The sequence below is a fragment of the Streptomyces javensis genome, assembly GCF_039525925.1.
Taxonomy (GTDB): domain Bacteria; phylum Actinomycetota; class Actinomycetes; order Streptomycetales; family Streptomycetaceae; genus Streptomyces; species Streptomyces asiaticus.
Genome location: NZ_BAAAIF010000045.1, coordinates 1 through 56,377 on the forward strand (window position 1 = coordinate 1; position 56,377 = coordinate 56,377).

At 71.5% G+C, this 56,377-nt stretch carries 55 protein-coding genes, 1 tRNA gene and 1 pseudogene (1 of these 57 cut by a window edge); 36 read left to right on the forward strand and 21 right to left on the reverse strand.

What is annotated here, in order from left to right; all coding sequences use genetic code 11:
* Together ABD329_RS31495 and ABD329_RS31500 are read right to left on the reverse strand one after the other, a co-directional pair.
* A pseudogene (locus ABD329_RS31495) lies at positions 1–1,675 on the reverse strand (SUKH-4 family immunity protein); the annotation flags it as partial.
* A 5-nt stretch (positions 1,676–1,680) separates the two neighbouring features.
* Positions 1,681–2,658 (reverse strand): HNH endonuclease, encoded by a 978-nt coding sequence (locus tag ABD329_RS31500; RefSeq protein ID WP_198277643.1) that lies wholly within the window; start codon positions 2,656–2,658, stop codon positions 1,681–1,683.
* Between the two features lie 196 nt (positions 2,659–2,854).
* Between ABD329_RS31500 and ABD329_RS31505 the strand changes: the two genes are divergently transcribed.
* Together ABD329_RS31505 and ABD329_RS31510 are read left to right on the forward strand one after the other, a co-directional pair.
* Positions 2,855–3,376 carry a YwqJ-related putative deaminase gene (locus ABD329_RS31505; protein WP_164436668.1) on the forward strand — a complete coding sequence of 174 codons (522 nt, stop codon included), beginning with the start codon at positions 2,855–2,857 and terminating at the stop codon, positions 3,374–3,376.
* Positions 3,377–3,468: 92 nt separating this feature from the next.
* On the forward strand, positions 3,469–3,957 hold the full coding sequence (locus ABD329_RS31510) for an SUKH-3 domain-containing protein (RefSeq protein ID WP_198277652.1): 489 nt from the start codon (positions 3,469–3,471) through the stop codon (positions 3,955–3,957).
* A 297-nt stretch (positions 3,958–4,254) separates the two neighbouring features.
* Here the strand turns inward: ABD329_RS31510 and ABD329_RS31515 are convergent, their stop codons facing one another.
* On the reverse strand, positions 4,255–5,844 hold the full coding sequence (locus tag ABD329_RS31515) for a sensor histidine kinase (RefSeq protein ID WP_344317244.1): 1,590 nt from the start codon (positions 5,842–5,844) through the stop codon (positions 4,255–4,257).
* Positions 5,845–6,000: 156 nt separating this feature from the next.
* Here ABD329_RS31515 and ABD329_RS31520 point away from each other — a divergent pair, with 156 nt between their 5' ends.
* From ABD329_RS31520 to ABD329_RS31550, 7 genes are all read left to right on the forward strand, one after another.
* The gene (locus ABD329_RS31520; RefSeq protein WP_246618518.1) at positions 6,001–6,894 is read left to right on the forward strand and encodes a hypothetical protein; all 894 of its coding nucleotides are present in this window, start codon (positions 6,001–6,003) and stop codon (positions 6,892–6,894) included.
* A gap of 28 nt (positions 6,895–6,922) precedes the next feature.
* Positions 6,923–6,994, forward strand: a tRNA-Gln gene (locus ABD329_RS31525).
* Between the two features lie 117 nt (positions 6,995–7,111).
* Positions 7,112–8,569: a bifunctional UDP-N-acetylglucosamine diphosphorylase/glucosamine-1-phosphate N-acetyltransferase GlmU gene (glmU, locus tag ABD329_RS31530; RefSeq protein ID WP_198277644.1), complete on the forward strand. Its 1,458-nt coding sequence runs from the start codon at positions 7,112–7,114 to the stop codon at positions 8,567–8,569.
* Positions 8,570–8,640: 71 nt separating this feature from the next.
* Positions 8,641–9,618 carry a ribose-phosphate diphosphokinase gene (locus ABD329_RS31535; protein WP_198277645.1) on the forward strand — a complete coding sequence of 326 codons (978 nt, stop codon included), beginning with the start codon at positions 8,641–8,643 and terminating at the stop codon, positions 9,616–9,618.
* Positions 9,619–9,840: 222 nt separating this feature from the next.
* On the forward strand, positions 9,841–10,440 hold the full coding sequence (locus tag ABD329_RS31540) for a 50S ribosomal protein L25/general stress protein Ctc (RefSeq protein ID WP_198277646.1): 600 nt from the start codon (positions 9,841–9,843) through the stop codon (positions 10,438–10,440).
* Positions 10,441–10,528: 88 nt separating this feature from the next.
* Positions 10,529–11,119 (forward strand): aminoacyl-tRNA hydrolase, encoded by a 591-nt coding sequence (pth, locus tag ABD329_RS31545; protein WP_198277647.1) that lies wholly within the window; start codon positions 10,529–10,531, stop codon positions 11,117–11,119.
* A 69-nt stretch (positions 11,120–11,188) separates the two neighbouring features.
* Complete coding sequence (locus tag ABD329_RS31550) at positions 11,189–11,707, forward strand: hypothetical protein (protein ID WP_198277648.1); 519 nt, start codon at positions 11,189–11,191, stop codon at positions 11,705–11,707.
* Between the two features lie 865 nt (positions 11,708–12,572).
* Here the strand turns inward: ABD329_RS31550 and ppc are convergent.
* Positions 12,573–15,293, reverse strand: coding sequence for a phosphoenolpyruvate carboxylase (gene ppc / locus ABD329_RS31555; protein WP_198277649.1), 2,721 nt, complete (start codon positions 15,291–15,293; stop codon positions 12,573–12,575).
* Between the two features lie 247 nt (positions 15,294–15,540).
* Between ppc and ABD329_RS31560 the strand changes: the two genes are divergently transcribed.
* Positions 15,541–16,521 carry an acyl-CoA desaturase gene (locus tag ABD329_RS31560; protein WP_198277650.1) on the forward strand — a complete coding sequence of 327 codons (981 nt, stop codon included), beginning with the start codon at positions 15,541–15,543 and terminating at the stop codon, positions 16,519–16,521.
* Complete coding sequence (locus ABD329_RS31565) at positions 16,521–17,228, forward strand: TetR/AcrR family transcriptional regulator (protein ID WP_198277654.1); 708 nt, start codon at positions 16,521–16,523, stop codon at positions 17,226–17,228. Before ABD329_RS31560 ends, ABD329_RS31565 begins: the two co-directional genes overlap by 1 nt.
* 216 nt (positions 17,229–17,444) lie before the next feature.
* Here ABD329_RS31565 and ABD329_RS31570 read toward each other — a convergent pair whose 3' ends face one another.
* From ABD329_RS31570 to ABD329_RS31580, 3 genes are all read right to left on the reverse strand, one after another.
* Positions 17,445–18,056 carry a Uma2 family endonuclease gene (locus ABD329_RS31570; protein ID WP_425574403.1) on the reverse strand — a complete coding sequence of 204 codons (612 nt, stop codon included), beginning with the start codon at positions 18,054–18,056 and terminating at the stop codon, positions 17,445–17,447.
* Between the two features lie 84 nt (positions 18,057–18,140).
* Complete coding sequence (locus tag ABD329_RS31575) at positions 18,141–18,503, reverse strand: VOC family protein (RefSeq protein WP_344317246.1); 363 nt, start codon at positions 18,501–18,503, stop codon at positions 18,141–18,143.
* A complete protein-coding gene (locus tag ABD329_RS31580) occupies positions 18,500–19,324 on the reverse strand; it encodes a trans-aconitate 2-methyltransferase (RefSeq protein ID WP_344317247.1) in 825 nt (274 codons plus the stop codon). The genes ABD329_RS31575 and ABD329_RS31580 overlap by 4 nt, the downstream gene beginning before the upstream one ends.
* Positions 19,325–19,458: 134 nt before the next feature.
* On the opposite strand from ABD329_RS31580, the gene ABD329_RS31585 reads away from it, so the two are divergent.
* A complete protein-coding gene (locus ABD329_RS31585; protein ID WP_198280272.1) occupies positions 19,459–19,956 on the forward strand; it encodes a MarR family winged helix-turn-helix transcriptional regulator in 498 nt (165 codons plus the stop codon).
* Here ABD329_RS31585 and ABD329_RS31590 read toward each other — a convergent pair.
* The 4 genes from ABD329_RS31590 to galT all read right to left on the reverse strand — a co-directional run bounded on the left by ABD329_RS31590 (position 19,915) and on the right by galT (position 24,380).
* The gene (locus tag ABD329_RS31590) at positions 19,915–20,793 is read right to left on the reverse strand and encodes a response regulator transcription factor (protein ID WP_198280273.1); all 879 of its coding nucleotides are present in this window, start codon (positions 20,791–20,793) and stop codon (positions 19,915–19,917) included. The two genes, ABD329_RS31585 and ABD329_RS31590, sit on opposite strands and share 42 nt — an antisense overlap.
* A 370-nt stretch (positions 20,794–21,163) precedes the next feature.
* A complete protein-coding gene (gene galK, locus ABD329_RS31595; RefSeq protein WP_214665429.1) occupies positions 21,164–22,396 on the reverse strand; it encodes a galactokinase in 1,233 nt (410 codons plus the stop codon).
* Positions 22,363–23,340 carry a UDP-glucose 4-epimerase GalE gene (gene galE, locus ABD329_RS31600; RefSeq protein WP_198280275.1) on the reverse strand — a complete coding sequence of 326 codons (978 nt, stop codon included), beginning with the start codon at positions 23,338–23,340 and terminating at the stop codon, positions 22,363–22,365. Before galE ends, galK begins: the two co-directional genes overlap by 34 nt.
* Positions 23,337–24,380 carry a galactose-1-phosphate uridylyltransferase gene (galT, locus tag ABD329_RS31605; RefSeq protein WP_198280276.1) on the reverse strand — a complete coding sequence of 348 codons (1,044 nt, stop codon included), beginning with the start codon at positions 24,378–24,380 and terminating at the stop codon, positions 23,337–23,339. The genes galE and galT overlap by 4 nt, the downstream gene beginning before the upstream one ends.
* Positions 24,381–24,542: 162 nt before the next feature.
* Here galT and ABD329_RS31610 point away from each other — a divergent pair, with 162 nt between their 5' ends.
* Entirely contained in the window at positions 24,543–26,213 is a 1,671-nt protein-coding gene (locus ABD329_RS31610; RefSeq protein WP_198280277.1) for a sodium:solute symporter family protein, read from the forward strand.
* A gap of 25 nt (positions 26,214–26,238) precedes the next feature.
* The gene (locus ABD329_RS31615) at positions 26,239–26,604 is read left to right on the forward strand and encodes a hypothetical protein (RefSeq protein ID WP_198280278.1); all 366 of its coding nucleotides are present in this window, start codon (positions 26,239–26,241) and stop codon (positions 26,602–26,604) included.
* A 94-nt stretch (positions 26,605–26,698) separates the two neighbouring features.
* Here the strand turns inward: ABD329_RS31615 and ABD329_RS31620 are convergent, their stop codons facing one another.
* From ABD329_RS31620 to rsmI, 9 genes are all read right to left on the reverse strand, one after another.
* On the reverse strand, positions 26,699–27,427 hold the full coding sequence (locus tag ABD329_RS31620; protein WP_344317248.1) for a helix-turn-helix transcriptional regulator: 729 nt from the start codon (positions 27,425–27,427) through the stop codon (positions 26,699–26,701).
* Positions 27,428–27,691: 264 nt separating this feature from the next.
* Complete coding sequence (locus tag ABD329_RS31625) at positions 27,692–29,536, reverse strand: hypothetical protein (RefSeq protein ID WP_198280935.1); 1,845 nt, start codon at positions 29,534–29,536, stop codon at positions 27,692–27,694.
* 330 nt (positions 29,537–29,866) lie between these two features.
* Complete coding sequence (locus ABD329_RS31630; RefSeq protein ID WP_198280936.1) at positions 29,867–31,687, reverse strand: ABC-F family ATP-binding cassette domain-containing protein; 1,821 nt, start codon at positions 31,685–31,687, stop codon at positions 29,867–29,869.
* A 197-nt stretch (positions 31,688–31,884) separates the two neighbouring features.
* A complete protein-coding gene (locus tag ABD329_RS31635; protein ID WP_198280937.1) occupies positions 31,885–32,811 on the reverse strand; it encodes a 4-(cytidine 5'-diphospho)-2-C-methyl-D-erythritol kinase in 927 nt (308 codons plus the stop codon).
* A gap of 644 nt (positions 32,812–33,455) precedes the next feature.
* A complete protein-coding gene (rsmA, locus tag ABD329_RS31640) occupies positions 33,456–34,322 on the reverse strand; it encodes a 16S rRNA (adenine(1518)-N(6)/adenine(1519)-N(6))-dimethyltransferase RsmA (RefSeq protein WP_198276542.1) in 867 nt (288 codons plus the stop codon).
* A 180-nt stretch (positions 34,323–34,502) separates the two neighbouring features.
* A complete protein-coding gene (locus ABD329_RS31645; protein ID WP_309142684.1) occupies positions 34,503–35,702 on the reverse strand; it encodes a resuscitation-promoting factor in 1,200 nt (399 codons plus the stop codon).
* A gap of 154 nt (positions 35,703–35,856) precedes the next feature.
* A complete protein-coding gene (locus tag ABD329_RS31650; protein WP_198276541.1) occupies positions 35,857–36,777 on the reverse strand; it encodes a TatD family hydrolase in 921 nt (306 codons plus the stop codon).
* 170 nt (positions 36,778–36,947) lie between these two features.
* The gene (locus ABD329_RS31655) at positions 36,948–37,424 is read right to left on the reverse strand and encodes a hypothetical protein (protein ID WP_198276540.1); all 477 of its coding nucleotides are present in this window, start codon (positions 37,422–37,424) and stop codon (positions 36,948–36,950) included.
* Positions 37,425–37,610: 186 nt separating this feature from the next.
* Positions 37,611–38,486: a 16S rRNA (cytidine(1402)-2'-O)-methyltransferase gene (rsmI, locus tag ABD329_RS31660; protein ID WP_198276539.1), complete on the reverse strand. Its 876-nt coding sequence runs from the start codon at positions 38,484–38,486 to the stop codon at positions 37,611–37,613.
* Between the two features lie 136 nt (positions 38,487–38,622).
* Between rsmI and ABD329_RS31665 the strand changes: the two genes are divergently transcribed.
* Both ABD329_RS31665 and ABD329_RS31670 read left to right on the forward strand, forming a co-directional pair.
* Complete coding sequence (locus tag ABD329_RS31665; protein WP_198276538.1) at positions 38,623–40,404, forward strand: phospholipid carrier-dependent glycosyltransferase; 1,782 nt, start codon at positions 38,623–38,625, stop codon at positions 40,402–40,404.
* Between the two features lie 189 nt (positions 40,405–40,593).
* Positions 40,594–41,397: an NUDIX domain-containing protein gene (locus ABD329_RS31670; RefSeq protein WP_198276537.1), complete on the forward strand. Its 804-nt coding sequence runs from the start codon at positions 40,594–40,596 to the stop codon at positions 41,395–41,397.
* Here ABD329_RS31670 and ABD329_RS31675 read toward each other — a convergent pair.
* Complete coding sequence (locus ABD329_RS31675) at positions 41,381–42,514, reverse strand: NsdA family TPR-like regulatory protein (protein WP_486388703.1); 1,134 nt, start codon at positions 42,512–42,514, stop codon at positions 41,381–41,383. The genes ABD329_RS31670 and ABD329_RS31675 overlap by 17 nt on opposite strands.
* Before the next feature lie 1,238 nt (positions 42,515–43,752).
* Here ABD329_RS31675 and ABD329_RS31680 point away from each other — a divergent pair.
* The 20 genes from ABD329_RS31680 to ABD329_RS31775 form a co-directional block, all read left to right on the forward strand.
* Complete coding sequence (locus ABD329_RS31680; RefSeq protein WP_198276536.1) at positions 43,753–43,944, forward strand: hypothetical protein; 192 nt, start codon at positions 43,753–43,755, stop codon at positions 43,942–43,944.
* Positions 43,945–44,090: 146 nt separating this feature from the next.
* A complete protein-coding gene (locus tag ABD329_RS31685) occupies positions 44,091–44,396 on the forward strand; it encodes a hypothetical protein (protein WP_198276535.1) in 306 nt (101 codons plus the stop codon).
* Positions 44,393–44,764 carry a hypothetical protein gene (locus tag ABD329_RS31690; protein ID WP_198276534.1) on the forward strand — a complete coding sequence of 124 codons (372 nt, stop codon included), beginning with the start codon at positions 44,393–44,395 and terminating at the stop codon, positions 44,762–44,764. The genes ABD329_RS31685 and ABD329_RS31690 overlap by 4 nt, the downstream gene beginning before the upstream one ends.
* Positions 44,761–45,426: a GGDEF domain-containing protein gene (locus ABD329_RS31695; RefSeq protein WP_198276533.1), complete on the forward strand. Its 666-nt coding sequence runs from the start codon at positions 44,761–44,763 to the stop codon at positions 45,424–45,426. The genes ABD329_RS31690 and ABD329_RS31695 overlap by 4 nt, the downstream gene beginning before the upstream one ends.
* Positions 45,423–45,914 (forward strand): Pycsar system effector family protein, encoded by a 492-nt coding sequence (locus ABD329_RS31700; RefSeq protein WP_425574404.1) that lies wholly within the window; start codon positions 45,423–45,425, stop codon positions 45,912–45,914. The genes ABD329_RS31695 and ABD329_RS31700 overlap by 4 nt, the downstream gene beginning before the upstream one ends.
* Positions 45,911–47,515 (forward strand): hypothetical protein, encoded by a 1,605-nt coding sequence (locus tag ABD329_RS31705; RefSeq protein ID WP_198276532.1) that lies wholly within the window; start codon positions 45,911–45,913, stop codon positions 47,513–47,515. Before ABD329_RS31700 ends, ABD329_RS31705 begins: the two co-directional genes overlap by 4 nt.
* Positions 47,512–47,847, forward strand: coding sequence for an RRQRL motif-containing zinc-binding protein (locus ABD329_RS31710; protein ID WP_198276531.1), 336 nt, complete (start codon positions 47,512–47,514; stop codon positions 47,845–47,847). The genes ABD329_RS31705 and ABD329_RS31710 overlap by 4 nt, the downstream gene beginning before the upstream one ends.
* A 41-nt stretch (positions 47,848–47,888) precedes the next feature.
* Entirely contained in the window at positions 47,889–48,182 is a 294-nt protein-coding gene (locus ABD329_RS31715; RefSeq protein ID WP_198276530.1) for a hypothetical protein, read from the forward strand.
* Positions 48,183–48,321: 139 nt separating this feature from the next.
* Positions 48,322–48,771 carry a hypothetical protein gene (locus ABD329_RS31720; protein WP_198276529.1) on the forward strand — a complete coding sequence of 150 codons (450 nt, stop codon included), beginning with the start codon at positions 48,322–48,324 and terminating at the stop codon, positions 48,769–48,771.
* Positions 48,771–48,965, forward strand: coding sequence for a hypothetical protein (locus ABD329_RS31725; protein ID WP_198276528.1), 195 nt, complete (start codon positions 48,771–48,773; stop codon positions 48,963–48,965). Before ABD329_RS31720 ends, ABD329_RS31725 begins: the two co-directional genes overlap by 1 nt.
* Before the next feature lie 121 nt (positions 48,966–49,086).
* Positions 49,087–50,976: a hypothetical protein gene (locus ABD329_RS31730; RefSeq protein WP_198276527.1), complete on the forward strand. Its 1,890-nt coding sequence runs from the start codon at positions 49,087–49,089 to the stop codon at positions 50,974–50,976.
* A gap of 3 nt (positions 50,977–50,979) precedes the next feature.
* The gene (locus ABD329_RS31735) at positions 50,980–51,402 is read left to right on the forward strand and encodes a hypothetical protein (protein WP_198276526.1); all 423 of its coding nucleotides are present in this window, start codon (positions 50,980–50,982) and stop codon (positions 51,400–51,402) included.
* Positions 51,403–51,483: 81 nt separating this feature from the next.
* Positions 51,484–52,275, forward strand: a complete 792-nt coding sequence (locus ABD329_RS31740) for a hypothetical protein (RefSeq protein ID WP_198276525.1) — start codon at positions 51,484–51,486, stop codon at positions 52,273–52,275.
* Positions 52,275–53,642 (forward strand): DNA/RNA helicase domain-containing protein, encoded by a 1,368-nt coding sequence (locus ABD329_RS31745; protein WP_198276524.1) that lies wholly within the window; start codon positions 52,275–52,277, stop codon positions 53,640–53,642. The genes ABD329_RS31740 and ABD329_RS31745 overlap by 1 nt, the downstream gene beginning before the upstream one ends.
* A gap of 34 nt (positions 53,643–53,676) precedes the next feature.
* Complete coding sequence (locus ABD329_RS31750; protein WP_198276523.1) at positions 53,677–53,823, forward strand: hypothetical protein; 147 nt, start codon at positions 53,677–53,679, stop codon at positions 53,821–53,823.
* Between the two features lie 86 nt (positions 53,824–53,909).
* Positions 53,910–54,101 (forward strand): hypothetical protein, encoded by a 192-nt coding sequence (locus tag ABD329_RS31755; protein ID WP_198276522.1) that lies wholly within the window; start codon positions 53,910–53,912, stop codon positions 54,099–54,101.
* A 41-nt stretch (positions 54,102–54,142) separates the two neighbouring features.
* Positions 54,143–54,457, forward strand: coding sequence for a hypothetical protein (locus ABD329_RS31760; RefSeq protein WP_198276521.1), 315 nt, complete (start codon positions 54,143–54,145; stop codon positions 54,455–54,457).
* 13 nt (positions 54,458–54,470) lie between these two features.
* Positions 54,471–54,959 carry an AAA family ATPase gene (locus ABD329_RS31765; RefSeq protein ID WP_198276520.1) on the forward strand — a complete coding sequence of 163 codons (489 nt, stop codon included), beginning with the start codon at positions 54,471–54,473 and terminating at the stop codon, positions 54,957–54,959.
* On the forward strand, positions 54,956–55,639 hold the full coding sequence (locus ABD329_RS31770; protein WP_198276519.1) for a hypothetical protein: 684 nt from the start codon (positions 54,956–54,958) through the stop codon (positions 55,637–55,639). Before ABD329_RS31765 ends, ABD329_RS31770 begins: the two co-directional genes overlap by 4 nt.
* Before the next feature lie 88 nt (positions 55,640–55,727).
* Positions 55,728–56,377, forward strand: the 5' portion of a protein-coding gene (locus tag ABD329_RS31775) for a deazapurine DNA modification protein DpdA family protein (protein WP_309142683.1). 178 nt of this gene lie beyond the right edge of the window; only the first 650 of its 828 coding nucleotides appear in the window; its start codon is at positions 55,728–55,730; its stop codon lies beyond the right edge, outside the window.

Here is a 56,377-nt window from a genome sequence, read left to right on the forward strand (position 1 = left end):
CGCCCGCGAGCATCGTCGCGGCAGCGTGCACACCGCCGCCCGGCGCACCCGGAGCACCGGGCGGAGGCGGCGTCTGCCCACCACCCTGACCACCAGGGCCACCAGGGCCACCAGGAGCACCGAGAGCGCCATGGGCGCCGGGCGGGCCGGGAGGCTGCGGGGCGCCGCCGAGGCTGTCGGAGTCGAGCTGCGAGACCAGCTGCGTCGGTATGTACCCCCCGGCCGGAGCGCCGGAGGCACCGGGCCCGGACGGCGCGGGCGGCGGAGGCGCGGAGTCCGCACCCGGGGTCCCCGGAGCACCGGGCGGCGGGGGCGTCGGACCGCCGCCCGCCTTACGGGTGGCGGCGTCCGCGATGTCGCTCGCGTTGGGACCGGCACCCGGACCGGCACCGGGACCAGCGCCAGGGGCACCGGGGCCGGGGGCACCGGGGCCGCCCTGCTGGCCGGGGAAGTCGAGGGACGGGGCGATGGCCGTGGGCGGCAGCGCGCTGCCGCCGGACATCAACTCGGTCTTGGCGTCCGGCCGTATGCCCGGCGCCGGGGTGTCCTCGTCGTCGGAGCCCGCGAGCGGCGGGGCGAAGACCGTGGCGGGCGGGGCGACCGAGCGGTCGTCGTCATCGTCGCCCTTGATGTCCGTACCGGCCCACGGCGTACCGCCGCCGGGCGTGGCCGCGTTGTCGGCCTGGCCCCCCGAGGAGGGCGTACCGGCACCCGGCGTGGGCGGCGCCCACGGGCTGCCGCCACCGGGCGGGGGCGGAGGCGGCGCGTTCCGCCAGCCCTCACCGCCGGACGGGGCACCGGGCGCGGCAGGGGCACCCGGCGCGGGCGGGCCGTCCTGCGGCCGGTCGCCCGCTCGCGGGCGCGCGACACCGTCGGACGGCCAGTCGTCCATGGCCCCGCCCCGGTCCCGGGGAGCGCCCGGAACGGGCGCGGGCGGCACGGGCCCAGGCGGAGCGGACGCGCCCGGCACGGGCGCGGGCGGAGCGGGGGGAGCACCCGGCGCACCGTGCGGCGCGTCCGGACCGGCGCTCCGCGCCCCGCCGTCCGACGGCCAGTCGTCGAACCCCTGGGAGCCGTGTCCCGCCGCCCCGGGCCCCGGCCCACCGGCCGGCGGCCAGTTGTCCTCCGGCGGCAAGGGAGGTGAGGCGGCACCGGCGGCCGGCGGAGCGGGCGGAGCAGGAGGCCCAGGAGGCGCCGAAGGACCCGGAGCCGAGGCGGAACCGGCAGCCGCGGCGGCATCCGGCTCCGCCCCCGCCCGCTGCTCGGGAAGGTCCAGCCGCCCTTCGGACCGGCTGCTCATCGCGTCCGCCGCCTCCTGCAACCACTCCGGCGGAGTGAGCAGGAAGGACGTCGCGTTCAGATCGATGCGCTGCTGCCGCCCGGTGGTGGACTCGTCGCGGGAGCCGTCGGTCGTGCCGTACCGCTCCTCGTAACGGCGGATCACCTCGCCCACCGGCAGCCCCGGCCACAGCGTGGTCTCGCCACTGTCGCGGGCGATCACCATCCGGGTGCCCTCGGCACCGCTGCCCGAGACCGGGCCGTCCGGGCGGTCCTCGGCCCAGACCACGAAGCCCAGGTCGAACTCCCGGACCCGCGCCTCGCGCTGCTGATAGGCCGGCACATCGCCGTTGATCCAGAGTTCCGCGCGCTCCTGCGCCTGTGCGAAGGTCACCATCGCGCTCACCCCTCCACCGGGACGGCGTACGCGAATCCACCGTCCACCATCAGGTTCGCCACGGTCTCCAGCTCCGGCGGATTGCCCGCCAGCCGGAGCAGGAAGGCGTCGAAGTCGTCGCCGCAGGGCAGCAACAGCCGCTCCACCCGCTCCTGGACCGTCCAGCCGTCACGGTCCCGCGCGTCGTCGTACGCGCAGAACCACACCGAGCCGATCGCGTCGCCCTTCACCTTGACCGCGATCACACCGCCCTGAACGAAGCCGACGCCCAGGTAGTCCTTGGTGAAGTGGTCCCGCAGACACTTGTTGATATAGACGAGGTCGTTGACCGCCGCCTCGTCGCGCACCGTGAAGAAGGGCTGGTCGATCAGCAGCCCCAGCTCCGGGTCGAGCGCCGTGCCGACCGGTGCGCAACCGCCCGCCGCCTTGAGGAAGGCGCGGTACGCATCGGGCAGCCGGTAGCCGAGGTCCTCCTCGACGCCGAGCACCTGCTCCTCGGTGACCGAGATGCCCCGCAGCGGCAGGCCCACATGCATCGGCCGGGTCTCCTGGAGCGGGCGGGTGCCCCGCTTCTCCTGGTCGACCTGGGCCGTGGCGAGCCCGCCGTGGTGCCGCAGCAGCGCCTTGACCTCGACCGGGATCAGCTCCATGCGCCGGGTGCCGACGACGTGGTGCCAGGTCCAGCCGTGCGGGGTGGCCACCGCCGACGCCCCGTTCCACAGCTCGTGCCCGGTGGCGTGCAGCGCGGCGTTCGCCGAGACGTAGTCCGTCAGCCGGAGCTCGTCGACGCCGAACCCCTCCGGGGGCTCGGCGATTTCGGCGGCCGCGCGAGCATACGGCGAGAAGTCCGGAAAGCCGTTTTCGTCCACGCGGACACCCTTGGGGTGGCGCGCGGCCCGGACCGGATCCGGGAAGTGCACGACCTGCCCGGCGTAGGCCGTGTTCGGTGGCGCGGCATGCTGCCCGAGCCGACCTGTCGTCATGGCGGTTGCCCCCTGCTGATGCTGGCTACTGGGCACAGCCTATGCGGTGACGCAACCGTCCGAACCGGGCGGCCATCCACCCTCACGACGGCCTCCGTCCCCACCAGGTCGTTCAGACCCGGACTACCGCAGCGCCCGCGGGATTTGGCAATCTGATCATTGCAACCGGGGGATTGCACAGGGAGGGATCCACCACATGCACATCACGCAGAGCAACGGAGGCGGCGACGGCGCCACCCCCGCGGCCGGCGACCCCCGGCTGAGATGGAGCAGCGTCGACCCCGACGCCGGCCCACCGCCGCTGCACCGCCGCCGCGACGGCATCCTGCCCGCCGTCGCGGCCGCGCTGTCCGTCCGCGGCGATACGCTGACCTGCACCGGCGGCAAGGCCGACCAACCGCCGACGCTCCATCCGCTGGTGCGGGAATTCCTCGACGCGCTCGCCAGCGGCCAGCGTGAACGATTCACCGGGCGCTGCCCCGAGGTGATCCTGCTCTCCCGCCACCTGGCGAACGTCGAGGCCGGCCGCTCCAAGCGCGCCTCCCGCAAACCGCTCACCCAGGGTGAGGCCCGCCGCTCCCTCAAACAGGCCAAACTCACCACTCGCCGGATCCGGGAGGCGGGCGACCCGCAGCACGGCAGCTACGCCCCGCCCTGTCTGTCCTGCGCCGCGCTGCTGGCCCATTTCGGCGTACGGGTGGTGGGAGAGAGCACGTGAGCCAGGCACATCAGGCACCACAGGCACCACAGACGGCCCAGGCCCCGCGAGGAGCACCGACACAGCAGCCGACACGCCCGGCGCGACAGCCGATCGACCGCTTGGACGTCACCCGCTTCTCCGTCGCCGTCGACGCCGCCCTGCGCGAAGCGGGCTGGCAGCCCGGCCGCTGGGACATGCAACGCGCCGAGGTCTGGGCCGACACCCTGCGCGCCCACACATCGCCCGCGGGCCACCGGCACGCCGTCTTCCCGGCGGCGGTCGAGGCATGGGCGGAGTTCGGCGGGCTGCACATCCAGCCGCCCGGCGCGGGCCGCGAGATCGCCCCGACCCCGTTCCGTATCGATCCCCTGCTCGGCCTCCATCTCGCCCGCACCCTGGGCGATCTGGGCCGGGCCCTGGAGACCGAGATGAGCCCGCTGGGCGAGGAGGCCGACGGGCAGGCGGTGTTGACCATCGACGCGGAGGGGCGGATCTACAGCCTCGACCACACCGGGGACTGGTACCTGGGCCCCACCCTGGACGCCGCCCTCAGCACCCTGGTCACGGGCGCGCTCCCGGCCAGGCTGACCCGTGCGTAACGCGCGTACCGCGCACCACCCGATCGGCGCCGGCGCCAGGCCCTGTCCGGCGGATCGCCGCAGGCCCGCTACGCCCGGCACAGCACCCCCGCTACCGCCGGGAGGTGCCCCCGGCCGCGCTGTCGGGCCCGGGCGGAGGCGCCCCGAAGGGGCGCGGGGCCGTGCCGATGTGCGGTTCCGACGCGTGGCAGGGGCGCAGCCCCGGTCCCCCGGGGGTCTGGGGCGCAGTCCCAGGTTCGGGAAGGGGCGAGGAGGGGAACAAGCCCGCCGCAGGCGGCCGAACCCGTCGGACACCCGCTAGGCGCTCTTCGCCCGCTCCACGCCCCCGCCCCCGCCGCGGCGCTCGGCCGCGGTGCGGCCCGCCGAACGGTCGGCGGGCTGTTCCACACGAGACGCCCGGTCCGTCTCATCCCTGCGGCCAGGACCGTCAGGCCCATCCGTCCCGTCCGGGATGACCGCCGACACCCGGAAACCACCCGCCTCCGTGGCGCCCGACACAAATCCCCCGCCGAGCGTCGAGACCCGCTCCCGCATCCCGACCAGGCCGTTCCCCCCGCTCGGCAGCCCCGCGTCCGCCGCGCCGCGCTCCGATGGCCCGTTCTCCACCAGCACCGCGATCTCGGCGGTGCGGTGCGCCACCCGGACCCGGGCGCTCGCGCCCGGGGCGTGCTTGTGGACGTTGGTCAGCGCCTCCTGGACCACCCGGTAGGCCGTCTGCTCCACCGGAGCCGCGTACCGCCGCTCCTCGCCCTCGACCGAGAGCTCCACGGCCATCCCCGCCGCCCGGGACTGCCCGACCAGCGCCTCCAGCTCCGCCAGCCGCGGCCCCCCGGCCACCTCCACGCCCTTCCCGGCCGCTCCCGCGGCCTCCGCGGCGGCAGAGGCCGCGGCCGCCACCCCCGCCAGCGGCCTCTGCTCGGCGGAGGACCCGGCGGCATCGGAGGCGCCTGAGGCCCCGGAGGCCCCGGAGGCCCCGGAGGCCCCGGAGGCCCCGGAGGAGGAAAACCCAGCGGCGGCGGAAGACGAGGACCCGGCGGCGAACGCCGCCCCCCGCAGACCGTCCTCCGACCGCAGCACCCCCAGCATCTGCCGCAGTTCCGTCAGCGCCTGCCGCCCCATGTCGCCCACCAGCGCCGCGTTCTTCGACGCCTTCTCCGGATCCTTGAGCGCCACCGCCTGGAGGGCCGCCGCGTGCACCACCATCAGGCTCACCCGGTGCGCCACCACGTCGTGCATCTCCCGCGCGATCCGGGTCCGCTCCTCGTTACGGGCCCACTCGGCCCGTTCCTCCGCCCGGTCCGCGAGCAGCGAGAGCTCCCGTTCCAGGCCGTCCGCGCGCTCGCGCAGGCTCTCCACCAGCCGTCGCCGCGCCCGGACGTACAGCCCCAGCAGCACCGGCGGGCCGGTCAGCCCCAGGGTGAGCACCATGGCGAACATCGGGGCCTCCCATACGGAGGTCCCCACACCGTTCTGCGGACTGTCCCGGCGGAGGCCGATCACCGTGACGAGGAAGCTGCCCACCGCCGCCATTCCGGCCAGCACCGCCGTGATCCGGCGCGGCACCTCGGACGAGGCGAGGGTGTAGAGCCCCACGACGCCGAGCAGCACACCCATTTCGGCGGGGGAGACCGCGATCGATATCAGCACCACGGCGATCGCCCAGCGGCGCCGCAGCACCAGCGTGGCGCCGACGAGCGCTCCGATCAGCACCCCGGCGGCCACCGGGATCCGGGCATCGTGGGCGAATCCGACACCCTCCGCCGCGCACTCGATCGACGACGCCACGGCGAGCAGGACATCGAGCCCCATGCTCCGCCGCCGCGCCCACCACCACGGCCCCGCGGGCGCGCCCCGCGCGCCCGCGGCCTCTTCCCCCGTCGAACTCATAGCGACCAGCCTACGGCCGGGCGCCAGCGCTTTTCCCGGTGACACGGCGGCGCACAAGAGACTCGAACATCAGGCAAAATCGCCCATTTAACTCGAACGAATGAATCGCCCACATTTTCGACCCGGCGCGTCCGGACATCGAACGACCCTGTAGCCATGAACACACCACGGCGCCGCGACGGCGACAGCGTGGGCGGCCTGCTCGACGGGACGACCACGTTCGAAGAACTGAGAGAACGGGCGATCGCCTTACGGAGGGAAGGGCTGAGCCGCAGACAGATCCGCGACCGGCTGAAGGTGAGCAACAACGACATCCTGAACCGCCTCCTGGAGGGCGAGCCGCCCCCCGAGTGGACCAAGCGCCCCAACGCCAAGGACGACCTCCGGGCCAGGGCGCGCGAGATGCGGCTCCAGGGGATGACCTACGACAGGATCCAACTGGAGCTCGGCTGCTCCAAGAGCTCCATCTCACTCTGGACCCGCGACCTGCCGAAACCGGATCGCCCGCCCCGCACCCGGGAGGAGGCGTCGGCGATCGCCAAGCGGGGCTGGGAGGCGACGATGCGGCAGCGGGAGATCGGGCGGCAGCGGACGAAACTCGCGGCGGCACGGGAGATCGGCGCACTGACGGACCGGGAGCTGTTCCTGGTGGGCGTGGGGCTGTACTGGTCCGAGGGCAGCAAGAGCAAACTCCATCGTCGCAGTGAAGCCGTCGTCTTCATCAACAGCGACCCCGGCGTGATCCAGACCTATCTCGCATGGCTCAGTCTGCTCGGGGTCGAGCCGGGGCGTATCCGCTACCGGGTGATGATCCACGAATCCGCCCAGGTGGCCGACGCAGAACACTACTGGGCAGACCTGGTCGGTGTAGACGTCGACACCTTCGAGAAGACCACCCTGAAGAAGCACAACCCGAAGACCGTCCGCAAGAACGTCGGCGAGCACTACCGAGGGTGTCTCGTGGTCCGCACCCTCAAAGGGGCTGACCTATACCGTCGCATCGAAGGCTGGTGGTACGGCATAGTGGTGGGGGCCAGGTCGACGATTTAGCGGTTGTCCGATTTGGCAACTTTTGCCATCCCCTGTGGTGTAATCGGCAACACGTGGCGCTTTGGACGCTTTGTTCCAGGTTCGAGTCCTGGCAGGGGAGCTCTAAGTTCGGGTCCTGGCTGGACGGCACCGCCCGGCTCGGGACCCTCCTTCCTTTCCGCCCGGAAACCTCTCGGTATCCTGCGGGTGTCCACCCCCGAAGCCGAAGGGCACACCCGTGAGCGCCAACCGCCCGGCAGCCGTCGTCGTCCTCGCAGCGGGTGAGGGCACCCGCATGAAATCGGCGACCCCGAAGGTTCTGCACGCCCTCTGCGGCCGCTCCCTCGTCGGGCATGTCGTCGCCGCCTCCCGTGAGCTCTCCCCCGAACACCTCGTGGTCGTGGTCGGCCACGCCCGGGAGCAGGTCTCCGCGCATCTGGCCGAGACCGACGCCGAGGTGCGCACCGCCGTCCAGCACGAGCAGAACGGCACCGGGCACGCCGTCCGGATGGGCCTGGAGGAGCTGTCCGACAGCGGGGTCGCCCTCGACGGCACCGTGATCGTCGTCTGCGGTGACACCCCGCTGCTGACCGGCGAGACGCTCCAGCGGCTCGCCGCGGCCCACGACGCCGACGGCAACGCCGTGACCGTGCTGTCCGCCGAGGTCCCCGACGCCACCGGCTACGGCCGGATCGTGCGGGAGGACGCGACCGGCGCCGTCACCGCGATCGTGGAGCACAAGGACGCCACCGACGCGCAGCGCGCGATCCGCGAGATCAACTCCGGGGTCTTCGCCTTCGACGCCCAGCTGCTCACCGACGCCCTCGGCAAGGTGCGCACCGACAACAGCCAGGGTGAGGAGTACCTCACCGATGTGCTCGGCATCCTGCGCGAGGCCGGGCACCGGGTGGGCGCGTGCGTGGCGGGCGACCACCGCGAGATCCTCGGGATCAACAACCGGGTCCAGCTGGCCGAGGCCCGCAGGCTGCTGAACGAGCGGCTGCTGGAGCGGGCGATGCTGAGCGGGGTGACCGTCGTCGACCCCGCCACCACCTGGATCGACGTGACCGTCACCTTCGAGCCGGACGCGCTGGTGCACCCCGGCACCCAGCTGCTGGGCGCCACCCACCTGGCCACGGACGCCGAGGTCGGGCCGAACTCCCGGCTCACCGACACCACCGTCGGCCGGGGCGCGGTCGTCTCGTTCACCGTCGCGGACGGCGCGGAGATCGGCGCGGGGGCGAACGTGGGGCCGTACACATATCTGCGCCCCGGGACCCGGCTGGGGGCCAAGGCCAAGGCCGGCACGTATGTGGAGATGAAGAACGCCACGATCGGCGAGGGCACCAAGGTGCCGCATCTGTCCTACGTGGGCGACGCGACGATCGGCGAGCAGTCCAACATCGGGGCCGCCAGCGTCTTCGTGAACTACGACGGTGTGAACAAGCACCACACCACCATCGGCAGCCACTGCCGGACCGGGGCCGACAACATGCTTGTGGCTCCCGTCACGATCGGGGACGGTGCTTACACCGCCGCCGGATCGGTCATCACCAAGGATGTGCCCCCGGGCTCGCTCGCCGTCGCACGCGGACAGCAGCGGAACATCGAGGGCTGGGTCGCCCGCAAGCGCCCCGGAAGCGCCGCGGCGCGAGCCGCCGAGGCCGCTCGTCGGGAGGACGAGGGCCAGCAGTGACATGTGCACAGGTACACCGTGCGGGGCGTACGGTGAGAAGTGCACCAAAGTGACATCCAAGGAGACTTGTTGTGACCGGGATCAAGACGACCGGCGAGAAGAAGCTGATGCTCTTCTCCGGCCGCGCCCACCCCGAGCTGGCCGAGGAGGTCGCCCATGAGCTGGGCGTCAGCTTGGTCCCGACCAAGGCATTCGACTTCGCCAACGGCGAGATCTACGTCCGCTTCCAGGAGTCGGCGCGCGGTGCCGACTGCTTTTTGATCCAGAGCCACACGACTCCGATCAATAAGTGGATCATGGAGCAGCTCATCATGATCGATGCGCTGAAGCGGGCCTCCGCGCGCTCGATCACGGTGATCGTTCCGTTCTACGGCTACGCCCGTCAGGACAAGAAGCACCGTGGCCGCGAGCCGATCTCGGCCCGGCTGATCGCCGACATGCTGAAGACGGCGGGCGCCGACCGGATCCTCACGGTCGATCTGCACACCGACCAGATCCAGGGCTTCTTCGACGGTCCGGTGGACCACCTCTTCGCGCTGCCGGTGCTCGCCGACTACGTGGGCGCCAAGGTCGACAGGTCCAAGCTCACCGTGGTGTCGCCGGACGCCGGCCGGGTCCGGGTCGCGGACCGCTGGTGCGACCGGCTGGGCGCGCCGCTGGCGATCGTGCACAAGCGGCGGGACCCGGACGTGGCCAACCAGGTCACGGTGCACGAGGTGGTCGGCGATGTGCGGGGCCGGGTGTGTGTGCTGGTCGACGACATGATCGACACCGGTGGCACCATCTGCGCGGCGGCGGAGGCGCTGTTCGCCAACGGCGCGGAGGACGTGATCGTGACCGCCACCCACGGTGTGCTGTCCGGTCCGGCCGCGGACCGGCTGAAGAACTCCAAGGTCAGTGAGTTCGTCTTCACCAACACCCTGCCGACTCCGAACGAGGTGGAGCTGGACAAGGTGACCGTGCTGTCGATGGCGCCGACGATCGCCCGCGCGGTCCAGGAGGTCTTCGAGGACGGCTCGGTGACCAGCCTGTTCGAGGAGCAGGCGTGAGCGGCTTAACCTCGCGGAACCGGACGTAGAGGCCACTCCCGTCAGGGGGTGGCCTCAGCCGTTGGCTCCAGGCGCTCTCAGCCATTGGTAGAATCGTGGGGTTGCTCGGCGAGGGAGGCCGCTTCTCACAGCGGCTGTCCGTTATCGACGCGCTCTTCGTAGCAGGTCTGTCGTGGGCCGGGTGACGCCCACACACCGCAAACGATCTACGAGGAGTGCCCCATGGCCGAGGTCAAGATCTCCGCTAAGCCCCGCACCGAGTTCGGTAAGGGCGCCGCCCGCCGGGCCCGTGTCGCCGACCGCGTTCCCGGCGTGGTCTACGGCCACGGCGTCGAGCCGCTGCACGTCACGCTGCCGGCGCACGACCTGCTGATGGCGCTGAAGACCCCGAACGTGCTGATCCGTCTGGACGTCGAGGGCGGCAAGGACGAGCTGGTCATCCCGAAGGCCGTGCAGCGTCACCCCATCAAGATCGGCGTGCTGGAGCACATCGACCTGCTGCTGGTGCAGAAGGGTGAGAAGGTCACCGTCGAGGTGCCGATCCTCACCGAGGGCGACCTGGCCCCGGGCGGCAACCTGCTCGAGCACCTGCTGAACGCCCTGCCGGTCGAGACCGAGGCGACCCACATCCCGGAGTCGGTCACCGTCTCCATCGCGGGCCTGGACGCGGGCGCCACCATCCACGCCAAGGACATCACCCTCCCGGCGGGCACCACACTGGCCGTCGAGGAGGACGCGGCAGTGCTCCAGGTGGTCGCCGCCCAGGCCGAGGCTCCGGCCGAGGAGGGCGCCGAGGGCGAGGCCGAGGGCGCCGAGGCGTAATCTGCGCCTGCTCCCTTTTCGCTTCTCCGGCCGCCGTCCCGCCCCCCGGGGTGCGGGGCGGCGGCCGTCCTCAAGGAGAGACATCCAGATGACGGACGACACGAGCCCCTGGCTTGTGGTGGGCCTCGGCAACCCCGGCGGCGAGTACGCGGGCAACCGCCACAACGTCGGCTTCATGGTGGCCGATCTGCTGGCCGAGCGGATGGGCGCCCGGTTCAAGGCGCACAAGTCGCGGGCCCAGGTCGTCGAGGGCCGGGTGGGTCCGCCCGGACCGGCGAGCCGCCGCGTCGTGATCGCCAAACCGATGTCCTTCATGAACCTCTCGGGCGGTCCGGTGACCGCGCTGCGCGACTTCTACAAGGTGCCGGTCGGTCATGTCGTGGCCATCCACGACGAATTGGACATCGATTACGGGGCACTGCGGTTGAAGACCGGCGGTGGTGACAATGGCCACAACGGGCTGAAGTCGATCACCAAGTCGCTGGGCGCGGACTACTGCCGGGTGCGCTTCGGAATCGGCCGTCCGCCGGGCCGGATGGATGTCGCGGCGTTTGTCCTCAAGGACTTCTCCGCTGCGGAGCGCCGGGAGTTGGACTACTTCGTGGACCGCGCGGCGGACGCGGTGGAGACGCTCATCGCGGACGGGCTGGAGCGCGCGCAGGGGACGTACAACTCCTGAAAAACGCCGTTCGCCCGTTTGTTCGGCGGAAGGTTGACCGGCGGCCCGGGGATGGCGAGGATCGCCGCCATGGCTTCCACCGGTGTGACCAAGCGCAGCCGTACGCGGCGGGCGGGCGAGAGCGCGTACGGGTTCCTGTTGCTGGCGAAGAACGTGGCAATGGCGCTTGTCGCGCTGCTGATCCTGGTCGCCGGGGTGTGGTCCTCCTGGGGTGACGCCAAGCCGTCGATGCTCACCAAGGGGCTTGAGCGCGGCACCGTGACGGTCTCCGACTGCGGCGACGAATGGTGCACCGGCTCCTTCACCCCGGCCCGCGAGGGCGGCAAGTCCCGTGGCCGGGTACGGATCGACGAGGCCGTCACGAACGGAACGGGCGACCGGGTGCCGGTGGTCCTCAAACCCGGCACGGACCACGCCGTCCGCACCGGCGCCGCCGGCATCCTCCACGCCTGGGTCCCCTTCGGCGGCTCCCTCCTCCTCACCTCCCTGATCGTCGCGGGCGGCCTGGGCCTGCGCCGCACGGGCTGGGCCATGGGCCTCCTGGGCGCGGCACTGCTGGGCGCCTCCTTCGCCACGCTTACGCTGTAGCGCTCACCGGGTGCCCCTCCTGGGTCTGCGCTCACCCTTCGTCCCGGGACCACCTCACCGCTGGTGCGACCGGTCTTCTCGCTTGACTTGGGCAGCCCGGCACCGCCGGACACCCCGGCGGGGGGTCCTCGCCATCGCGGCGGGCAAGGCATGCCGCACCCGGCAGAAGAACTGTGGCGGGCGGCCACCAACCGCACACGGGCAGCCCGGCACCGCCGGACACCCCGGCGAGGGGTACTCGCCATCGCGGCGGGCAAGGCATGCCGCACCCGGCAGAAGAACTGTGGCGGCCAGCCACCAACCGCACACGGGGGCAGCCCGGCACCGCCGGACACCCCGGCGAGGGGTACTCGCCATCGCGGCGGGCAAGGCATGCCGCACCCGGCAGAAGAACAATGGCGGCCAGCCACCAACCGCACACGGGCAGTTGGGCACCGCCGGACACCCCGGCGAGGGGACCTCGCCATCGCGGCGGGGAAGAGGTGCCGCACCCGGCAGAAGAACAATGGCGGCCAGCCACCAACGGCACACGGGCAGCCCGGCACCGCCGGACACCCCGGCGAGGGGTACTCGCCATCGCGGCGGGGAAGAGGTGCCGCACCCAGCACCGCCGGATGCCCCGGTGAGGGTGCTCGCCATCGCGGCAGGCCAGAGACGCCGAACCCGGCGAGAAACCCCATGCCGAGCGAGCGCGCTTGCGCGGCGATCCAGCGGGGACCGGGCTCGGCAGCGGCGGAGCCTGCTGCCCGGCGGGGGGCCGGGGGCGGAGCCCCCGGACGTCTCCCACTACCTCACCGACACCACCGGGCGGGGCCCACTCCACCAGGAGTGGGCCCCGCCCGGTGGTGTCCGGTGCACGCCGTCGTCAGCCCGTGTTGCGGAGACCCGCGGCCACACCGTTGACCGTGAGGAGGAGCGCCCGGGCGAGCAGGGGGTCGGGGTCCTCGCCCCGCTCGGCCGCGGTGCGCTGGCGGTGGAGCAGGGTCACCTGAAGGTACGAGATCGGGTCGAGGTAGGCGTCCCGGACGTGGAACGTCTGCTTCAGCACCGGGTTGGAGTCGAGGAGTTCCCGTCCACCCGTGATCCGCAGAACCTCCCGCACCGTCAGCTCGTGCTCCTTCTGGATCACGTCGAAGACGTGCTTCAGCTCATCCGGCACCAGCGTGTCCACGTAGTGCCGGGCGATCCGCAGATCCGTCTTGGCCAGCGTCATCTCGACGTTGGAGAGGAAGTTGCGGAAGAAGTGCCAGTGCTGGTGCATTTCGTCGAGGACGGTGTCCAGCCCGGCCTCGCGGGCGGCCTTGAGGCCGGAGCCGACGCCGAACCAGCCGGGGACGATCTGCCGGGACTGGGTCCAGCCGAAGACCCACGGGATGGCCCGCAGCCCGTCGAGGCCGGCGCCGGAGTCGGGGCGGCGGGAGGGCCGGGAGCCGAGGTGGAGCTCGGCGAGCTGGTCCACCGGCGTGGAGGCGAAGAAGTACGCGGGCAGGTCGGGGTCGTCGACGAGCGTACGGTAGGCGCCGTGCGCGGCCTCGGAGACGGTTTCCATGGCCGCGTCCCAGCGGGCGAGCGCTTCGTCGGACTGGCGCGGGGCCGTGTGCAGGGCGGACGCCTGCAACGTGGCGGCCACCGTCAGCTCCAGGTTCTCGCGGGCCAGCGAGGGCACGAGGTACTTGTCGGAGATGACCTCGCCCTGCTCGGTGACCTTGATCTCGCCCTCGAGGGTGCCCCACGGCTGCGCGAGGATCGCGTCATGGGTGGGGCCGCCGCCGCGGCCGACGGTGCCGCCGCGGCCGTGGAACAGCCGCAGCCGTACGCCGTGCCGGTGGGCGACGTCGCGCAGCAGCCGCTGGGCGCGGTGGATCTCCCACTGGGAGGTGGTGATGCCGCCGAACTTGGAGGAGTCGGAGTAGCCGAGCATGACCTCCTGGACGTCGCCGCGGAGGGCGACGAGCCGCCGGTAGGAGGGGTCGGCGAGCATCTCGTCGAGGAGCTTGTCGGCGATCTTCAGCTCTTCGGTGGTCTCCAGCAGCGGCACGATGCCGATCTTGGCCCAGCCCGCGTGGAGGTCGATCAGCCCGGCCTCGCGGGCGAGGACGGCGGCGGCGAAGACGTCGTCGGAGCCGGCGCACATGGAGATGATGTACGACTCGACGATCTCGGGGCCGAAGCGCTCGAAGGACTCGCGGATGGTGTGGAAGACGCCGAGGGTCTTGGCACCGGCGGCGTCCAGCGGCGCCGGGGTGGGGGCGAGGGGCCGCCGGGAGCGCAGCTCCTTGGCGAGCAGCTTGCGCCGGTAGTCGCGCGGCATGTCGGCGTAGCGCCAGGACTCCTCGCCGAGCCGGTCGAAGAGCTGGCCGAGGGCGTGGTGGTGGGCGTCGGCGTGCTCACGGACGTCCATGGTGGCGAGCTGGAGGCCGAAGGCGGCGAGGGTGCGGATGGACCGTTCGAGCCGGCCGTCGGCGATGAGCTGGCCGCGGTGGGCGCGCAGCGAGTCCTGGACGAGGTGGAGGTCGGCGAGGAGCTCGCCGGAGCCGAGGTAGTCACGGCCGGGCTGGTGGGGGGTGTCCCCGGCGAGCCGCTCGCGGGTGTTGACGAGCTTCTGCCGCATGCAGGTGGCCTTGAGCCGGTAGGGCTCCTCGGCGTTGAGCCGCTTGTAGCGCGGGCTGATCTCGGGCAGCAGTTCGAGGTCGCGCTGGAGGGAGGCGAGGAGCTCCTCGGAGGCGCCGGTGTTGCGGATGGAGCTGGAGAGCGCGGCGCGCAGCTCGTCGATGATCTCCAGCGCGTCGGTGATGCCGTGCTCGTGCTGGAGGATCAGGACATCGCGGGTGACCTCGGGGGTGACGTTGGGGTTGCCGTCGCGGTCGCCGCCGATCCAGGTGCCGAAGGTGAGCGGGCGGGTGGTGGCGGGCAGCTCGACGCCGACGCGCTCGAGCTCCGCGGTGAGGTCCTCGAGGACGTCGCCGACGGCACCGGCGTGCAGCTCGTCGAGGTAGTAGATGGCGTTGCGGGCCTCGTCGGCGGGTTCGGGGCGGGCGACGCGCAGCTCGTCGGTCTGCCAGAGCAGGTCGATGCTCTCGGCGAGCCGCAGGTCGGCGCGGCGGGCGTCACCGCCGACGGCGAGGGTGTCGAGCAGCTCGGCGATGCGTCGGAGCTTGGTGAGGACGGTGCGGCGGGCCGCCTCGGTGGGGTGGGCGGTGAAGACGGGGCGTACGCCGAGGTTGGCGACGGTCTCCCGGAGGTGCTCGGGGTCGGCGTCCTTGAGCTGGTCGGCGGTGCGGGCGAGGATGCCGCCTTCGGCGGCCCGGCGGGCGCGCAGCTCGCGGCCGCGGTGCACCTGCTCGGTGACGTTGGCCAGGTGGAAGTAGGTGGAGAAGGCGCGGACCAGCTTGGCCGCGGTCTCGAGGTCGATGGAGCCGAGCAGGTCGGCCGCGGCCTCGCCGTCACTGCGGGTGAGGGCGCGGACGCGCTCGACGAGGTCGAGGAGGTCGGGGCCCTCCTGTCGGACGAGGGTCTCACCGAGCAGGTCACCCAGACGGCGGATATCGGCACGCAGGGCGGCGTTGGTGTGGTCGGCACTGCTCACAGGTGCGGGCTCCTTGCAGTGAACGGGGTTCGAAGCGCGGCATCAGAGCGTGCGCGGCGGGCGCCGCGGGCTGCTGACCCGGTGCTTTCGGCCATGTGCGGACCGCGCTGTCCGACGCTCACCAGGATAGGCGGCACGACCCTGGGTGAGACCAGAGCCCTATTGCCCCGCTTCCCGGCCCTGCCATACTTACGACGCCGTAGGTTACGCATCCGTAGCCATGCCCCCGAGCCCCACGAGGGATCCCATGACTGCAAGCCCCGACGTGGTCAACGACACGCCGAAGGCCCAGGAGGCCCCGCTTCCCTCCGCCACGCTCGGCGGGGACAGCAAGCGCTCCATCGAACAGATCACCCTTCTCCTGTTCATCACCGTCCCCTTCGTCGCGCTGGTCGCGGCGATTCCCCTGGCCTGGGGCTGGGGGGTCAGCTGGCTGGATCTGGCGCTCCTGGTGTCGATGTACTACATCGGCTGCCACGGCATCACGATCGGCTTCCACCGCTACTTCACCCATGGCTCGTTCAAGGCGAAGCGGCCGCTGCGGATCGCGCTGGCGATCGCGGGGTCGCTGGCCGTGGAGGGCCCCCTGGTCCGCTGGGTGGCCGATCACCGCAAGCACCACAAGTTCTCCGACGCGGAGGGCGACCCGCACTCCCCGTGGCGGTACGGCGAGACCGTGCCGGCCCTGCTGAAGGGGTTGTGGTGGGCACATATCGCCTGGATGTTCGACGAGGAGCAGACGCCGCAGTCCAAGTACGCACCGGATCTGGTCAAGGACGGCGCCATCCGGGCGATCTCCCGGCAGTTCGTGGTGTGGACCGTGGTCTCCCTGATGGTGCCGCCGGTGATCGGCGGACTGGTGACCTGGTCCTGGCAGGGCGCGGTGACCGCCTTCTTCTGGGGGTCACTCGTCCGGGTGGCCTTGCTGCACCATGTGACGTGGTCGATCAACTCGATCTGCCACGCGGTGGGCAAGCGCCCGTTCAAGTCGCGCGACCGCTCCGGCAATGTGTGGTGGCTCGCGGTGCTCTCGTGCGGCGAGTCCTGGCACAACCTGCACCACGCGGACCCGACCTGCGCCCGGCACGGGGTGATGCGGGGGCAGCTGGACTCCAGCGCCCGGATCATCCGCTGGTTCGAGAAGGCGGGCTGGGCGTATGACGTCCGGTGGCCGAGCCAGGACCGTATCGATGCCCGCCGTCAGAAGGAGACCGCCGGAGCGGCATGATGGAGCGCGTGGCGACCGACAGTAATACCAGCGGTGAAAAGGACCGGCCGCGCCGGGCCGACCGACCCTCCGGATCCGGAGCCCGGCGGCCCCGCCGGGTCCGGATGACCGGCAAGGAGCGCCGGGAGCAGCTGCTGGACATCGGTCGCACGCTCTTCGCCGAGCGCGGCTTCGAGGGCACCTCGGTGGAGGAGATCGCGGCGAAGGCCGGAGTCTCCAAGCCGGTGGTGTACGAGCACTTCGGCGGCAAGGAGGGGCTGTACGCGGTCGTGGTGGACCGGGAGATGCGGCGGATGCTCGACATGGTGACCACCTCCCTCACCGCGGGCCATCCGCGCGAGCTGTGCGAGCAGGCCACCTTCGCCCTCCTGGACTACATCGAGGAGTACACGGACGGCTTCCGCATCCTCGTCCGCGACTCCCCCGTCGCCCAGTCCACGGGCACCTTCGCCTCCCTGATCAGCGATATCGCCACCCAGGTGGAGGACATCCTGGGCCTGGAATTCAAGGCCCGCGGCTTCGACCCCAAACTGGCCCCCCTCTACGCCCAGGCCCTGGTGGGCATGGTCGCCCTGACCGGCCAGTGGTGGCTGGACGTCCGCAAACCCAAGAAGGCCGAGGTCGCGGCCCATCTGGTGAACCTGGCCTGGCACGGCCTGGACGGCCTGGAGCAGAAGCCGCGCCTGATAGGCCACCGCAAGAACTGACCGGCGCCTCCTCATCCCTGCGGGCGGCGCTCCGCCCGAGGGGGACGACGAGCACGGCCGCGATCTGTTCATGGTCGCGGCACTGGCAGACCGCTGGGGCGGGCGACGCTCCCGGGAGGGACTGACCGTATGGGCCGAGGTCGTCACGGGAACGCGACTTCCGCGGGACGGGGCTTTACCGGCACCCGGTTCACCCGGGACGGGAACGGCTGAGCGTCACGGCCCGACGATGACCTCGCCGATGACGAAGCCCTTGGCGGGGCCGTCGGGGATGACGGCGTCGGTGCCGTAGGGGACGCGGTGCTCGTCGGCGTAGACGGCCTTGTCGGGGTCGGGTGCCGTGAGGATGACGACCGTGCCGTCGCCGTCGAAGTCGTCGATCAGGACGTAGAGCGGGATGCCCGCACGGGCGTAGGCGCGGCGCTTGCGCTTCCGGTCGCGCGACTGGGCTTCCCGGCCCGGCGGGACCACCTCGAAGACCGCCGCGATCCCGCTCGCGTCCACTCCGAGATCTTCCTCGTCGGGGATCTCGTCGAGGTCTTCGGGGGCGATGAAGAGGTCGGGGATCCACACCTTGCGGCGGTGGATGAGATTGCCGTCCTGGTAGGCGGCATGGTCGCCATCTGCGAGTCGGGCCTCCAGGGCCCGGCGGAGGCGGTTGATGATCACGGTATGACGGCGACGGCCGGTGGGCGACACCTCGATGAACTCCTCGACGATCTCGGCCCGGTAGCCCTCGGGGAGTTCCATGGCCTTCCACGCCTGCCACAGCACCTCGTCCAGGGACATGGCCTCCTGCCCGGCGGCCGGGGGCAACCCGTCGTCCACGGCAGAGCACGGCTCATGCGCGAGAGCGGTCGTCGTGAAGCACCTCCTCCATCAGTTCCAACCGGATCATCCGATCGGGTGGTTTCACCCAACCGGCTCCAGGAACTCGAGCCGGTTGCCGACCGGGTCCTCGGAGTAGAAGCGGCGGTGGCCCGGCAGTTTCCCGTCCCAGACGACCTGGGCACCGTGCCCGGCGAGGCGGGCGGCGAAGGCTTCCAGGCCGACGACCCGTAGACCCGGGTGGGCCTTGTGGGAGGGGCGGAAGTCCGGGTCGATGCCCAGGTGCAGCTGGACCTGACCGCGGGCGAACCACAGGCCGCCGTTGGCCGCCAGGGCGGGCGGTTTGGGGACCTCCGCCAGGCCGAGCACCCCGCCGTAGTAAGCGCGCAGCGCGGTTTCGCTGCCGGGTGGGGCGGCGAGCTGGACATGGTCGAGGGCCGTGATCATCGGGGGACCCGGTGAGCGACGATGAAGATGCGGCGGAAGGGGAAGGCCGTGCCGTGGGGGGCGGAGGGGTAGGCGTCGCGGAGGAGGGCGGCGTAGGTGGCGAGGAAGCGGTCGCGGGCGGGTGGGTCGTCGGCGAGGGCGGTCAGGACCGGGCGCAGGGCGGTGCCCTTGACCCAGTCGAGGACGGGGTCGGGGCCGGTCAGGATCTGCACATAGGTGGTCTCCCAGGCGTCGACCTCGCAGCCGAGCGCGGCCAGGCGCTCCAGGTACTCGGTGGGCTCCAGGACGGTGGCCGGGTCGCGGAGGCAGGCGGCGAGGCGGTCGCGCCATTCGGGGGCGTTGCACAGGTCGCGCAGCAGGGTGTGGCTGGGGGCGGTGAAGTTGCCGGGGACCTGGAAGGCGAAGGTGCCGCCGGGGCGCACTCCGGCCAGCCAGCCGGGGAAGGCGTCGGGGTGGCCGGGGATCCACTGGAGGGCGGCGTTGGAGACGATCAGGTCGTAGGACTCGTCCGGCGCCCAGTTCCGCACATCGGCCTGCCGGAGGTCGAGGCGGCCGCCGCCCGTGGTGGGGCCCGCGAGGGGCTGGGCCTCGGCGAGCATCTCGGCGGAGCTGTCCAGGCCGGTGACCTGGGCGTCGGGCCAGCGGTCGAAGAGCAGGGCGGTGACGTTCCCGGCGCCGCAGCCCAGGTCGGCGATGCGGGGCGGGCGGCCGGGGTCGGTGGGCAGCTCGGGGACGCGGGCCAGCAGGTCCAGGAAGGGGCGGGTGCGGTGGCCGGCGTGGCGGAGATACTGCCGAGGGTCCCAGTTGGGCGCGGTGGTCATGGTCGATCCCCCTGCGGGTACGGTCGATACGAGGCTCCGTGGCCGCTGCTGCGCGTCCCGGCGCCTTACCGTGCTCCACGTTATCTCTTGATGTCAAGAGACTTCATGTCGACAGACCCACTACACTGATCGCCATGGAGGACGAGGTCGATCGGCTGGTCGCGGCGTGGCGGCGGGAACGCCCCGACCTCGACGTGGAACCGCTCGAAGTGCTCAGCCGGGTCAGCCGGCTCGCCCGCCATCTCGACCGGGCACGGCGGATCGCCTTCGCCGAGCACCATCTGGAGCCCTGGGAGTTCGACGTCCTGACCTCGCTGCGCCGGGCCGGGCCCCCGTATCAGCTCTCCCCCGGGCAGCTGCTGACCCAGACTCTGGTCACCTCGGGCACCATGACCAACCGCATCGACCGGCTCGCCAAGAGGGGCCTCGTCGAGCGGGGACCCGACCCCAGTGACCGGCGCGGTGTGCTGGTCCGGCTGACCGCCGAAGGGCGTGACCGCGCCGATCAGGCACTGGCCGGGTTGCTGGCCCATGAGCACGCCATCCTGGCCGAGCTCTCCCAGGCCCAGCGCGCCGAACTGGCCGCGCTGCTACGCCAGTTGACCGCCCCGTTCGACAATCTCCCCGGCTAGGTCGACCGGGCCCACACCGGCCCTGCGGGCCAGCGCCACGGCCGCGAGCGTGGAGTGCACACCCAGCTTGCCCAGCACATTCTGCATATGGGTGCGGACGGTGTGCGGGGAGAGGAAGAGCCGCTCGGCGACGGCCTTACGGCCGAGCCCGGCCACCATGCAGCGCAGCACTTCCCGCTCACGCGGCGTCAGCGACTCGACCAGCCGCTCACTTTCGGTGCGGTGCTTACGGGCGGCCGTCAGCTCCCGCAGAACGCCGGTGAGCAGGGCGGGCGGCAGATGGGTCTCCTCCCGCAGCACCCCCCGGATGACCGCGAGCAGCCGGACCAGTGAGCAGTCCTTGGCGACCCAGCCGGACGCCCCGGCCTGGAGCGCCGCCGCCGCGCGGCGCGGATCGTCGCGCTCGGCCAGCACCACGGTGCGCACCCCCGGCTGGGCGGAGCGGACCGCACCGACGAGCGATATGCCGTCGGCCGCCCGGCCGTTCACCGCCCGGGCCGGACCGCCGTTGGCCGCGCCGAGCGGCCCGCCGTGCGCGCCGACGCGCGGCCCGCCATGGATACCGCTGTGCGCCGCGCCGTTCGCCCCGCCGTAGGGCAGCTCGGCCGGCACCGGAAGCGGTGGCCCCACACCGTCGGCGGCCGTGCCCAAGTCGGCGTCGACCAGCAGGACATCGAAGCGGCGCCCCTCCGCCGCCGCGCGCTCCAGACAGCGCAGCGCCGCCGGACCGCTTCCGGCCGCCGCCACGTCCACGTCCTGCTCCGCCGCGAGGGCGGCCGCTAAGGACTCGGCGAAAATACGATGGTCATCGACCACGAGAACCCGAATACGTGCCACGGACAACCCCCCACGTCACCGGATGAAAGATCCCGGAACACCGAGAAAAAGTGCCGGGTACGGCGCCCGGCGCAAGGTCACCGCAACCCGCACGGCCGCCGCCGTGCAGTGATTGCTACCCCACCCCGGGCGTCGTACCTGACTGTCTCGCCCCCTGATAAGCGTCGGCCCCCACCGACGCTGTACTCAGAGTAAGGCCGTGGTCTCATATAGGAAGCGGATTAGCGAAACTGACTGCTCTCGGCTGTTCACTGTGGGTTTCTTGTTCGCTCTTGGGGAGTACGAGATCCACGAGCGGCGAAAATTTACCGATAGGTGATCAAGGGCCGATGGGTCCGGCCCCCCTCGGCCCCCTAACAGCACCACAGCCCTACAGCCGTCGCGCCCCCGCACTGGGCACCGCCGGGAAGATCCTCGGCGCCCGGTGCCCTGCCGCGCCGAACGCCTCGGTCACCGCCTTGCTCACCGCATCCGCGTCCCCCTCCGCCACCAGCACGATGGCCGAGCCGCCGAAGCCGCCGCCGGTCATCCGCGACCCGAGCGCCCCCGCCGCGTTCGCCGTCTCCACGACCAGGTCGAGCTCCTCGCAGGAGATCTCGAAGTCGTCGCGGCAGGAGGCGTGTCCGGCGGTCAGCACCGGCCCGATGGACCGGGTGTCCCCCGCGTCCAGCCGCTGGATGACCTCCTCCACCCGCCGGTCCTCGGTCACCACATGGCGCACCCGGCGCCGGGTGGCCGCGTCGCAGCCCAGCCGCTCCAGCTCGGCGAGCGTCGCGTCCAGTCCCTCGAAGGGCACGTCCCGCAGCGCCCGCACCCCGAGCGCCCGCGCGGCCGCCTCGCACGCGGCGCGCCGGCTCGCGTACGCGCCGTCGCCCAGCTCGTGCTTGACCCGGGTGTCCACGACCAGCAGCCGCAGCCCCTCGGCCGCCAGGTCGAACGGCACCTGGCGCTGCGTGAGATCACGGGCGTCGAGGAAGAGGGCGTGCCCCTCGGTGCAGCACGCCGACGCCATCTGGTCCATGATCCCGCAGGGCACGCCCACGAAGGCGTTCTCCGCGCGCTGACACAGCTGGGCGATGCGCGGCGGGGTGAGCCCCAGCCCGTAGAGGTCGTTGAGCGCGGTGGCCGTGACCACCTCCAGCGCGGCGGACGAGGACAGCCCGGCGCCGGTGGGCACGGTGGACTCGAAGTGCAGATCCGCACCACCGGCCCCGCCCGTCAGCAGCCCCGCCTCGCGCAGCGCCCAGACCACTCCGGCCGGATAGGCCGCCCAGCCGCCGCGGTCGCCGCCGCCGGCGCCGCCCGCGACCGGCGAAAGCTCCTCGACCCGCAGCTCGACGGCCCCGCCCGGGACGTCGCCCGAGTGCAGCCGCAGCACCCCGTCGGTGCGCGGCGAGGCGGCGGCCAGGCAGGTGTGGGGCAGGGCGAGCGGCATCACGAAGCCGTCGTTGTAGTCGGTGTGCTCGCCGATCAGATTGACCCGGCCCGGCGCCGCCCAGACGCCGTCGGGCTCGGTGCCGTAGACCTCGCGGAACTCCGCCGTGACCCGCCCGGGGCCGTGCTCGTCCGTCACTGACTCTCCCTCCGCTGCGCGAACTCCCATGCGTCCGCGACGATTCCGGCCAGGTCGGCGCGGGTCGGGCGCCAGCCCAGGCGCTCCTTGGCACGCTCGGCGGAGGCCACCAGGACCGCCGGGTCGCCGCCGCGGCGCGGGGCGGCGATCTCCGGGATGGGGTGGCCGGTGACCTGGCGCACCGTCTCGATGACCTCGCGGACGGAAAAGCCGTTCCCGTTGCCGAGGTTGCAGATCAGGTGCTCACCGGAGGCCGCGGCGCCGAGGGCGAGCAGATGGGCGTCGGCGAGGTCGGCGACGTGGATGTAGTCGCGGACGCAGGTGCCGTCGGGGGTGGCGTAGTCGTCGCCGAAGACGGAGATGGCCTCACGGCGGCCCTGGGCGACCTGGAGCACCAGGGGGATGAGGTGGGACTCGGGGTCATGGCGCTCGCCGTACGCCCCGTAGGCGCCCGCGACGTTGAAGTACCGCAGGGAGACCGCGGCCAGGCCGTGGGCGGCGCACTCACCGCTGATCATGTGGTCGACGGCGAGCTTGCTGGCCCCGTAGGGGTTGGTGGGCGCGGTCGGGAGGTCCTCGGTGATCGGGACCTGGTCGGGCTCGCCGTAGGTGGCGGCGGTGGAGGAGAAGACGAGGGTGCGCACCCCGGCGTCGCGCATCGCGGCGAGCAGCTCGGTGGTGCCGCCCACATTGTTGACCCAGTACTTCTCGGGGTTGACGACAGACTCGCCGACCTGGGAGAACGCCGCGAAGTGCAGCACGCCGTCGTAGGAGGGATCGAGCCACTTGGCCGCGTCCTGGATGCGGCCCTCGATGAACTCCGCGCCCTCGGGGACCCCGGCGCGGTGCCCGGTGGACAGGTCGTCCAGCACCGTCACCCGGTGCCCGGCTTCGAGCAGATGCGCCGCGACCACGCTGCCGACATAGCCGGCGCCGCCAGTGACCAGGTACTTCTTCTGCTGCGCATTGCTCACTTGCTCGCTACCTCTCGCAGTCGCTCGGCCGCGGCCTCCGGCGGCACATCGTTGATGAACACATTCATGCCGGATTCGGAACCCGCGAGAAACTTCAGCTTGCCGGAAGTGCGGCGGATGGTGAAAAGCTCGAGGTGAAGTGCGAATTCACCGCGGTCGGTCATGTGGTACGGCGCCTGGTGCCAGGCGGAGATGTAGGGCGTGGGCGGCTCACCCTCACCGAAAATCCGGTCGAAGCGCTTCAAGAGTTCCAGATACATCTGTGGAAACTCTGTGCGCGCGGCGTCGCCCAGCGCCGGCAGGTCCGGGACCCGTCGCTTCGGGTAGAGGTGCACCTCGTAGGGCCAGTGGGCGGCGTAGGGCACGAACGCGACCCAGTGCTCGCCGTCGAGCACCACCCGGCGCCCGTCGGCCAGCTCATCGGCGACCACATCATCGAACAGATTCCGACCGGTGGCCACACGGTGCTCGTCGAGCGAACGGAGCATCAGCCGTGTACGAGGGGTCACAAAGGGATACCCGTAGATCTGGCCGTGTGGATGGCCGAGGGTGACACCGATCTCCTTGCCGCGGTTCTCGAAGCAGAAGACCTGTTCGACGGCGGGGTGCTGGGCCAGCTCGGCGGTGCGGTCGGTCCAGGCGTCGAGCACCAGTGCGGCCTGTTCGACGTCGAGGTCGGCGAAGGAGGCGTCGTGGTCGGAGGTGAAGCACACGACCTCGCACCGGCCCGAGTCACCGGCCAGCGACGGGAAGCGGTTCTCGAAGACCACGACGTCGTAGTCGGAGGCGGGAATCTCGCTGTGCCGCCCCTCGCGGGAGGGGCACAGCGGGCATTCGTCGGCCGGCGGGTGGTAGGTGCGGGCCTGCCGGTGGGAGGCGATCGCCACCCGGTCGCCGAGCAGGCGGTCGTGCCGGATCTCCGAGCGGGTCGCGATGGGGTCGAGCGGCCGCTGGTCGACGGCGTCGCGCACCGCGTCGTCGCGCGCGTCGTAATAGATCAGCTCGCGTCCGTCCGCGAGCCGCGTCGCCGTCTTCTTCACTCCGCCAGCTCCTGTCAGGTGCACCCAACACAACTCAACATAATGAACCACAAGCCAACAGTGCCGTCAATGCGCGGTGTAGGTGCTCGGACAAACCACAAGAATTCGGATACGTTCACCGAACGTTTCTGGTGCATTCCGTTCAGGCGATGAGGCGAGACCATGCGCTATCTGGCCGAAGGGCTACGGCTCCCCACCAACGCGCTCGACTACACGATCCTGATCCTCTATTTCGTCGTCGTCCTCGGCGTGGGATTCGCCGCCAGAGCGAGCGTCAAGACCAGCCTCGACTTCTTTCTCTCGGGCCGGTCGCTGCCCGCGTGGGTCACCGGGCTGGCCTTCGTCGCCGCGAATCTGGGCGCCCTGGAGATCCTGGGGATGGCCGCCAACGGCGCGCAGTACGGGGTGTACACGGTGCACTGGTACTGGGTCGGGGCGATTCCGGCCATGGTCTTCCTCGGCCTGGTGATGATGCCGTTCTACTACGGTTCCAAGGTACGGTCCGTCCCCGAGTTCCTGCTGCACCGCTATGGGCCGTCCTCGCATCTGCTCAGCTCGATCATCTTCTCGATCGCGTCCGTGCTGATCGCGGGCGTGAACCTCTACGCGATGGCGATCGTGGTGGAGGCGCTGCTGGGCTGGCCGCAGTGGGTGGCCATCGTGGTCGCGGGGCTCTTCGTGCTCGCGTACATCACCCTCGGCGGACTCTCCTCGGCGATCTACAACGAGGTGCTTCAGTTCTTCGTGATCCTGGCCGCCCTGATCCCGCTCACCGTCGTCGGCCTCCGGCGGATCGGCGGCTTCGGCGGGCTCAAGGACTCGCTCACGGACTCCCACGGCCCCCATTTCGTCTCCGCCTGGGGCGGCACCGGCATCGGCTCGTCCAACCCGCTGGGGGCGAACTGGCTGACCATCGTGCTGGGCCTCGGCTTCTGTCTGAGCTTCGGCTACTGGACGACCAACTTCGCCGAGGTGCAGCGCGCCCTGTCGGCCAGGAACCTCTCGGCGGCCCAGCGCACCCCGCTGATCGCCGCGTTCCCCAAGATGTTCATCCCGCTGGTCGTGGTGGTCCCCGGGCTGATCGCCCTGGTCATGGAGCCGGACATCGGCGCGAAGACGAGCGGTCTCCAGTACAACGACGCGATTCCGCTGCTGATGAGCGAGTTGCTGCCGAACGGAGTGCTGGGGCTCGCGGTGACCGGGCTGCTGGCGGCCTTCATGGCGGGCATGGCGGCCAATGTGTCGTCGTTCAACACGGTCTTCACCAACGACATCTGGCGGGCGTACATCAGGAAGGGCCGACCGGACGGGTACTACCTGCTGACCGGACGGGTAGTGACGGCGATCGGGGTGCTGGCCGGTATGGGGACGGCGTTCATCGCCTCCTCGTTCAGCAACATCATGAACTACCTCCAGACCCTGTTCTCGTTCTTCAACGTGCCGCTGTTCTGCGTCTTCATCATCGGGATGTTCTGGAAGCGGGCCACCTCCCAGGCCGGGTTCTGGGGGCTGCTGTGCGGCACGGTGGCCGCGATGATCAACTACTTCTGGCTCTACCGGGAGGACGTCATCTCCATCCCCAGCGACCAGGGCGCCAACTTCGTCTCGGCCATCGTGGCGTTCGTGGTCGGCGGGGTGGTGATGGTCGCGGTGACCCCGTTCACCAAGCCCAAGCCGGTGGAGTCGCTGGCCGGTCTGGTCTACGGCACCACCGCGCCCGGGGTGGCCGAGCCGCCCGCACCCGGCGACGAGGCGTGGTACCGCCGTCCGGCCGTGCTGGGCTGGAGCGCGCTGATCCTCGCGGCCCTGTGCTACCTCCCGTTCTCCCTGTGACCCGCGGCGATAAGGAGCGTGCGCCATGAGTGAGGAGTACGAATACCGGCACGAGGTCGAGGAGCTGGAGCAGAAGTCGGCGACCGCGGCCCGGCTGTTCGATGTGCGGCGGATCATCGGCGGGCTGTTCGTGATCTACGGGATCATCGTCCTCATCGCCGGATTCACCGTCTCGGACGCGGATGTGAGGAAGGCGTCGGGCATCAACATCAACCTCTGGACGGGGTCGTGCATGCTCGCGGTCGGCCTGCTCTTCCTGCTCTGGATGAAGCTCAGGCCGCTGTCCGCGCCCGGCACCGAGCCCAAGCCGGAGCCCGGTCGGCCCGGGGCCGGGTCCGGCGCCGGGACCGATGAGCCCGGTGGCCGGGAGCCCGGGTCCGGAACGGGCTGAGCGACGCGGGCGCCCGACCGCCGCACCCGGCCGCCGCGCCCGGCCCGGCCGCGGCACCCGTCCACGCACGGCACGGCACGCCCCTGCCTGGGGCCTACGGCGCCGACGCGGGCGGCTGCGGCGCGGGAGGCGGCTGGGGCGGGGCCGGGGCGGTCGGGCACGTCGCCGCGCGGTCCAGCAGCCCCGTACGCGCCGCCAGGGCCGCCGCCTCCAGCCGCGAGCCCACCCCGAGCTTCATCAGCACCCGCTGCACATGGGTGCGGGCCGTGCTGGGGGCGATCCCCATGCCCGCCGCGATCAGCCGGGTGTCCTCACCCTCGGCGACCCGCACCAGCACCTCCACCTCGCGCGGGGTCAGCATCCGCAGCAGCCGGGCGCCCTCGTCGTCGGGCTGGGCCGCGGGGTTGAGCAGCTCCGCGAACGCCCCCTGGAGCAGCTGGGGCGCCACGGCCGCCTCGCCCGCGCGCGCCTTCATCATGGCGCGTTCGACGCCCTCGATCCGCTCGTCGTGGCGCACATAGCCGGACGCCCCGGCGGCGAAGGCGGCGGCGATGCCGCGCGGGCTCGGCACCGGGCCGAGCACCACGACCGCGACCTGCGGCCGCTCCTTCTTGATCCGCACCACCGGGTCGAACACCCCCGGCTCGGCGGGTGCCGCCGTGCCCAGCAGGCACACCTCAGGTGCCCGGCTCACCACCAGGTCCGCCGCGCCCGCGCTCGGCGCCGCCGCGGCGAGCACCCGGTGCCCGCGCAGCTTCAGCGCCGAGGCGAGCGCCTCCGCGAGCAGACGGTGATCGTCGACCACCATGAGTCGCACGCCCATGAGCTCCCCCCATTCGCTCAGGGGGGAAAGCTACACGCTTGTTCGACGTTGCGCGCCCCTTACCGGGCAGAAGCCCCCCGGAATGCCGAAATCCCGGCCATTCGTGCCTACTTGACGTCCGGTTGACGTCCCAATCCGATCGATGCGGCCGGTTCCCCGGGGGCGCGCACCCCGGCGCTCCACCGGCGCACACAGCGGGGGCCCCGCCCGTACGGTTCGTACGGGCGGGGCCGCCGTGGGGTCGGTCGGGCGGACGCCGGAACGTCAGCTCGCGCCGAAGATGATCGCCAGCGGGTCGTCCCGGTCGTAGGTGCCCGAGGGCTTGCTGGCGTAGACGTCGCTCATGTAGAGGTGCTCCCCGGAGTAGATGATCTCCGAGTAGCTGGGGCTGAAATTCTGCTCCATTTCATGGCTGGAGACGGGGTTCTGGAGCAGCTTGGTCTTGGCGTACGACTTGGGGTCGATCCGCCAGACCGCGCCGCCGGTCTCCCAGGTGCTCTCCTGGTAGACGAGGACGGAGCCGTCCTTGTCCAGCCCGAGCGGGGTGAGGGCGGCGCCCTTGACCCCGTCGGTCTTCCCGATCGGCTTGCCGGTCTTCAGGTCGAAGGCCACGACCTCGTTGGCCGTCGCGGCGCTGGAGTCGGTGCGGTCCTCGGAGCCGAGGAAGAGGGTGTTCGCCGACTTGGAGATGGCGAGCTTCCGGCAGCCCTCGACATTCGTCGACTCGCACTTGGCGTCGTACTTGCCGTTCTCGGTGCCGATCTTGCCGAGCACCTTGCCGGTCTTGGCGCTGTCGTCGATGGACAGGAAGTCCGAGACCGCCGAGCCGGTGGAGTCACCGGCGTCCAGGCCGATCACCAGCGGATCGGTGGAGGCGACGTGGACGTAGTCGATGCCCTGCGAGACCTTGTAGGCCGACTTCACCGCGCCCGTCTTCGGGTTCAGCGTCTGGACCTGGATCTGCGGGTTGTCGTAGTCGCCGCAGCGGCGCACCGCGACCAGCTTGTCCTCGCCGCCCGCGTAGCCGTCGTCCGAGCACTGCTCGCCCGCCTTGGGCTTCCACAGGGACTGGCCCGAGGTGGACCAGGCGGCGCCGCCGCTGGTGCCGCCCGCGGCCACCGTGCCGCCGCCGATGGTGACCTCGTCGAAGCGGATCTTCTCGTCACCCTCCTTGACGTTCCGGTGCCACAGCATCTTGCCGTTCTTGAGGTCCAGCAGCCCGACCTCGGTGCAGCCGGGGTACTTGTCCTTGGCCGACGGCTTGGCCTCCTGGTAGAGGACCGTGGTCAGCCCGTCCTTGGTGAGGTGGTCCGAGGACCAGCAGACCGCGCCGTCCAGCGGGATCGTCCACTTGGCGGCGCCGCCGCTCAGCGGATAGCCGACGATCTTGTAGACACCGGCCTTCACGAAGGTGTCGTCGGTGGTCCACATGCCCTCGACGGTGACCTGGTCGGAGACCTTGGGCATCGGGACCTTGTTGAGCAGCTTGGCGTCCACGGCCTTGGCGGGCTTGTCCCCGCCGCCCGTGGTGCCGCTGGACGAGCCCTGGCTGGACTGCTTGTCCTTGCCCTTGGCCTCGCTGCCGCCGCCGTCGTCCTTGGTGGCGAACCAGATGCCGCCGCCGATGATCAGCGCGACCGCGACCACGGCGCTGATGATGATCGCCATGCGCTGCTTGGACTGGCCGGAACCACCGGGGCCGCCCGGACCGGGGCCGCCCGGGTACTGGGCCTGCGGCGGCTGGCCGTACTGCGGCTGGCCGAATTGCGGCTGTCCGTAGGGCTGCTGGCCGTACTGCGGCTGACCGTAAGGCTGCTGGCCGGATCCGTACGGCGACGGGCCGCCCTGGGTCGGCTGGCCGTGCACCGGCTGGTCCGGGTAGCCGTAGCCGCCGGCGCCCTGCGGGGGCGTCTGCGGCGGCGCCGGCGGTGCCGACGGCGGCGGAGGCGGAGGGGTCTGCGGCGGCTGGCCGGGAGCCTGCGGATAGCCGTAGCCCTGCTGGCCCGGAGGCGGCGTGGGCGGCTGCTGTGGGTAGCCGTAACCAGGTTCCTGCGGCGCACCGAAGCCGCCCTGCGGCGGCTGGTTCGGCGGCGGAGGCGGCTGTGACATGCGAATTCCTTCAGATGCGGGACCCGTCGTCCGACCGGCCTCCCCCGCGATCCCGGTGGGTCAAAGACCCCCGGGAAGGAGCGAATCGGACAGGGCACCCCGCCATTGAGCGGAAGGCAGGCGGGAGTTCTTTGTATCACCCGTAAGGGGCGCAATAGGGAGCAGTGTCCAGGTCATCGACCAGCTGAGACCGGCCTGTGACGCGACCGTTGTCAGGGCGCGCGCCACCGCCGCACAACCTCTTCACACGATGCTTTCAGGCCACGCACATCTCGCGCCGTGGGCTCGTGCGTCTTGGGCTCATGCGTCGTCGGCTCGTGCGCCGTGGGCTCATGCGTCGTCGGCCAGCTCCAGCCAGCGGGTCTCCAACTCGTCCCGCTCCCCCGTCAGCTCGCGCAGTTGCGTATCGAGCTCGGCGACCTTGGCGAAGTCCGTGGCGTGCTCGGCGATCAGCGCGTGCAGCCCGGACTCCTGTTCGCTGATCCGGTCCAGCCGCCGCTCGATGCGCTGAAGCTCCTTCTTGGCGGCGCGCTGGTCGGCCGCCGACCGCTGCCGGGCGGCCTGTTCGCCGGTCTTCTGCTTGGCGGGCGCGGCGGCGGCCGGGGCGGCCGCGGCCAGTGCCCGCTGCCGCCGCTCCAGATACTCGTCCACGCCGCGCGGCAGCATCCGCAGGGTGGCGTCGCCCAGCAGGGCGAGCACCCGGTCGGTGGTGCGCTCGATGAAGTAGCGGTCGTGGCTGATCACCACGAGCGAGCCGGGCCAGCCGTCGAGCAGGTCCTCCAGCTGGGTCAGGGTCTCGATGTCCAGGTCGTTGGTGGGCTCGTCCAGGAAGAGCACATTGGGCTCGTCCATCAGCAGCCGCAGGATCTGGAGCCGACGCCGCTCACCGCCGGAGAGGTCGCCGACCGGGGTCCACTGCTTCTCCTTGGTGAAGCCGAACTTCTCGCACAGCTGGGAGGCGGTCATCTCCCGGCCCTTGCCGAGGTCGACGCGCTGCCGGATCTGCTCGACGGCCTCCAGGACACGGAGGTTCCGGTCGAGTTCGGCGACCTCCTGGGACAGATACGCGAGCCTTACGGTCTTGCCGACCACGATCCGGCCCCCGGCGGGCTGCTGTTCGCCCTCGCTGCCGGCGGCCTCGGCGAGGGCGCGCAGCAGCGAGGTCTTGCCCGCGCCGTTCACCCCCACCAGGCCGATCCGGTCGCCGGGCCCCAGCTGCCAGGTCAGATGCTTGAGCAGCACCTTGGGCCCGGCGGTGACGGTCACGTCCTCCAGGTCGAAGACGGTCTTGCCGAGCCGGGAGTTGGCGAACTTCATCAGCTCGGCATTGTCGCGGGGCGGCGGTACGTCCGCGATCAGCGCGTTGGCCGCCTCGATGCGGAAGCGGGGCTTGCTGGTGCGGGCGGGGGCGCCGCGGCGCAGCCAGGCGAGCTCCTTGCGCATCATGTTCTGCCGCTTGGCCTCCTCGCTGGCGGCGATGCGCTCGCGCTCGGCGCGGGCGAAGACGTAATCGCTGTAGCCGCCCTCGTACTCGTGGACGGCGCCGCGCTGGACGTCCCACATCCGGGTGCAGACCTGGTCGAGGAACCAGCGGTCGTGGGTGACCACCACCAGGCCGGAGCGGCGGGCGCGCAGATGCCCGGCCAGCCAGGAGATGCCCTCGACGTCGAGGTGGTTGGTGGGCTCGTCCAGGACGATCAGGTCCTGCTCGGCGATCAGCAGCTGGGCGAGCGCGATACGGCGGCGCTCACCGCCGGACAGCGGGCCGATGACCGTGTCGAGACCCTGCGGGAAGCCGGGCAGGTCCAGCCCGCCGAACAGCCCGGTGAGCACGTCCCGGATCTTGGCGTCACCGGCCCACTCGTGGTCGGCGAGATCGCCGATCACCTCGTGGCGGATGGTGGCCGCGGGGTCGAGCGAGTCGTGCTGGGTGAGCACGCCGAGCCGCAGATCCCCGGCGTGGGTGACGCGGCCGTCGTCGGCGGGCTCCAGCTTGGCGAGGATCCGGATGAGCGTGGTCTTGCCGTCGCCGTTACGGCCGACGACGCCGATGCGGTCGCCCTCGTTCACCCCGAGGGAGACGCCGTCCAGCAGGGCACGGGTGCCGTACACCTTGCCGACGGATTCAACGTTGACCAGGTTGGTCGCCATCACACTCCATTACGCGGATCGATCGGCATCCCAGGGTAGTCGCCGCGCGGGGCGCCTCGCTCGGGCGTCGACCGGGCGGGCGTTCACTCGGGGGTCGACCGGTCGCTCACTCAGGTGCGGACCGGGCACTCACTCGGGCGCGGACCGGCCGCGCGCTCAGGCCCGACCGGCCGGACAGCCAGACGTCGACCAGCCGCTCAGGCGTCGACCAGCCCTGCCCCGGGGACCGGGCCGGAGGTGACCCGGACCGTACGGCAGGTGCCCGAGGCAGCCAGCGCCGTCGCCACCCCCTGCGCGGCCTCGACATCCTTGGCCAGGAAGGCGCAGGTGGGGCCGGAGCCGGAGACGAGGGAGGCGAGCGCGCCCGCGTCCGCTCCGGCGCGCAGGGTGTCGGCGAGCGCGGGGCGCAGCGAGAGCGCGGCGGGCTGGAGATCGTTGGAGACGGCGGCGGCCAGCGCGGTGGCGTCGCCGGTGCGCAGCGCGTCCAGCAGCGCCTGGGAGGGCTCGGGGGCGGGCACATCGGCGGCGTTCGCGCCCGCGCCGGACTCCTCGCGCAGCCGGTCGCATTCGCGGTAGACGGCGGGGGTGGACAGCCCGCCGTCGGCCACGGCGAACACCCAGTGGAAGGTGCCGCCGGTCTCCAGCGGCGTCAGCAGCTCGCCTCGGCCGCGGCCGAGGGCCACGCCGCCGACGAGGCTGAAGGGGATGTCGCTGCCCAAGTCGGCGCAGATCTCGAGGAGTTCGGCCCGGGTCGCCCGGGTGCCCCACAGCGCGTCGCACGCCAGCAGCGCTCCGGCGGCGTCCGCGCTGCCGCCCGCCATGCCGCCCGCGACGGGGATGTCCTTGGCGATGTGGAGGTGCACGCCGGGTTCGATGCCGTGCCGCTCGGCGAGCGCGAGGGCGGCGCGGGCGGCGAGGTTGGTGCGGTCCAGCGGCACCTGAGCGGCGTCCGCGCCCTCGACGGTGATCCGGAGGGCATCGGCGGGGGCCGCGGTGACCTCGTCGTGGAGCCCGACGGCGAGAAAGACGTTGGCCAGGTCGTGGAACCCGTCGGGACGCAGTCCGCCGACCGCGAGCTGGACGTTGACCTTGGCGGGCACACGGGCGGTCACGGGACGGCTCACGGGGCTCCTCGGTGGGGTTCGGGTGTTCCGGTGCGGCCATTGTCCCGCGTGCGGAGGGTGTGCCCGCGACGGGCTGGTTCCCCACCCCGCCCCTCCCCGTAACCGGAGCTCCGCCCCGGACCCCGTCTCTGGGGGCTTCCTGCCCCCGAGCCCCCGCCCCGTCCAGCCCCGCTCAGGGGGCTTTGCCCCCGGGATCGCGCCCCGTTGCCCGACAGGGCACCCGGCCCCGGTCCGCGGCCCCGACCCGTAGCCCCGGCCGAAGCGGGGCCTGGGACGGGGCTCTGGCGAGCCCTCAGCCCCCGGTACACAGCTCCGCCCCCTGCCCCCGGCCGATACACAGCCGAAGCAGAGCCCGGCGCGAAGCCCCAGCGGGGAGGCCGGGGCAAAGGCCCGGCAAGAATCCGGCGGCGGCACCCCCGGCCAAGCTCCCCGCCCCAGCCCCCCGTGCGCAGCCGAAGCAGGGCCCAGGGCGGCGCCCCGGCGGGGGTTTGGGGCGGCCCCCGCTTGGGGGCGGACCCCGGCGGGGGTTTGGGGCGGAGCCCCCGGGTGGGGCCCGGGGCGGAGTCCCGGTTTCGGGGAGGGGCGGGGTGGGGAGTAAACCCGGCCGCGGGCGGGGCGTGCGGTCAGACCACCGGGCCGTGCGGTCAGGCCACCGGGCCGTGCTCGGCGATCGCGGCGAAGTCCTCCACCGTCAGCGACTCGCCGCGCGCCTGCGGCGAGACACCGGCGGCCTTCAGGGCCTCCTCCGCGGCCCCCGCCGAACCGGCCCAGCCCGCGAGTGCCGCCCGGAGGGTCTTGCGGCGCTGGGCGAACGCCGCGTCCACCACCGCGAAGACCTCTTCCCGGGTGGCGGTGGTGCGCGGGGGCTCGTCCCGGCGGATCAGCGAGACCAGGCCGGAGTCGACGTTCGGGGCGGGCCAGAAGACGTTGCGGCCGATCGCGCCCGCCCGCTTGACGTGGGCGTACCAGGCGGCCTTCACGGACGGGACGCCGTACACCTTGGAGCCGGGCGGGGCGGCGAGCCGGTCGGCGACCTCGGACTGCACCATGACCAGCGTCCGCTCGATGGTCGGGAACCGCCCGAGCATATGGAGCAGCACGGGCACGGCGACGTTGTACGGCAGGTTGGCGACCAGCGCCGTCGGCGCGGGGCCCGGCAGCTCGGTCACCCGCAGCGCGTCGCTGTGCACCAGCGCGAACCGGTCGGCGCGGTGCGGCAGCCGGGCCTCGACGGTCGCGGGGAGAGCCGCGGCGAGGACATCGTCGATCTCGACGGCGGTGACCCGGTCGGCGGCCTCCAGCAGCGCGAGGGTCAGCGAACCGAGCCCGGGGCCGACCTCGACGACCACGTCGTCCGGGCGCACCCCGGCGGTCCGTACGATCCGGCGGACCGTATTGGCGTCGATGACGAAGTTCTGGCCGCGCTGCTTGGTCGGACGTACGCCGAGCCGCGCAGCGAGTTCGCGGATGTCGGCGGGGCCGAGGAGAACGTCGGAGTCGGTGGAGCTCACCCGGAGAGTTTAGGCCCCGGGCCCCGTTCTTTTGGGGCTCGGTTCGCGTGAGGGGCCATGCGCCCCTGCGACGACCGGGGCACCCGACCCGGCACCGGGGGCGCCCGGCCCCACACCGGGGGCGCCCGGCCCGACACCGGGGGCACCAGGCCCGGCACCGAGGTGCCCGACCCGGCCCCATCACCGGTGAAGCTTGGAGCCGCAGCTGGGCCAGGGGCTGGCGCCGCGTTGCTGGTAGAGCTTCTTCGCGCGATAGGTCTGCTCGGACGGGGGCGCGTCCTGGGGGCGGCCGTGGCCGCCGAGGGAGTGCCAGGTGCCCTGGTCGAGCTGGTAGAGGCCCCCGTAGCGGCCGGAGCCGTCGACCGCGTCGGGCCGGCCGCCCGATTCGCAGCGGGCCATCGCCCGCCAGTTGAGCCCGTCCGCCGGGCCGCCGACGCCGGCGGGCACCGTCATGGTGCCGACCCGGACGATCCGGGCCACGGGCGCCTTGACGATCTCGCTGCCGATCTTCCGCGGCCGCTGCCGTACGCCGTTGACGCTGCGCACCCGGTAGGTGATGCGCAGGGTGCCCGGTTCGCCGGGCCGGGCCACCAGCTCGGTGCCCTTGGGGAGGGTGGGGTCGGCGCGGCGGACGGTGGTGAAGGGCACCGGATGGTCCCGGACCTCCTTGCCGCCGGTGATCCGCATCACCGTCACCGTCTGGCCGTCGCGCGGGAAGCTGTCCTGCGGGACGGAGGTGGTGTCCTGGCCGCGCAGGGTGAGCCCGGCGGCGGCGAGGGCCTCGCCGACGGTGGCGGCGTTCGTACGGACGATGTGGGGGCGCCCGTCGGCGAGGAAGGTGACGGTGCGCTCGGTGCGGACGTGCAGGAGCAGCCCGCGGCTGGTGATGGCCGCGGAGCGGGAGGCGGACAGATACGCGCCCTCGGCACGTACGCCCAGTTGGCGCAGTGCGCCGTCAACCGTGCGGGCGGTGGTCCACACCCGGCGGCGCTCCCCGTCGAGGGTGAGGGTGACGGGACGGCCGTAGCGGACGGCGATCTCGTCGCCGTCGCCGAGCCGCTCCCCGGGCGCGGGGGCGACGATGTCGTGCGCGCCGACGCGGACGTCCTGGTCCGCCAGCAGCTCGCCCACGTCGTCGGCGTAGGTGTGCAACGTGCGCGTGTCCCCGTCGACGCTGAGCCGTACGGCCTTGTCCTGGGCGACAAAGGCGGAGGTGCCGCCGGCCAGGGCGGCGACCACCATCGCCTGCGGCAGCAGTCGGCGCATCGGATCGGTCCGGCCCGTGGCGCCGCGCCGGGCGGCTCGGCGGGCGGCGGCACGGCCGCCCGGGACGCGGTGGCTGGCCCTACGGCTCACGACAACACTCCGGTAACACTCCACAAGTCCACTGGTCAGGGCGTTGGGTCCGGGACTGTAGCGGAGTGGGGGTGACTCTCCAAAGGAAGATCATCACGCAGTGTGATCACCGGCCTCGGATCGCCACCGCCTCTCACTCGGATCGCCACCGCCCCTCAATGGCTGTCACCGCCGCCCCTCAATAGCCGAAGACGCGCGCCGTATTGGCCGCCACGGCGGTCGCCAGGGTGTCCTCGGGGACGCCCTTGACCTCGGCCATGGCCCGCAGGGTGAGCGGGATCAGATACGGAGCGTTGGGCCGTCCGCGGTAGGGGACGGGGGTCAGGAACGGCGCGTCGGTCTCGACGAGGACGAGGTCGAGCGGGGCGACGGCGAGGGCGTCGCGCAGCGGCTGGGCGTTCTTGAAGGTGATGTTGCCCGCGAACGACATGTAGTAGCCGCGCTCGGCGCAGATCTTCGCCATGGCCGCGTCACCGGAGTAGCAGTGGAAGACGACGGTCTCGGGCGCGCCCTCCTCGGCGAGCACCCGCAGCACATCGTCGTGGGCCTCCCGGTCGTGGATGACCAGCGCCTTGCCGTGCTCCTTGGCGATCGCGACGTGGCGGCGGAACGAGCGCTCCTGGGCGGCCATGCCCTCCGGGCCGGTGCGGAAGTAGTCCAGACCGGTCTCGCCCACGCCCCGCACCTGGGGCAGCGCGGCGAGGGCCGCTATCTCGTCGAGGGCCGCGTCCAGTGCGGCGTCGCCGCCGGGCTCCCTGGCGCCCTGCCGGGACCAGCCGTCGGGGTCCCCCAGGACGATGCGCGGCGCCTCGTTGGGGTGCAGGGCCACCGTGGCCCATACGCTCTCGTGCGCCGCCGCGGTCTCGGCCGCCCACCGGGACCCGGCGAGGTCGCACCCCACCTGGACGACGGTCGTCACGCCGACCGAGGCGGCCTTGGCCAGTGCCTCCTCGACGGTGCCCGACTGCATGTCCAGGTGGGTGTGGGAATCGGCGACCGGGACCCGCAGGGGCTCCGGCGGCGGCGGGGGCGCGTCCTTTTCCTTTTGCGCGCCGCTCGCCTTGCCACTGCCGCCGGGGGTCGATGCTGTTTTCGCCATGGGCGCGATTCTATGAATCCCGGTGAATGTGAGGTGAATCGCGTCCGGCCGCTCAGTTGACCCGCGCCCGGCTCAGGTGAACCGGCTCGGGAACCGGCTCATACGCAACCACTCGAACCGGCTCATGTGAAACAGCTCATGTGAAACAGCTCATATGAACCGGATCGCACTCAGTCGCGGTGGTGGTGAAAGGGATGCAGCAGATTCGGAAGGTGCCAATGGTGCCCGCGGCGCCGCGCGGGGCCCTCGTTTTCCGGTGCGTGGTCCGGCGCGGCGTCCGCCTCGGTGTCCGGCGCGCCGGTGCCGTCCTCCCGGTCCCGGGTGGTGTGCGGCCTCCCGCGCCGCGCACTCTCCAGGACGGACGAGACCTGGCCCGAGCGCATGATCCGCACCAGATGCGCACCGCAGTTGACGCAGTCGGGGCTCGTCAGCGGGGACGGGACGCGCCGGCCACCGGTGAAGTACACGACGAAGGCGCGCCCCTCGCCGTCCACGTGGTGCTCGATGTCGTACGACCGCTCCCAGCCGTGCCCGCACTTCATGCAGGCGAAGGCGTACGCCTCGTGGGCCACCTCGCCGGACTGTTCGGAGGGGGTGTGGGCGGCTATCGGATGAGCACCGCTCGAGGTTCCCGCTATATCGCTCATGGCAGCTCCTCTTGTCACACAGGACAAGTCTTCCGGGATGGGATCGCCCCAGGTCTTCCACAACCAGTGGACGCCTTTCCCGGCGCCACCGCACGGGCTCTTCCCTCTCTTTGAGCGAGATTTGGCAACGGCGATGGAGAAACTGGCGTGCAACTGCCCGGCTACTAACCTGAGCTTTGCATTTCGCTACGGGGCTTTACCTTCGCGTGGCGCGCTTCCGGTCGCGTTCTTCGCCGCCACGACCGCGTCGAACACCTGTCGCTTGGGCACCCCGGCCTCCTGGGCCACCGCCGCGATGGCCTCCTTACGGCGCTCACCGGCGTCCTCGCGCACCGCGACCCGGCGGGCCAGCTCGGCGGGGCCCGCCTCGTCGGGGCCGGGCGCGGGGGCGCCCTCGACCACGATGGTGATCTCGCCGCGTACGCCCTCCGCCGCCCAGGCGGCCAGCTCGGCCAGGGGGCCGCGCCGCACCTCCTCGTAGGTCTTGGTCAGCTCCCGGCACACCGCGGCGCGGCGGTCCGGGCCGAACACCTCGGCCATGGCCGCGAGCGTGTCGTCCAGCCGGTGCGGGGCCTCGAACCAGACCAGGGTGCGGCGCTCGTCGGCGACCTCGCGCAGCCGCGTCAGCCGCTCGCCCGCCTTGCGCGGCGGGAACCCCTCGAAGCAGAAGCGGTCCACCGGCAGCCCGGACACGGCCAGGGCGGTGAGCACCGCGGACGGGCCGGGCACGGCGGTGACGGTGATCCCGCGCTCCACGGCGGCGGCCACCAGCCGGTAGCCGGGGTCGGAGACCGACGGCATGCCCGCGTCGGTGACCAGCAGCACCCGGGCGCCGCCCGCCAGCGACTCGACCAGCTCGGGCGTGCGGGCCGACTCGTTGCCCTCGAAGTAGGACACCACCCGGCCGGCCGGGCGCACGTCCAGGGCCTGGGTGAGGCGGCGCAGCCGCCGGGTGTCCTCGGCGGCGATCACATCGGCGGCCATGAGCTCGGCGGCCAGCCTCGGAGGCGCGTCCGCCGTGTCGCCGATGGGGGTCCCTGCCAGTACGAGCGTTCCAGTCACGCCCCCATCCTCGCAGCCGGGCGCGGCGGGCCGGTCGACCGGCCGCGACCACCCACGACCGGCTAAGGGCTCGCACGAATCCCCGTTCGCCGCCTTTCCCCGCCACACTCACAGACCGCTTCCCTACGATGGCCCGGTGAGCAGTGACACCGCGACCCACGCCCAGCCGGGCAAAGCCACCGGCCAGCAGCCGCCGGCCTGGCAGCGCCGGCTGCGCCGTTTCGGCTACGCGGGCCAGACCAGGCCCGGCGTACGCGAGCGGCTGGTCCCGCCGTACGCGGAGCCGGGCACCCGGCTCTGGGAGATCCTCGGCGCGACCCCCTCGGCAGCGGCCAGAATCGCCCGCTGGAGCGGCTGGGGCGGTCCGCTGCTCGTCGCGCTGTGCGCCGGGCTGACCCGCTTCTGGCATCTGGGCAGGCCGGACAACGTCATATTCGACGAGACGTACTACGCCAAGGACGCCTGGTCGATCTGGGAGTACGGCTACGAGGGCACCTGGCCGAAATCCGCCAACGACCGGATTCTCGACGCCCCGCAGCACATCCCGCTCAGCGACGCGGCCTCGTATGTGGTGCACCCGCCGGTGGGCAAGTGGGTCATCGGGCTCGGCGAGCAGTTCTTCGGGCTGCACCCGTTCGGCTGGCGGTTCATGGTCGCGGTGCTCGGCACCCTCTCGGTGCTGATGCTGTGCCGGATCGGGCGGCGGCTGTTCCGGTCGACCTTCCTCGGCTGCCTCGCGGGCGCGCTGATGGCCGTGGACGGGCTGCACTACGTGATGAGCCGCACGGCGCTGCTCGACCTGGTCGTGATGTTCTTCGTGCTGGCCGCCTTCGGCTGTCTGCTCGTCGACCGGGACCTGGCGCGGGCCAGGCTGGCGGCGGCGCTGCCGGCCCGTGAGGACGGCGCGGCGCGGCCGGACCCGGCCGTCGCCCGGGGCCTGAAGCTGGGCGCCCGGCCGTGGCGGCTCGCGGCCGGGGTGCTGCTGGGCCTGGCCATCGGCACCAAGTGGAACGGGCTGTACGTGCTGGCGGCCTTCGGCCTGATGACCGTCCTGTGGGACGTGGGCAGCCGCCGCACCGCGGGCGCCCCCCGCCCCTACCGGGCGGTGCTGCGGCGCGATCTGGGCTGGGCGTTCGTCTCGCTGGTGCCTGTGGCGATCCTCACGTACATCGCCTCCTGGTCGGGCTGGTTCACCTCGAGCGGCAGCTACGACCAGGGGCGCGGCTGGCGGCACAGCGGCTACTTCCGCCACTGGGCCGAGTCCGGCAAGCAGGACGGCGGCGGCGGCTACGGCACCGGCGGCGCCTTCGACTGGCTGCTCAACCCGCTGCGCAGCCTGTGGCACTACGAGTCCGAGGTCTACAAGTTCCACGTCAACCTCGACTCGCCGCATGTCTACCAGTCCAATCCATGGAGCTGGCTGGTCCAGTCCCGCCCGGTCTCGTACTTCTACGAGTCCCCGCGGGCCGGCCAGGAGGGCTGCCCCAAGGACGCCGCCGAGAAGTGCGCCCGTGAGGTGCTGGCCATCGGCACCCCGCTGCTGTGGTGGACGGCCTGTTTCGCGCTGCTGTACCTGCTCTTCCGCTGGGCGCTGCGGCGCGACTGGCGGGCGGGCGCGATCCTGTGCGGGATCGCCGCGGGCTATCTGCCGTGGTTCCTCTACCAGGACCGGACGATCTTCTCCTTCTACGCCGTCGTCTTCGTGCCGTTCCTGTGCCTCGGGGTGGCGATGATGATCGGCGCGCTGCTGGGACCACCGGGCGCGAGCGAGACCCGCCGGGTGATCGGCGCGGTCGGCTCGGGTGCGCTCGTCCTGCTGATCATCTGGAACTTCATCTACTTCTTCCCGCTGTACACCGGCCAGACGATGCCGATGGACGCCTGGCGCGCCCGGATGTGGCTCGACACGTGGATCTAGCTGTGACGATGCCTTGTGGGTGCGCTCGCCGTTCCGGTCGTTGTTGGTCGTCATTGGTCGTCGTTGGGCGACCCCGGACGGCCCACAGACGGCCCGGGAAGTCGAGCGCGCCTGCTGCGGTCACCACTGCCGTAGCCTGGTCAGGACGTTGGTACGCGCCAGTAATCGGAATGGGAGTGTGCTCAAGGGATGGGGCCTAAGTCCGCGCGGGCGTACAGCACGATCCGGGAATGGATCGCGTCCGGGAAGCTGTCGCCGGGCGACAAGCTTCCATCGGAACGCACCCTCGTTGATGACCTCGAAATAGGACGCACTGCGCTGCGCGCGGTGCTGGCTCGACTCGTCACAGAGAGAGTTCTGGGAGTGCGAGGACGCAGTTCCTACTTCGTGCGTTCTCACCACTCGAACGACGCGGTGAGTGTCAGCAAGCCGGAAGGGCTGGAGCCCTGGCGAATCCATGGCGAGCGCACTATCTATGACAACCGTTGGGTAAAACTCGACCTGGTGGACGTTGAACCACCGGGAGTGGAGCGCTTCGAACATCACGTCGTGCGACTTCAGCACGTCGCGATTGCGGCAGTGCTGGACGACCAGGATCGCGTACTGATGCTCTGGCGATACCGCTTCGTGCCGCAGGAATGGGGGTGGGAGCTCCCGGGCGGCATCGTGGACGCGGGGGAAGACGCCCAGCGTACGGCACTGCGGGAAGTCGAAGAAGAGACTGGATGGCGCCCAGACTCACTTGAGCACGTCGTCACCTATCAGCCCATGGTCGGCATGGTGGATTCACCGCACGAAATCTTTATCGGACGGGGCGCACAACGCATCGGGGACCCCACCGACATTGAGGAAGCCGGACATGTCGAATGGGTCCCTCTAGCTGATATCCCCAAACTCATGACTCGCGGAGATCTCATGGGATCGGGCACTCTCGTTGCCCTCCTCCATATCCTCGCGACACGAGGGGATAACACCTCTACAGCTTCTGCGTGAGCTGTTCAATTCGACGGCGGCGCCGCACGGATCCCGTGCGGCCCGCCAACAGCCGCGCTTCGCGCAGATGCTCTTGCGCCTGGTCGAATTCCCCCCGTGCGAGATGGGCTTGCGCCAGGTCGCACCGGACACCAGCGGAAGCGCGTACGAAAGTCGGATCCATCACGTCGAGCGCTTGATAGAGGCTGTCCACTGCCTCGTTATCGCCGACCAGGGCGAGCAGGTTTCCGCGCCATCGGGCGAGATGGCCAGCGTTCAGGAAGATGCTCAACATGTCGGGGTCGCGGTCCTCAGCCCCGCCGGGCAGAACGGTCGCGGCCCTGTCGAGTGCCCGCCGGCACTCGTCGGGCTGCCCCGTGTGTGCGTACACCTCCGCCTCGGAGGCATGCAGCCATGCTTGCAACCGAGGCGACACCCGACCCTTGGCCTCGCGCTGCGCGTTCTGCACGACGCTCACCGCGAGTTCGGGCCGCCCCGCGTCGAGCAACACGTTCGCTTGCTCCGCCATGGCGTGCACGAGGTACATCGGCTCTTCCGCCTCCTGGGCGGCCCGCTTGCCCAGCTCGTAATGGCGCCAAGCCCGTTCGACCGCGCCCACATCCAGCGCCTGCCAAGCGGCGAGCGTGGCCGCGCCCGCGAGGGCGCGCGCCACGGGACGGCGTGTTTCCGGGAGGACCGCGAAGGTGAGCGCGTCTTCCAGCCTCGCAAGGTGCCCAGTCATCTGGTCAACCAGGCTCGCAGCGCCCATCTGACGATCGAAGGTCCGCAGTAGCTCGGTCTGCTCCATGAACGACTGCACCATGTCGAGGCCGACAGTCCGCGCCGAGTCAATGCGGCTGACCAGCTCGTCATAGCCTCCCGCCGTGGGCAGCGACACAGCGGACTCGCCCGTCCCGCGCAACTCGCCGTCAGTGAGGCCGAGCAGCGCCCGGAGGATCGCGGCGTACCGAGCCGAGATGGCGCGCTTGCCGTTCTCCCACTCCGACACGTAGACCCGCAGGCTCGCCGTCGACGCCACGTCGAGCAGGTGCTGTTTCGCGTACCGCTCGATCTCGCGCACGAGCCGTTCTTGCGACCACTCGCGGCCCAATCGGGCCAGCTTCAAAGTCTCGTTCACGCTCCCCGCCCTCGCCGAGCCAGCTCAATGCCTGCAACAGCAGCATGCCTCATATCGCCGCAGGTCCACAGGGGTTAACCCCGGCCTTAACAGCCCTCACGTGAATCGCTGTTGGCTACACGGACGTTGATCCGGCCGCTTCTCTGGAGGTGCGCACAGATGGCGAGTTCCGAAGCTTCGACGCCTCGGGACTTGCATCTGGTGCGCACCAGATGCAAGTCTTCTGGTGCGCACCAGATGGGCGCAGAGGGGCCCCGCAAGGGGATCCGCTCGTGTTTGACCTGCTCAACCAGGCCCGGACGGCAGCGCGTGAAGGCGGCCGAAAGGAAGCCGCGACGTTCTTTGAGAACTGAACAGTGAATCGAGATGGGGTGAGAGTCCCCGTTCCCGTGACGGCCGGGTGAGGACCGTCGGCAGCGGTGCCACGCGTCGGCGTGGCACGTACGGCACTTCGGCTCTGTAGAACGCTCGTCTTGCGGCGGGTGGTCATCCGAGTGAGCTGCCCTGTTGTCGCGCCAGAGCAGAGACGATGGCGCGCCCGATCCGGGCTCGGGACCGGTCAGCCGTGGCAACGGCAGGCCGGTGAAGCCTGCTCTACCAGGAACCACCGTCACCGGCGCTCGCCTGCATGTTGTGCGCCGGTGGCCGTGGCTGCTCGTAGGGAGTGGTCGACACCAGCGCGGGCCCCGGGTTGCCCCCCGGGGCCCGCCGTACAGGCACCTGTAGGAGAGGCAACCTGTGATCACCAGCATGACACGCGGCTTACTCGCCGCGAACCCCGGCGACAGCGACCCGGACATGGACGAGGCCCTGCGTCGCGTCCGGTCGGGAGGTGGGCGCTGATGGCAGCGACGTGTGGCTCCTGCGGGGGTGCCGGCGGTCGGACCGAGGACACCTCGGACGGTGGGGTCACCCGCCAGACCTGGCGGACCTGCGGCTCCTGCGGCGGAAGCGGGGTCAAGTGATGGACACCCGACCGCTGACGAACATCCCGATCCGCTGTACCACCTGCAACGGCACTGGTGAAGGCCAGTTGGTCATCACCGGCAACGGTTCGCAGACTCGACAGCCCTGCGGCTCCTGCGGCGGTAGCGGGCAGCGGTAGAAGTTCTCCGTTCCGCGACCCTTTTCGCCCTGCTCGCCGGGGCGGCGGCCTCCGACCAAGGGACAGCCTGCCGCCCCGGCCCATCCATCCACCTCGACAGGCACGAGCCTGTCACCGCCGTAGAGGAGTAGCCGTGACCACGGCAATCCCGCGTCCGGCCGATCCGCGTTCGCCGCTTCAGGCGGCCCGCGATCGTGTCCGGGCGACTGCCCACCAGCTCGTCCACACGCACCTGCCCCTGCCACAGCGGCAGGAGCTGGCCGATCAGCACACCAAGAACCTGGCCGACCTCCGAGCGCTGGAGAGCGGCGCGGCTCGCGACTGACGGTTGCCCGATCCGCCTGGCCAGTGCCGGGCGGTGAGGGGAGCTGGCCCAGCCCGTTCCGTTCGCCCGGAAGCGGCGGCCTCCGACCAAGGACAGCCCGCCGCCCCGGCTTTCCCCTGCCCATCCGACGACTTCGGAGCTTCCCCATGAAGAGCTTCATCGGCCACCACGAGGTGGCCACGGACGCCGACTACCTTGAACTCGCCCTCGGCACCCCGCTCGAGCTGTGGCTCGGCGAGGAGGGAGAGAGCGCCGAGGAACGCGCGGCCCGTCTGGACGCGGCCCGCGACATCCTCGCCGACGACCCCGAGCTGATCGACAGCGTCAGCCGGATCGCCGCCGAGGCCATCGAGACCCACGCCCCGGTGCTGTTCCCCAGCCTCAGCCGCCTCCCCCGCCCGGCGCGCAGCACCGGCCGGACCACGACCGCGTCGAAGGCGGTGGCAGCGTGAGCACGACCAACACCGCAGCCGACCAGTCGCTGCTGGAGATGATCGCCGCGGATGAGCGGTCCCTGCTGCGTACTGGCGCAGTGGCCCGGGAGCTCCTGGCACGGCATGCCGACCTGCCGCTGCACGGAGCGCGTTTGAAGTACGGCGGTGAGATCCACCTGAAGGCACCCACCGCTGAGGACGTGCGGGCGTGGGCGGCCCGTTTGGACGCCGAAGTCACCGAGCGCACCGCTGACCCCGGGTACGGCCCTTTCCGGCACACGGACGTCGTCACGGTGATCGATGGCGTCCGGGTGCATGTCTGGCACTGCCACATGTTCTCCGAGGCCGAGGCCGCCGCCTGGCGGGAGAACAGGGGCCGGTCATGAGCCACACCCTCGCCGCCCTGTCCGCCGCTGCCCCTCTGGCTGCCGGGTGGACCGTTCACGGGCTGTGGCAGCACCGCCTGATCGACCGCGCCGAGCGGGATGCGCTCACCGGTCTGCCGCGCCGGGCCGCGTTCTACAAGAGCGCCGCCCGGATCCTGCGCAAGGCGCGGCGGGACGTCGTGGCGACCCTGGTGATTGACCTGGATGGCTTCAAGCAGGTCAATGACGTCCATGGGCACGCGGCCGGTGACACCGCGATCCGCGAGACCGGCCGACGCCTGGCCCAGTGGGCCGAGCCCCTGGGCACCGTGGCGCGGCTGGGCGGGGATGAGTTCGCCGCCGTCATCCGCTGCCCCGACCCCGACACGGTGAGCGGAGAGCTGACCCACCTGCACCAGTGGCTGTGCTCTCCGGTCACTTACGACGGGCTGCCGCTGCCCCTGGGCGCCTCCATCGGCGCCTACCTCCACACCCCCGGCCCTGGCTCCACCGTTGATCTGTCGGCGGCGCTGCGGGTGGCGGACGAGGCGATGTACGGGGTCAAGCAGACCGGCGGCGGCTGGGCCCTCACTCACACCCTCACCCCCTCGTACCGGACCGTCAACGGCCGTCGCGACGGCCGCCGTGGCACCGACCTCGATACCGAAGGAGGTGCGCAGTGACCCCGGAGACGATGACAGCCCGGGGGGCTGATGCCGTGCTGGCGGCCGCGCACGCGGAGGTGAAGACGGAGATCGGCCGCACGGACAGCAAGGCGTCGCTGCTGCTGGCCTTCAACGGCGCCCTGCTGGCCGGGGTGTGGACCGTCGCCACCAGCCTGCCCCTCCCCCCGCCGACACTGGCCATCGGCGCCGTGGGTGTCGCGCTGCTGGTGGCCTCGGTCGCCGTGCTGCTCGCCGCGGTCCGCCCCAACCTCGGCGGCGCCCGTCCGAAGGGCTTCCCGCTGTGGGCGACGCTGCCCGCTGAGCAGCTGCGCGCAGCCCTGCTCGCCGATGACGTGGCCGAGCATGTGGGCCGCCTGTCCCGGCTGGCGGTGGGCAAGTTCGTCCGGCTCCAGCGGGCGGTGGACCTCACCCGCGCCGCCGGGGCCGCCTTCACCGCCGCCGCGCTGGTCGCGGCCGTGCTGGCCCTGGTGGGAGGCGTCCGATGACCTCCTGGCTGTTCGAGCTGTTCCCGGACGCGCCGGGCTGGCTGTCCTGGGCCGTTCCCCTGGCTGCCGCCGTCCTGGTGCTCGCGCTCGCGGCGTGGGCGGTGGGGCGGCTGCGGAAGTCGGTGTGGCTGTCTGGCATCGGCCCCCAGGCCGTCGTCGCCCTCGGCGGCGTCGCGGTCTCCGTCCACGGCCTGTGGGGATTCGCCACCGGCACCGCGGGACTGCCGGCACTGCTGGCGGTGGCGTTCATCGCGGTGTTCGACGCGGCCGAGATGACGCTGCTGGTGATGATGTACCGGGCGGCGGATCCGGAGGTGGGGTGGACGCCGGAGTTGCGGCTGATGCACCGCACCGCCTGGCTGCTGGTGTCCTTCTCGGCCGCGATGAACGCCGTCCACGCCCCGAACTGGTGGGCCCGCCCGGTCCTGGCCGCCATCCCCGGCCTGGCCGCCTGGCTGATCGAGCTGCAACTGCGCAGCAAGCTGCACCACGAGCGCCCCGACGAGGACGAGACGGGGGGACGGCCGGGCCCGGTCCGGCTGGTGGTGCTGCTGTGGCAGCACGCATGGGCCGCCCTCTTCGCGCTGCTGGGCCTGGACGCCCGCACCTCCTCCACCGCTGTCGCCCGCGCCGCGCTGGCGCAGCGGGCCGCGCACCGCGTCTATCGGCTCCGCCTGGCCCTGGAAGCCGGGCCAGTCAAGGGGAGTTCCCGGTGGGCGCGGCGCCGGTTGCGGGTGTTGCGGCGCAGGGCGCAGAAGGCGCTGGATCGTGCCGATGTCGCCACCGACACCGGTCAGTCGCTGGCCCTGGTGCGCCGTCTGGCCGCGCTCACCCGCGCGGATGAGGTGGCCCGTCTGAACTATGCGGACGCCCCGGCGGTGCTGGCGCTGATCGAGGGCCTGGCGGTCACCCCGGCTGCGGAGCGGTTGGAGTCCTCGCGCGCGGATGCCGCGCGGCAGGAAGCCGAAGCCGCGCGGGAGCGCGCGGAAGAGGCCCTGCGCGCCGCGCAGCGAGACCTCGAATCGGTCCGTGAGGAGCACGCCGCGCTGCTTGAGCAGCGGCAGGGTGTGGATGGTGAGGTGGAGGCTGCGCGGCAGCGCGCGGAGGACGCGCGGCAGGCCGAGGAGGCCGCGCGGAAGCGCGCGGATGACCTGATCACTGCCGCGCAGCAGGAAGCCGACCGCATCCGCACCACCGTCGAGGGTGAGCAGCAGCACCTCAAGCGGCTCACCGCCGAGACCGACGCGTTCCAGCGGGCCTATAGCCAGGCACAGACCGCGTTGCGGCAGGTCAGGGACCAGATCGAGGAAGCCACCGCACTGCGGGACCGGCTGCTGGGAGACGTCGCCGAGCACGCCGCGAGCGATCCGGATCCGGTGTTCAAGTCCGAGGCCAAGCAAGCCGGATGGCAGCTCTACCTGTCCCAGGTCACCAACGGGAACGGGGCCGAGCCGAGCGCCGGGGAGTTGGCCGAGCGGTGCTCGGTGGATCCGGGGAACGCGCGGAACTGGCTGCGTGACTTCCGTGCCGCGCGCGCCGCGCAGCTCACCGCGCACCAGCCGCGCGCCCTGACCGGCGTCAACGGCACCGACCGCTCATGACCGCCCTGCCGGTCTACCGGTGGCACCTGGCGCCGGACGGACTGGCCACGCGCCGACAGCTGCGCGCGATGAACCTGCGCCCCGGCGGCCAGGACGTCGTCGCGGAGCTCCAGCGGCCCCGCCGTAAGCGCGGGCCGCTGGTCGCGTACCTGTACCGCATCGACCGGGCCAAGCCCGTCCGGCCCATGACTCCGGCGAAGTGGGCAGCGCTGGCCAAGGCGAACACCGCCCGCCGCACCTGCCCCACCTGCCGACGCGACGCCGGATACGTCATCCCGCCCTCGGTCGGGGCGTGCGCGACCTGCGCCTATCCGCTCGGTCTCGCTGCCTGACCCGATTTTCATCACTCTGTTCATGCCTATTGGAGGCATTCGTGAAGCAGCGTCTTTTCCCCATGCTCGCCGAGGTCGTCGCCGCAGCGATGGCTGGCTACCTGGGGTATCACCTCAGCACCTACGACGTGCCGCTGGCCCTCGTTGTGGCCTGCGCTCTGGCGTTGTACATCGCCTTCCGCGACACCCTGCACCAGCTCGCCCAGGCGCCTCACACGGTCACGCACCGCTGCACGGTCCCCGGTTGCGCGTTCACCGTCCGGCTGACCCGCGCTGACGCGGTCGAGAACCGGCGGTGGCAGGAGATCGCCGCCGCCCACCCCAGCCACACCTGATCCCAGCGAACGTCCGGCACCACCAGTGAAGGCCAGCCCAGGGCATGTGGGCTGGCCTTCGCCGCGACTGCCGGAAGCAGTCGAACCCGGAGCGTCACGCACGCCCCGGGGCACGTTCACCATCCCATGGAGGAGCTGTATGGCACAGGAGAAGTGGTCTCCTGACCTGCTCAAGACGCCGGAGGACCGGGCGATCCACCTGGCCCAGCGGCGGGCGCAGATCGAGCCGATCATCGATGACCTGCGGAGGCTTGCCCGCGAAGTCGCCGCGGATCTCAAGGAGCGCGGGGGCCTGGAGGGTGACTTGCCGTTCCAGGCGAGGGCGCGCGCGTGGACGACTGGCCGTCCGATGTTCCAGGCCGTTGACGATCTGGAGGCGGCTATCACGCACCTGGTGGCGTTCGGCGCCCGCTACGAGCGGTCGTACGAGGAGCTGCCGGAGAAGCGGGCTCGGAAGGCGGCTGAGAAGCAGCGGGTCAAGGAGCTGAAGGCATCCGGCGGTGCCCCGCAGCTTGAGCAGCAGCGGAGTGACGAGGCGTCGCAGGCCCAGAACGGTGGTCTGTTTGATCACCTCACGAAGGGCGCGTGATGGCCGGGAAGGATCCGGCGCGTGCCAAGCGGCTCCGTGCGGAGCTGTGGGCGCCGAGGGTCAACGACGCTGCGGATGCCCGGTCGCGGGCCATCGTTCTGTTCGATCTGGCCCGCGCCAGGCTCGCCGATGATGACCCGCTGTGGCGGTCGCTGGCGTCGGAGCTGTCGCGCTACCTGGACGGCAAGCAGTGACGCTCCGTGTTCAACAACAACGGTTCAACGAGGCGGTCTGGCCTCGCGCGCATAATGCGTGCGCGTCACGCGCGCGTACGCGAGGCGGCCCGCTACGTCAAGTAGTTGAAAGGGGCGGCCGATGGCCGACGACGACCCGGGGAATGTGATCACACTCCCCGTCATCAACCTGAACCCGCCAGGGGACGACCCGCCAGCATCCGACGGCGGACTGCCGACCCTGCCGGACACCCCGCCCGCCGTCCCGCCGGGGCACATCAACCTCCCCTCGCCCGACCTGGACAGCGACGAGGACGACGAGAACGAGGACGACCCGGCTCCGGAGGTGATGGCGCGCGCCGCTGATGCCGGATCACCGGCCCGGGGCAGTGCGTCCATGGCCATGGTGGCCCTGGCCGGTATCGCCGTGGCGGCCCTGCGCGGGGCCTGGAACGTGGCCGCCTACCTCAAGGCCCGGCGCGAGCATCACCAAGCCGTGGCCGAACAGGCCCGGCAGGAAGCCAGCAAGAGCCGGTCTGGGGTGGACAAGGCCAGGACCGGTGCCGACGCGGCCCGTTGGAAGGGCCGTGTCCCGAGCGGTCCGGAGTTCGGCCGCAGCGCTGCCAGGGGCAGCGCCAAGCCGGGCGCCGCGCTCTCCCGTACGGCGCCGCCCGCTTCGGCCAAGCCCCACCACGCCACGGCGACGCACCCCAAAGCGTCCACGAAGGCCGATGGGGCCAGGAGCAGGACTCCGGACGGCAGGAGGGCTGCTGACGCGCGCAGGGAAGCGCGGAGGGACGCTGCCGCTCGTGGCGCCGACAGGAAGCCGGCGGGGGCGTCCTCGGCGGCGGGTGCTGGGAAGGACCCGGGCACGCTGGGGAAGATGGCCCTGGCGCGGCAGGCCCGGAAGAACGATGACGCCACGGCGGCCCGGCAGGCTGACGCCGACCGTCGTAAGGCCGACCTGGCCGACCGGGCCAGCGCCCGGAAGCAAGCCGAGAAGGACGCCGACGCCAAGCGCGCCCGGAAGATCGCCAAAGACAAGGCCCGGAAGCCCAAGAACGGCAAGCCCGACGACCCGAAGAAGCAGGCCAAGGACACACCGCCCCAACCCGAGCGGGTCAAGGACGATGCCTCGAAGGGCGATCTCGCCACGAGGCCCAACGGCGGCAAGGGCAAGGGGGGCCAGCAGAAGAAGTCGGGGCGGTCCTCGTCGCACACGCCCGGCGGTGAACCGGGCAGCAGGCCGTGGAAGAACCGCACCAAGACAAAGCACACAAAGCGGGATACAAAGAAGCACCGGAAAGCCCGTCAGGCTCCGCCAACTGGCGGGCCGCGCCCATCGGGTAGCCGTGGCCGTAAGAACGGCGAGCGCGGCCGTCAGCACCCCAGGGACGCGCCTCGCAGTGGCGGTGAGTGGCTGCGTCCTCCGCCCGGCTGGAAGGTCGGCTACTCCGTCACCATCACGCGGCCGGACCGCGAGAAGCCCGCACCGCAGCCCGCGGCCATCACCCGGGGCCGACGGGGGCTCCCCGCCGGAACCTCCACCGTCGCCGCCCCGACGGCCGGCACCGCCCCCGGGCCCAGCGGTCCGGCAGCACCACAGAAGGGAGCGCCGCCTATGAGCGCAGCGCCAGCCGTGCGGACCACGCAGTTCACCGACGCCGAGCTGACGGTCTATGACGTCATCGACTCCGACGAGGACATGGCCGAGGAGATCCTGGCGGGCGCCGAGCACGCCAAGGCAGTCGCCGACCGATGCGAGGACCTGACATCCGCCCTGGAGTCCCTCCACGCTGAGCTGATCGCCAAGAAGGTCCCCGGAGTCCTCATCGGCTGGACCGCGAAGCTGATCGAGCGGGCCCAGGTCGTCCAGGGCAAGGCCGAGGGCCTGGCGGCCGCGCTCCCCCGGGCGTCCGAAGCCATCACAGCTGCGGGCCAGCGAGCGGCCGCAGCGGACAAGCACCGCGCCGACGCGGTCAAGGACGCCGGACACGTCGCTCCGGCGGAGCGCGAATACCACCAGGAGTAGCCCATGAGCGAGATCGAACCCGCGGGCGTCGGCGGCCGGATCGCCCATCTGATCGGCGACGGGGTGACCTTCACCATCGTCACCGTCAGGCTCACCGCCGCCTCCGCCGCCATGGCCGCCCTGTCGCAGGCCGTGAGGGGCGCCTACAGCTACGTCGAAGGCTGCGCCACCTCGGTTGACCGGCTGGCCGACACGGCCGCATCGCTCCACGTGGACGCCGACGTGATCGCCGCGCACCGCGACGCGGCGGCCGTCATGCGCTCGGTGCTGGCCGAGGCGGAGGAGCTGGCGAACGAGGCGGCCGAGATGTCTGGCGACTTCCGGCAGGCTGCCGACGGCCACGAGGCCGATTACGGCCCGGTCGCCGCTGCCATGCAGACCGGCGGCGCCGAAGTGGCCGACCGGACCTACTACAGCAACCGATAACACCACAGCGCGACCAGGGGCGGCCCGCCGAACGGGCCGCCCCTTCGCGTGCCCTCCAGCAGTCAGGAAGGACCGAAGGTCATGATGCCGCTGCGCACCTACATCGACACCGCACGGGCCCGCATCGGCCGCGTGGCCACCACCGCCGGAGCCGCCACCCTCACCGCCGGTCTGTTCACCGACGCGGTCACGCTGCCGGGCCTTACCGCCGCCCTCGGCGCGGCCCTGCTCGGAGTCGGCTTCTCTCCCCGCCTCATGGCCGCGCACGACAAGGTCAAGCCCATCGCGATGATGGTCTACGCCTCGCCGCACGCGGGCATGGCCGGGATCCTCGTCGCCGAACGCGTCGCCTCCGGTGGGGTGGCCCGGCTCGTGGAGGCGGGAGCCGTCACCGCCTGGACGGCCGGCGTCTGGTGGATCCGCCCCGCCTTGCTGGCCAAGCGGATCGCCAAACCCTGGCCCGCCACCGAGCAGCACCAAGAGGCGGCGCCCGCCGTCGTCCAGGAGCTGGCCGACCCGGCGGCCCGCTGGTGGGCGGAGAACGTGGCCCGCGAAGGCGGCATCGCACCGGGCACACGACTGGTCGCCACGCAGCGGATCGACGCCGACCGCAAGGCGGCCGTCATCGCCGCGACCACACCCGGCGAGCCCGTACCGGAGATCAGCATCACGCGCCTGTCCGCCCTGACGGACATCCCCGAAGACAAGATCTCGATCGACCCGATCCCCGGCCGGGGCGCTGGCCTGCGCATGCTCACCATCGGCAAGAAGCGTGAAGCATCCGCCGACACCTGGACCGAGATCGCCCGCACCGCCCTGCCGGGCGTGGAGCTGGTGGAGACCAACACGTACGAACTCAAGGAACTCCGCTGATGGCGGACGTCACCGAACACGTCCTCAAGACTCCCCCGGGGGGAGTGAAGAACATCGACCACGACGCGCTGTGCGACCTGCTCAAGATCGATGACCCCTCACGGGTCATCTTCGAACAGGCCCGAGGAGAAGCGGTCGTCAGGGTCTTCCCTACCAACCCCTTGATGAACATGCGCCCCGCGACCCTCGCGGACCTGACCATGGACACGCGCGGCCGCATCACCGTCGGCGCCTACTACGACGGATCGCCCCTGCGCATCCGCCTGTACGACCCCAAGACCGGCAACGCACAGCGGATGGCGATCTTCGGCACCACCGGAGCCGGGAAGTCCCGGGCCCTGCAATCCATCCTGGCCGCCTGCAAACGCTCCGGCATCGTCGTCCACCTGGCCGACCTCAAGGAAGGCCAGAGCGTCCCCGAGGCGGCCGGGAACGTCGCCACCCGGGTCACCACCCAAAAGGGAGCCATCCGGCTTCTGCGCCGCCTCGTCCAAGAGGCCGAGCGGCGCATGAAGGCATACGGCCAGATGGGCCGGTCCGGCTTCATCATCGGCGACCCCGACCCGCTGATGTACGGCATCATCGACGAAGCCAACCGACTCCTGGAGAGGGGAGCCCCGTACCGCGACGAGGCGGCGGGGCTCATCAAGGAGCTCGGCCGCACCGGCCGCAGTGTCGGTGTCGGCATCATCCTGGCCGCGCAGGCCGGCCACCTCGAAGAGATGGGCGGAAGCGACACCCTCCGCGGCATGCTCAAGGAAGGCGAGGTGATCCTGCTGCGCTGGTCCTCCGCGATGATGGCCCAGCTCGTCTCCGACGGCCTCCTCCCCCGAGGGGAATCGCTCCAGCCGATCCCCAAAATCGTCGGCCAGATCCGCCGCATCCGCCGCTGGAACGAGACGGCCGACGAGGACGAGGACGAGCCCAACTCGCAGGGCATGTGCTACCACCTGACCTCGTCGCGGCCGACGAGTATGGCGCGCTTCTTCCTCGTCGGCTCCATCGCCCCCTGCCGCGGCCACGACCCCGTCATCCTCGCCCTGTACGGCGACGGACCGCCCCAGGGCGAGCCGTTGGACCTGGATGACACGGCAGACGAGGCCGCTTCGGAAGCAGGTACGGCCCGGTCGGGCCTGCCGTCCGTACCGGCCACGGTGGAAGCGATGCCGCCGGGCCCGGTGACGCTGGCCGACCGGATCACCGCAGCTCTGGCCCGGGGCCCGCTGACCGAGGCCGACCTCCTGGCGGCCGTCAACGCCGACGGCCACAAGCAGATCAAGCGCGGCTCCCTGCGGACCCGCATCTCCGACCTCCGCCGGGACGGCGTGATCGGGCCACCCGACGGCGGCCTGGTGACGCTGTCGTAGGCGCGCGCCATGCTGGCTCCAGGGAGGAGACGGCATGGACTTCGAGTTCGAATGCTGGTGCTGCGGCGCAGACTGCGTGGTCTACGGCAAGCCGGTGGGCTTCTGGGAAGAGCGCTACCGACTGCCGGGCGAGTGGGACTGCTGGAACTGCGGCGCCACCAACATCACCCCGGACGAATAACCCCACAGCACCCAGCGGCCAAGGGCCCCGGAGGCAAGAGCCTCCGGGGCCTTCGTCTGCTCTGACCCGTTCAGCAAGGAGCTGCCGTGATCGTCTCCGTGTCCACCGTGCTCCTCCTTGGAGCCGTCCTGGGCCTCATGCTCCGCAACCGCGCCCTTGGCCCCGGCGGCGCCACCATCGCCGCGCTTTTCGGCTTCTGCCTCGCCTCCACCGGCGCCGCCCCCGCCATCAACGACGCATTGCAGTCCCTCGCGGACTCCCTCAGCCGCATCGGCTGACAGACCCCGACCACCCGCACCAACCGGCTCCGGAGGCAGCTATGCAACCGCCCGACCCGCACCACACCATCCCCGGCAACCTCGCCCCGCACATACCCGCCGATCTCTACCGGCGGTTAGACGGCCAGCCCGTCGTCATCATCCAGACCCCCGCACCGGCCCCGTCCCATTCCCTCCGGAAGTGGGCCGTGCCGGTCTTCGTCGGGCTTGCTGGCGCCGCCGGGCTCCTCGGCGTGGTGGCCTCCGCCATCTGGATCGTCGACTACGCCGCGCGCACCGCCGCCTTCATCGGCTCCGCCACCGGCCCGATCGGCCTCGGCGTGTCCCTGAAGCTCTTCCAGTCCAAGAACAAGTGAGGAACGGCCCCGCATGGAAGCCTCATACGCCCCGGGAAGCCTGATTGTCCTGGTCGGCTCTCCCGGAGCGGGCAAGTCCACCTATGCCCGCCGTCACTTCCCGACCGGTCGTCTGTGCCTGGACGACTACCGGGAGATGGCGACCGACGACGCCGCCGACCAGTCCGCTACACCCACGGCGGCCCAGATCCAGAACCTTCTGCTGGAGGCCCGGCTCGCACGCGGTCTGACCACCGTCGTGGACAGCACCAACGTGCTGCCCCACGTCCGGGCCGGACTCCTTGCCCGCGCCCGCTACTACCGGCGTCCCGCTGTGGCAGTCCTGTTCGAGCTGCCGCTGGCCATCTGCCAGGCACGCAACACCGCCCGCGCCCGCCAGGTCCCCAAGGACGTGGTGCGCGAACTGCACCAGATGACCCCCACAGCCGAGCAGTTGACCGCCGAAGGCTTCACCAACATCCGAACCGTCCACCTGACCTGCGACAGGAGCACCACATCATGACCAGTCCCATGCCCTGGTTCGAATCCCTCACCGACAGCGTGTACGCCCTCGGCGCCGCCGCCCGCGAAGCCCAGCGCGCCGCCCGCGCCGCTGACCTGGCCCGCGACGCCTACGACCTCGACCGGCTTCGGCCGGTGGACGGTGAGGTCCACCTCGACGGCCGGGATCCGGGCGGGGTGCCGTTCCGCCCGCACGACGCCGCCCTGTTCACCATCGGCGACGCGCTCATGGAGCAGGCGTTCAAGCTGAGGAACCTCTACGTCCAGACCGCGATGGGCTACGCCTACGGCACCGCGTGGGCCATCTTTCGCGTCCTGGAGGGTCAGCAGCCCGACGCCGTCCAGCTCGGCCGCAGCCGGGAAGGGTTCTACGCCATCCCCGGTGAGCTGTGCCCGGTCCCGTCGCTGATGCCGGGCCTGGAGCGCTGGAGCGGCTACAAGAAGTTCGTCCAGGCCCATGCCCGGTGGGCCATGTGCGAGGAAGCGGGCATGTTCGCCGAGTACCTGGACGAACAGCCCCAGCTCTCCGACCACGAGGCCGGGGAACTCCACGAGGCCATCGACGCCGCGACCGGCGTGCCCGACGCCGCGTACGCCTACGGCCAGCTCGCTGAATCCGCCCTGCACTTCGCGCTGCTGGAACCCCGGGCCCAGCACGCCCGACAGCAGTCGGCTCGATAGCTACGCCCGGGGCGGCGGCCTCCGACCAAGGACAGCCCGCCGCCCCGGCTTCCCCTGCCCATCCACAACAGAACAGGAGCCATCCAGGGTGACCCCCTCCACCGACGCTCCGGCCCGGCAGCCGATGCGGTTCTACCTCACGACCCACAAGCGGCACTGGGTGCGCTTAACCGACAAGCCGCTGTTCTTGAAGTCGGAACACTTCGTGACGGCGGTGAAGCTGGGCCCGGCACAGGGCCCGTACGCGGTGGACTCCGGTGGGTTCTCGGAGCTCCAGCGTCATGGCTGCTGGACGCGCAGCGCGCGTCAGTACGTCGATGATCTGCGCCGGATCTGGGAGTGGGTTGGCCCGTTCGACTGGGCTGCCCCACAGGACTGGATGTGCGAGCCAATCATGATCCGGGGCGGCACGGTCGGCGGACAGCACTTCGTCGGCACCCGCCTGAGCATCGCTGAGCACCAGCGGCGCACCGTGGCCAATTACCTGGAGCTTCGGGAACTGGCGCCGGATCTGCCGATCGTGCCGGTGCTCCAGGGCTGGGATCTCCCAGACTACGAACGCTGCGTGGCTCTGTACGAGCGGGCCGGGATCGACCTGACCCGGGAACCCACCGTGGGACTCGGATCGGTCTGCCGCAGGCAGGCCACACGCGAAGCCGCCGCCATCGTCACCACCCTCGCCGGATACGGCATACGGCTGCACGGCTTCGGCTTCAAAACCCTCGGCCTGGCGAAAGT

Bases quoted from the DNA above. Each gene is read 5' to 3' on its own strand.
- ABD329_RS31685 (WP_198276535.1), top strand. From the start codon at position 44,091: ATGAAGAGCTTCATCGGCCACCACGAGGTGGCCACGGACGCCGACTAC.
- ABD329_RS31760 (WP_198276521.1), top strand. From the start codon at position 54,143: ATGCAACCGCCCGACCCGCACCACACCATCCCCGGCAACCTCGCCCCG.
- ABD329_RS31615 (WP_198280278.1), top strand. From the start codon at position 26,239: ATGAGTGAGGAGTACGAATACCGGCACGAGGTCGAGGAGCTGGAGCAG.
- ABD329_RS31620 (WP_344317248.1), bottom strand. From the start codon at position 27,427: ATGGGCGTGCGACTCATGGTGGTCGACGATCACCGTCTGCTCGCGGAG.
- ABD329_RS31515 (WP_344317244.1), bottom strand. From the start codon at position 5,844: ATGAGTTCGACGGGGGAAGAGGCCGCGGGCGCGCGGGGCGCGCCCGCG.
- ABD329_RS31565 (WP_198277654.1), top strand. From the start codon at position 16,521: ATGGAGCGCGTGGCGACCGACAGTAATACCAGCGGTGAAAAGGACCGG.
- ABD329_RS31500 (WP_198277643.1), bottom strand. From the start codon at position 2,658: ATGACGACAGGTCGGCTCGGGCAGCATGCCGCGCCACCGAACACGGCC.
- ABD329_RS31625 (WP_198280935.1), bottom strand. From the start codon at position 29,536: ATGTCACAGCCGCCTCCGCCGCCGAACCAGCCGCCGCAGGGCGGCTTC.
- ABD329_RS31710 (WP_198276531.1), top strand. From the start codon at position 47,512: ATGACCGCCCTGCCGGTCTACCGGTGGCACCTGGCGCCGGACGGACTG.
- ABD329_RS31725 (WP_198276528.1), top strand. From the start codon at position 48,771: ATGGCCGGGAAGGATCCGGCGCGTGCCAAGCGGCTCCGTGCGGAGCTG.
- ABD329_RS31520 (WP_246618518.1), top strand. From the start codon at position 6,001: ATGAACACACCACGGCGCCGCGACGGCGACAGCGTGGGCGGCCTGCTC.
- ABD329_RS31505 (WP_164436668.1), top strand. From the start codon at position 2,855: ATGCACATCACGCAGAGCAACGGAGGCGGCGACGGCGCCACCCCCGCG.
- pth (WP_198277647.1), top strand. From the start codon at position 10,529: ATGACGGACGACACGAGCCCCTGGCTTGTGGTGGGCCTCGGCAACCCC.
- ABD329_RS31745 (WP_198276524.1), top strand. From the start codon at position 52,275: ATGGCGGACGTCACCGAACACGTCCTCAAGACTCCCCCGGGGGGAGTG.
- ABD329_RS31770 (WP_198276519.1), top strand. From the start codon at position 54,956: ATGACCAGTCCCATGCCCTGGTTCGAATCCCTCACCGACAGCGTGTAC.
- ABD329_RS31720 (WP_198276529.1), top strand. From the start codon at position 48,322: ATGGCACAGGAGAAGTGGTCTCCTGACCTGCTCAAGACGCCGGAGGAC.
- ABD329_RS31580 (WP_344317247.1), bottom strand. From the start codon at position 19,324: ATGACCACCGCGCCCAACTGGGACCCTCGGCAGTATCTCCGCCACGCC.
- ABD329_RS31630 (WP_198280936.1), bottom strand. From the start codon at position 31,687: ATGGCGACCAACCTGGTCAACGTTGAATCCGTCGGCAAGGTGTACGGC.
- ABD329_RS31655 (WP_198276540.1), bottom strand. From the start codon at position 37,424: ATGAGCGATATAGCGGGAACCTCGAGCGGTGCTCATCCGATAGCCGCC.
- ABD329_RS31670 (WP_198276537.1), top strand. From the start codon at position 40,594: ATGGGGCCTAAGTCCGCGCGGGCGTACAGCACGATCCGGGAATGGATC.
- ABD329_RS31585 (WP_198280272.1), top strand. From the start codon at position 19,459: ATGGAGGACGAGGTCGATCGGCTGGTCGCGGCGTGGCGGCGGGAACGC.
- ABD329_RS31740 (WP_198276525.1), top strand. From the start codon at position 51,484: ATGATGCCGCTGCGCACCTACATCGACACCGCACGGGCCCGCATCGGC.
- ABD329_RS31575 (WP_344317246.1), bottom strand. From the start codon at position 18,503: ATGATCACGGCCCTCGACCATGTCCAGCTCGCCGCCCCACCCGGCAGC.
- ABD329_RS31750 (WP_198276523.1), top strand. From the start codon at position 53,677: ATGGACTTCGAGTTCGAATGCTGGTGCTGCGGCGCAGACTGCGTGGTC.
- ABD329_RS31610 (WP_198280277.1), top strand. From the start codon at position 24,543: ATGCGCTATCTGGCCGAAGGGCTACGGCTCCCCACCAACGCGCTCGAC.
- galK (WP_214665429.1), bottom strand. From the start codon at position 22,396: ATGGGAGTTCGCGCAGCGGAGGGAGAGTCAGTGACGGACGAGCACGGC.
- ABD329_RS31540 (WP_198277646.1), top strand. From the start codon at position 9,841: ATGGCCGAGGTCAAGATCTCCGCTAAGCCCCGCACCGAGTTCGGTAAG.
- ABD329_RS31765 (WP_198276520.1), top strand. From the start codon at position 54,471: ATGGAAGCCTCATACGCCCCGGGAAGCCTGATTGTCCTGGTCGGCTCT.
- ABD329_RS31650 (WP_198276541.1), bottom strand. From the start codon at position 36,777: ATGGCGAAAACAGCATCGACCCCCGGCGGCAGTGGCAAGGCGAGCGGC.
- ABD329_RS31705 (WP_198276532.1), top strand. From the start codon at position 45,911: ATGACCTCCTGGCTGTTCGAGCTGTTCCCGGACGCGCCGGGCTGGCTG.
- ABD329_RS31735 (WP_198276526.1), top strand. From the start codon at position 50,980: ATGAGCGAGATCGAACCCGCGGGCGTCGGCGGCCGGATCGCCCATCTG.
- ABD329_RS31550 (WP_198277648.1), top strand. From the start codon at position 11,189: ATGGCTTCCACCGGTGTGACCAAGCGCAGCCGTACGCGGCGGGCGGGC.
- ABD329_RS31730 (WP_198276527.1), top strand. From the start codon at position 49,087: ATGGCCGACGACGACCCGGGGAATGTGATCACACTCCCCGTCATCAAC.
- ABD329_RS31695 (WP_198276533.1), top strand. From the start codon at position 44,761: ATGAGCCACACCCTCGCCGCCCTGTCCGCCGCTGCCCCTCTGGCTGCC.
- ABD329_RS31560 (WP_198277650.1), top strand. From the start codon at position 15,541: ATGACTGCAAGCCCCGACGTGGTCAACGACACGCCGAAGGCCCAGGAG.